The sequence below is a fragment of the Leifsonia sp. TF02-11 genome, assembly GCF_017565305.1.
Taxonomy (GTDB): Bacteria; Actinomycetota; Actinomycetes; order Actinomycetales; family Microbacteriaceae; genus Leifsonia.
This window is the reverse complement of sequence record NZ_JAGEKP010000008.1, coordinates 273,746-321,475: the sequence shown is the minus strand read 5'-3', so window position 1 is coordinate 321,475 and position 47,730 is coordinate 273,746. Positions and strand designations below refer to the sequence as shown.

Here is a 47,730-nt window from a genome sequence, read left to right as displayed (position 1 = left end):
CACAACGTGCCGGGGAACTACACCTAGTGTGCTGGCGCCCATTGCCACCACCATGGTGACCGGCAGGGCGACCAGGCCGATCGGGACGACGAGAACGATCACCGCGACGACGATGAGGAGATTCCGCGTCGCCTTCGGATGTGCGACTGCGTGCGCTGCAGCGATGGTAGCGGGTCCGATCATGCGGCCATCTCCTGGCGCATGACGGTGCGCGCGATGTAGATCAGCCTCTTGGCGAGCGCGATCCGCGCTCGCGCAGAACCGGGATGGATGCCCAACGCCTTGGCGATCGCCAGCGGACTTTTCTCGAGCATCCGCGCGACTTCACGCAGACCACCGTGGTCGGGCAGGCAACGCACCATAACCGCGCCGGTGATCGGCAGGTCTGCGTCCACTGCGGCTAGAGCTGCGCGCACGGTGTGAGCAGTGAGAAAGACCCGGTCACGGATGGTGCGGAGGCTACGGGGCGCGAGGTCGCGCTCGGCGCAGACCCGTGCGGCGTTCCCATCGGTAAGGGCGAGCTGACTGACAACGTCCCAGTCGAGCGGGCTGACGAACTCGGCAGTCAGCCCCATCCAGCGGTGTAGGTCGTAGCGTTCGACGATCAGAGTCAAGGGATCCGACTGCACCAGCGACTCGAACTCGTCGAAGAGTGCGAGCTTGACCTGGCTGCGCCTGCGCAGTTCATCGCGCAGGACGTTCCGGGTGACGCCGAACACGAACGCGTTAGGTGTTCCATCGGCCGGGTCGTAGGTGCGGGCGCGGCGCCAGACCGTCTCCCGGATCTTCTGCAGCACGTCGTCGGCATCGAGTGCGCGGCGACCGATGGTGTAGACGACGAAGCTGCGCATGGTATCGACTTCTCGGATCAAGTCCGCGAGACGAACGTTGGCGCGGTTTCCTTCAGCCACGAGATCACAACCTTCCTTGCATGGAGGTGGCTTATGCGAAGGATCGGGTTCGGGTCGAAGACCCGTCAGAGCTGCGACCTCAGCGCGAGTGAGCGCGCGGAAGTCCGCAAGAAGTGAGAAGGCGGTACCAGGGTCGCGCCGGGGTGAGTTCGCTGAGGGCAGCGCGCCCTGATCGAGAGGTGGATTGGCGACTGCGACTCGATAGTTCGGGAGTCTCAGCCACGATGCGTCACCGCCGCCCTGACTCGAATCGAGAGTCGGAAGCTTCGGCAGTCGGGGTAAGAATCAGCCGCTCCATTTGGTGCCGCACGCTACCCCCGAACGAGGGGCAGCGTGGTGCGGCGCGCCGGCGTGAACGACCACTTCTACTCGCAGCTCTCGCAGCGCAGGTCGTTCATGGGGTCGACGGGCACGAGATAGCCGTCCACGACGCATTCAATGATGCCCGGGCTCCCGAGAGACGGCGCGGCTACGCCGGTACTGCCGTGGAGGTCTGCACTGTCGTTTCCAGCCATGCGATCACCTCCGCACGCCTGTAGATGACGCTGTGCGGCGTCGGCTTGTAGTAGCGAGGCCCTTTGCCCCTGTAGCGAAGCTGGGCCAGTGCCGCGACCGTTAGCCCGGTCAATTCGGCCACATCGGCGGGCCGAATGAATTCGCCTGTCATCTCATTTTCCTCCGTTTCGACAACTAGCGCCTTGCGAGGTTGTGAATGTGACGATAGACCATGTCGGCTAGATTGACAAGCATTTGCACGCTAGTCTGTCGAAATGACTGATTATCGTTCGGAAGCAAGCGTCGGCGCGCGGATCAAGCTGGCACGGAGAGAGCGTGGTTTTCGCACTACGCGCGACCTGGCCGAGGCCGTTCCCGAGGGAAACATCACCGCAGCGATTCTTGAAAACATCGAGTCGGGGCGGAAGGCCGACATCAGCGTCAGTCAGCTGCTCAACATCGCCCGAGCACTCAACGTGCCGCCGTCGTACCTGCTCGCCCCGATGGGAACACCCAACTCGACTCTCGACCTGCCGAATCTCAGCGCCGACTTCAACGGGATGACCGCTGCCGAGTTCGACTGCTGGTTGTCTGCGACTCCCGGAAGCTCCTACAGACCCCGTCTTGCGGCCGAACGAACGGATATCAACATCCTTGGAACTCTTCGAGAGCTCGGGAGCCTCGGAAGGGAGCTCGAGCGACTCCAGATCGTTCTCGCCGTGCAGTCGGGGGATCCCGATCTCGCCGATGCAAACACTGAGGTTCAGCAGCGCATCGAGCGTACCCAGGCTGAGGCTCGCCGTTTAGCTGGCCTACTCACCTCAGGCGGACTGAGCGGAGTGGCCGCCGGTATCGCTGGCGCTGAAAGCTGACGGTCATGGGCAGCATCACCGCATACGAGTCCGCAACCGGAAAACGCTATCGAGTGCGGTATCGCAAGCCCGACCACTCCCAGACAGACAAGCGGGGCTTCCGGACCAAGCGCGAGGCCGAACTCTTCCTCGCCTCGGTAGAGATGAAGAAGGCGACAGGGGAATACATCGACCCGACAGCTGCGCGGGCGACGGTAGACCGGCTTGGCGAGACCTGGCTGGCGTCTCGCTCACACTTGAAGCCATCCTCGGCCTATGTCTACGAGTCTGCCTGGCGACTCCATGTGAGGCCGCGCTGGGGCGCGGCAATGATCGGCACCATTCGCCACAGCGAGGTTCAGTCATGGATCACCGAACTCACTGATGGAACTGGCGGGAAGAAGCCGAAGTCCCCCACGATCGTTCGACGAAGCCACGACATCCTGGCTGGCATTCTCGACACTGCCGTGCGGGACCACCTCATCCCATCCAACCCGGCGCGTGGCGTGAAGCTGCCCCGGCGGAAATCCCGCGAGCATGTGTACCTGACTAATGAACAGGTCGCCGGCCTTCTGGTTGCCTGCGGCGAGCACGCACCCATCGTTGCGACGCTCGCATACACGGGACTTCGCTGGGGCGAAGCATCCGCGCTGCGCGTGCGCGATGTGGACACCCGCCGCCGGCGGCTTTCAGTCGTTGAGAACGCGGTCTATGTAAACGGATCAATCGTCGTCGGCACGCCGAAGACGCACGAACGACGTAGCGTGCCATATCCAGAGTTCTTGTCCACCCCCCTCGCCGCAGCGTGCATCGGAAAGGCGGGGGACGATCTCGTCTTCGACGACGGCTACGGCGGTTACCAGAAGACCCCGACAATGACCGCCAACTCGTGGTGGGATCGCGCACTCGCCGCCGCGGAACTGCCTCCCATGACAATTCACGACCTGCGCCACACAGCGGCTTCCCTCGCCGTCAGTGCTGGCGCGAACGTCAAGGCAGTACAGCGAATGCTCGGCCACGCCTCTGCAGCCATGACGCTCGACACATACAGCGATCTGTTCGACGACGACCTTGATGCCGTCGCTCGGCGCCTCGATGAGGTCGTCGGAGCCCGCGTCAGTGCGGTCTGGAGCTCGAGCCAGAAGTAGCCCTGCTGCGCACTAGACCGGGGCCGCCGCGACAACGGGAACCACAGCGATGACCTGCGCACGATTTGAAGTGTGGGCAAAATGTGGGCAAATGGCCCTATCAACGAGAAAACGGCGGCTGATAATCAGCCGCCGTTCCCAGTGTTTTCAAGCTATGTAGCGAGGGCGGGACTCGAACCCGCGACACCACGATTATGAGCCGTGTGCTCTAACCACCTGAGCTACCCCGCCGGGGTCTCCCGTCGTCGCGACCGGGAGACGGAGCCCCCTGTGGGAATCGGACCCACTACCTCTTCCTTACCAAGGAAGTGCTCTACCAATGAGCTAAGGGGGCGAAGCCGGGGCATCCGGAGAGGTCCGGGCCGTTTTCGGCAACCGTACGAGGATACCATCCTCGCGAGGGTGCTTCGTACCACCCGGACCCCCGCAAACGCGGCGATGCCGGGGGCTCAGCACGTCGGCGCTCGACGCGGCCGCGCAGCGCGCCGGGCACCCCGGCTCAGCGCGCCCGGCACACCGGCTCGGACCGGCTGACCCGCTGCCGCGGCGCCGTCGCGGGCTGTCGGCATGCCGGCACGCGGCGGCCGACTCGCAGCCGCGGCGGCGCCGACCCACCGGCGCCGCCGACCGACCGGCTCCGCCACAGCCGCCGTCCGCTACGCGGCCTTCGCGGCCTCCGAGGCGCCGTCCAGCGCGGCGAGCTCATCCGCGGTGAGCTCGACGGTGACCGAGGCGAGCAGGTCGGGCAGCTGCTCGAGCGTGCGCGCGCTCGCGATGGGCGCGGTGACCGTCGGCTGGGCGGCGAGCCAGGCGAGGGCGATGGTCGCCACGGACACTCCGTGAGCCGCTGCGACGTCGTCGAGAGCGGCGAGCACGCCGCGGCCGGTCTCGTCGAGGTACTTCGCGGCTCCGGCGGCGCGGGGGCTCTCGACGGTCACACCGTCGCGGTACTTGCCGGTCAGGAAGCCCGCGGCGAGCGCGAAGTACGGCATGACGCCCAGGTTCTCGCGCTCGGCGAGCGCGCGGTACTTCTCCTCGTAGGAGCGCTCGACCAGGTTGTAGTGCGGCTGCAGGGCGACGGCGCGGTGGAGTCCCTCGCGCTCGGTGATCGCGAACCACTCCTCGATGCGCTCGGGCGAGTAGTTGGAGATGCCGATGGCACGCACCTTGCCCGCGTCGACCAGGCCGGACAGCGCGGCGACCGTCTCCTCCAGCGGAACCGTCGCGTCGTCGAAGTGCGCGTAGTAGAGGTCGATGCGGTCGCTCTTCAACCGCTCCAGCGAGGCGTCGGCTGCCCGGCGGATGTTGTCGGCCGCGAGTCCCTTGAAGTCGGGGTGCTGGCTGACCTTGGTCGCGAGCACCACGTCGTCGCGGTTGCCGCGCGCCTCGAACCACTCGCCGAGGATCCGCTCGGAGTCGCCGCCGGTGTTGCCCGGAACCCATGCCGAGTAACCATCGGCCGTGTCCACGAAGTTGCCCCCGGCTGCCGTGTAGGCGTCGAGCACGGCGAACGAGGTGTCGCGGTCGGCCGTCCAGCCGAACACATTCCCGCCTAGCGAGAGCGGGAAGACCTGGAGGTCGGAGGTTCCGATGGCGCGGCGCGGAGAAGTCATTCCGTGGTCCTTTCGTGGCTGTCTTCTCACGCTAACGCGGCCGCCCGGGAGCTATTCCGTTTGTGACCCAAGATGTGGAGAGGAGAAGGCTGGGCCCTACTGTGGAGGAATGCCCGGATCCCTCGCGACGACGCCACCGCCCGAGCGCGCGCTCTCCGCCGACTGCGCCGCCTGCACCGGGCTCTGCTGCGTCGCGCTCGCGTTCGCCCGCTCCGCCGACTTCGCGTTCGACAAGGCGGCGGGCGAGGAGTGCGTCAACCTCGACGACGACTTCCTCTGCCGCATCCACCCGCACCTGCGCGACCGCGGGTTCAAGGGCTGCACGGTCTTCGACTGCTTCGGAGCCGGTCAGCACGTCACGCAGCACACCTTCGACGGGGCCAGCTGGCGCGACGGCGATCCGGTCCGCGCGAGGATGTTCGCCGTCTTCCCGATCGTCCGCCAGCTGCACGAACTGCTCTGGTACCTGCGCGAGGCGCTCGCGATGCCGGCCGCCGCCGCCCTGCATCCGGCTCTGCGCAGCTCCTGGAACGAGGTCGCGGCTGCGGCCGACGCGGCGCCGGAGGCCATCCTCGCCCTCGACATCGACGTGCTCCGCGACCCCGCAGCCGAGCTCCTGCGGGAGGCCGCACGCCTGACCCGCGAATCCGGCCCCGGGGCCGACGCCCGCACCCGCCTCCGCGTGCCACGCTCGCGCCTGGCGCCCGGCGCCGACCTCCTCGGCGCGGACCTGCGCGGCGCCGACCTGCGCGGAGCGGAGTTGCGCGGCACACTCCTGATCGCCGCCGACCTCCGCGATGCCGACCTCACCCGGGCGGAGCTGATCGGCGCCGACCTCCGCGATGCCCGGCTCCACGGCGCACGCCTCGAGCACGCGATCTACCTCACCCAGCCGCAGGTGGATGCCGCGCAGGGCGACTCCCGCACCCGCCTCCCCTCCGCCCTCCGCCGCCCCTCCCACTGGGCCTGATTCGAGGGCACGTCGCCGCCCGAGAACCCCGTCGACACGCGCCGCTCAGACGATGGGGCTAGCATGGCTCGCATGCGCCGACGACGGCGCGCCGATCCCGGTGCCGCAGCGGCGGCGTGCGAGGGAGGCCGGCGCCGCCGTCACCTCACGCACTGCGTTCCGCTCCGGTGCTCCCGTCCGTCCCCAAGACAGGTGATCCGTATTCAGACCTCCGAATCCTCCAGCGCGCTCACGCCGAGCGCTCCCGGCCGCGAGTGGTGGCGTTCCGCCGTCATCTATCAGGTGTATCCGCGCTCGTTCGCGGACGCCGACGGCGACGGCATGGGCGATCTGCCGGGCATCACCCGCCGCCTCCCCGCTCTGCGCGAGCTCGGCGTCGACGCCGTGTGGCTGTCGCCCTTCTACACGTCGCCGCAGAACGACGCGGGCTACGACGTCGCGGACTACCGCGACGTCGACCCGAGCTTCGGCACGCTGGCCGACTTCGACGCTCTGCTCGCGACGGCGCACGGGCTCGGACTACGGGTCATCATCGACATCGTCCCGAACCACTCCTCGAGCGATCACGTCTGGTTCCAGGAGGCGCTGGCCGCCGCTCCGGGCAGCCCGGAGCGCGCGCGCTACCTGTTCCGTGACGGCAAGGGCCCGAACGGCGACGAGGCGCCCAACAACTGGGAGTCGATCTTCGGCGGCCCGGCCTGGACACGCATCACGGAGCCCGACGGCACTCCCGGCCAGTGGTACCTGCACCTGTTCGACAAGTCGCAGCCCGACTTCGACTGGGAGAACCCGTGGGTGTGGGAGCAGTTCCGCGACATCCTGCGCTTCTGGCTCGACCGGGGCGTCGACGGCTTCCGCGTCGACGTCGCGCACGGCATGGTCAAGGAGACCGGCCTCCCCGACTACACGCCGCCGGCCAACGTCGGCAGCATGGGCGGCGGTCCCGTCGCGACCACCACGGGCGGCATCGTTCTCGAGCCGGAGATCAGCGCACACGCCGAGCAGGACCCGGTGACCCCGCCGTACTTCGGCCAGGACGGCGTGCACGCGATCTACCGCGACTGGCACACGGTCCTCGACGAGTATGAGGGCGACCGCGTGCTGTGCGGCGAGGCGTGGGTCGAGCCGATGGAGAAGCTGGCGAACTGGGTGCGCGCCGACGAGATGCAGCAGACCTTCAACTTCGGCTACCTGGAGACGCCCTGGAACGCGACCGCACTCCGTGCGGTGATCGACCGTTCCATCGCCGTGTTCGGCAGTGTCGGCGCCCCGAGCACGTGGGTGCTGTCGAACCACGACGTGGTGAGGCATGCGACCCGACTGGCGCTGGAGGGCGAGAACCTGCAGGGCCACGGCATCGGCCCGAAGTCGACCGGCATCCCGGACACCGCTTTCGCCCTGCGCCGCGCGCGTGCGGCCACCGCGCTGATGCTCGCGCTGCCCGGGTCGGCGTACCTGTACCAGGGCGAAGAGCTCGGCCTCCCCGAGGTCATCGACCTGCCCGACGACGCCCGTCAGGATCCGACGTGGTTCCGTACGAACGGCGAGCGCTACGGCCGCGACGGCTGCCGGGTTCCGATTCCGTGGGAGGGAACCGACCCGTCCTACGGTTTCGGCCCCGGCCCGAAGAGCTGGCTCCCGCAGCCGGCGTCGTGGGCGACCTACACCCGCTCGTCGCAGCAGGGCGTGCCCGGTTCGACGCTGACGATGTACCAGGAGGCGCTGGCCGCGCGGCGTGAGCACGACCTCGCGTTCGGCGAGCTCGAGTGGTCGAACGCCGGAGAGGGCGCGCTGGTGTTCCGCACCGCCGGAGTCACGGTCGCTGTGAACTTCGCCGAGGCTCCCCTGCCGCTCCCGGAGGGCACCGTCGTCCTCGCGAGCGGTCCGCTCGAGGGTGGGATGCTCCCCCGCGACACCACGGTGTGGCTGGTCTGACCCGACCGCGCTCGAACGCAGTCGGGCCTCGACCGAGGCAGAGGGGATCCATCGCGGATGGGTCCCCTCCGTTATCGTTTCGGCGTCTTCGTGTCTGACCAGGTGTCCTCCACGACGCTGAAGGCGACACGGCGCGCGCAGTCACCGGAGGATCTTCTGGCCCGATCGCGATCTCGGGCCGGTCGGCGGAGGAGATCCTGAGCCCGTGGCGGGGGATCTCCTCCGCCGGCCGCAACCGCTCAGCTCGCGTTGGCCTTCAGCCACGCGATCGGGTCGACCGGCTCCGTGCCGTTCAGCCTGATCTCGAAGTGCAGGTGCGCCCCCGTCGAGATACCGGTGTTGCCCACGCGCCCGACGATGTCGGCGACGGCGACCCGCTGGCCGGCGGACACGCGCACGGATCCCGCCTGCATGTGGCAGTACTTGCTGCTGACGAGCTGGCCGCCGATCATGTGGTCGATGGTGACGTTCACGCCGCAGCCGCCGTCATCCCTGGCCACGACCTGCCGGACCACCCCGTCGGCGATGATCTGGATGGGGACCCCGGCACCCGGCGTGAAGTCGACGCCGAGGTGGTCGGTGGAGGCCCCCGCCGTCGGTGCGACCCGCGACCCGAAGCCGTCGCTGATCGGCACGCCGACCGGGAAGGGCCACTGGATGGCACCTGCGGGGTTGTTGCGGAAGGTGTCGGCGATCCGCATGGAGCGCAACGCGGCGAGCTGCTCCCCCGACGTTGCGGCACCGCTGTCGCGGAGGATCGCCTCGTTCTCGACGGAGGTGACGCTGTCGAGCGCCTGGAGTTCGCCTTCGGTGACCGACGCGCTGTTGAAGTGCGCCGCGGCGCTCCTGGCACGCACGTCGTCGTGACTCAGCAGCGCCATGGCGGGCACGGTCGTCGCGACCGCGATCCCGAGCACGGAGAGCATGGCGACGAGCGATACTCCGCGGCTGAACCGCGGGGAGCGCGACCGGGCATCCCGTTCACGCTGTTCCCGCGCCCGCTGTTCGATCTCCTCACGCCGGCGGGCCTCCCGGCGCGTCAGCGGGGCGTCGGGACCGTCACTGGCGGGGTGGGGTGCGTGGATACCATTCCGAGGTCTGGTTTCGCGGCGCACCGACCCAATATAACGAAATGGTAACCGTCTCACCAAACGAGACGACCGCCCTCACTCCCAGCGCGCGTAGTATCCCTGAACCAGCGGATCGAGCTGCGCGAACAGGTCCGGAGCCGCCGCGACCAGCAGCTCGGCACCTGCCGGCGCGGCACCGAGCCCGCCGAGCCGTGCGCCGGCCTCCTGGGCGATGAGCGCTCCCGCCGCGTGATCCCACGGATTCAGCCCGCGCTCGAAGTAGGCGTCGAGCCGCCCGCAGGCGACAGAGCAGAGGTCGAGGGAGGCCGCGCCGATGCGTCTGATGTCGCGCACCCGCGGTATCAGCTCGGTGACGAACGCCGCCTGCTTCCTGCGCTTCTCGGGGTCGTAGCCGAACCCGGTCCCGACGAGTGCGAGCGGGAGGTCCACCCCATTGTTCACCTGGATGGGCGCTCCGTTCAGCCGCGCTCCGGCCCCGGCCGCCGCGGTGAACACCTCTCCCGTGGTCGGGTTCACGACGGCGCCGGCGAGGGTGCGCCAGGTCGCGGGATCGGGATCGCCCTCCACCACGGCGACGCTGACGGCCCACGCCGGGATGTCGTAGAAATAGTTGACCGTGCCGTCGATCGGGTCGACCACCCAGGTCAGTCCGCTCGTTCCGTGCTCGGCACCGGACTCCTCGCCCAGGAAGCCGTCGCGCGGCCGGGCCGCGGCGAGCGCGTTCCGGATCAGATCCTCCGACTCGCGATCGGCCCGCGTCACGATGTCGGTGATCGTCGACTTGGAGGCCGCGACCTCGACGCCATCGCGGCGCCTCTGCAGAGCAAGCGCCCCTGCACGGCGGGCGACGGTGGCGGCGATCTCGAGCAGCTCGGTCGTGGAGGGCATGCGACCAGCCTGGCACACCGAGCGGCGCGCCCCGGCGCCGGGGCCGAGGCACGCCGCAGGACCGCTACGAGATTATCCGGCGGGCGACAGTGATGCGGCCGCCAGAGGCCAGGCCCGGCTTTCCCGGTGCGAGGTAGACCTCGATCACGCTACCTTTCCGCGCCCCGACATCGGCGGACTCGATCCGGACGGTGGATCCGTCGATCCCGTGCCCGACACCCGTTTGGAAGGCTGACCCACCGTAGGTCTCCATAACGTAGACACCGTCATGTCGGACCTGGATACGATTCGCGCTATCGAACGCGGACTTCTCGATCACCACGACGATCCTCCCGTCCTCGGATTCGATGGACTTGACCCACCCGGAGGCGTCCGCTGGCGGAACCGCGATCGTCATCGTGTAGATCTTGACCGCACCGGCGTCGTCTGCGCCGGGTGTGCGGGGAGCGAGAAAGACCTCGATCTTCTCGCCGCCGGTGACCGTCGGCCCTGTCTTCGACAGCACAGCGTTCGGTCCTCTCCGCTCGACCGTCGCGCCATGCACCGCCGCTCCCTGATAGGTCTCGTCCCAGCGCACGCCGTCGACGTAGATGATCATGCGGTTGGGGCCATCGAAGGCGCCGATATCGATGACCATCGCGAGAGCGCCATCACGCACATACGAGTCCTTGACCCATGTGGCGGACGCTCGAGAGACCGCGAAGACCTCCAGCGTGTGTCGCACTTCCGGTGCGGCCGTCGCGCGCGCGGTGAGCGTGTGGAGGCCGTCTGCCGCCGGCTTGAAAGTGCCGGCCGCAAAATCGATCTCACCCTTCGCCCCCGTGACGAGGTCACGGGCACCCTGCGCGCCGGATGTCCACGAGACCTGCGCACTCGGCTCGATGCTCACCGGAATGCCGGCGGTGGCCGTGCCGTCGCGAGTGGCAGAGACGGCCGTCGCAGCAGCGAGCGCCTCGCCCGTGAATCCGTTCAGCAGAGTGGGCGACGCCCAGGTGACTGTGTAGGTCGACCGAGCGATCACGCGGATGGAACCGGCCACCAGCACCGTGGGGTCGGATTCGAGCTGCGCGATGATCGGGTACTCAGAAGCTTCGGTGCTCGCGATCGCCGCGGGCGTTCCGATACCGCCGAGCATGAGCCGACCGTTCAGCGACGCCAGCGTCTGCGCACCACCCACCCCGGAACCGGGCTCACCCCACTCCAGCCCGTCGTGCAGCGTGACGATCACTCGATGGGACCCGGTGCTGATCGGGACGCCGTTCTCGTAGATCGTGAGCACGAACGACGGAACCCTCGAGAACTCTTCGACGGTGGGGAGAGTATCGAACGCCAGCGTGATTCGGCTCTGGGAGGAAGCCGCCGCTGCAGGCGAAGCCGCGGTGGCGACGATCCCGGGCGCGGACCATGCAGCGACCGCCATGATGGTGCGCCTGCTCGGGCCACGTGAGCCGTCGGTGGGTCCGAGGGAGTTGGCGGTGTAGTCGGTGCTGTTCATCATGTCTCCTTCTGATTCGAGGCAAAAAGCATTTCACCATAAGCATACGTCTTGATATGTATATTTAATCTTTGAAATTCTAATTCAAGCACTCAAGGCTGCCCTCCAGTCCGGCCGGCATCCAGTCCGGCATCCAAAGAGGTCGGTCTCTGAACGCGGTCCTCGCCGCGATGAGGAAGCGCGCGAGCCGTTCGATCGCTGCGGCGATGCTCGTCCTGGCCACGCGTCTACACCGCCCGCCCGCACCGCGCTCGAAACGGCCTCACTGCCGCGATGGCATACGCCGCTACGACCACGTCGGCGACGACGGAACGTTCAGCTTCCGTAGAGCCGCCCACATGCACAACGATGCATCGTCATCGCCGACGAACACACCATCACCGTCACCCGCCGCGACACTAGCGAAACAACGAGGGGGAGCCCGGCCGATGGCCGGGCTCCCTCTCATCACACTGTGGCGAGTGAGGGTTTACATCCCACAAGGCGTTAAATCCCTGGTCACAGAAGGTTTCGTGACTCTCCCGTGCCACTACCGTAATAAGTACCGTAATAAGCAGCGTTCTCTTTTTGCTGATGTACCGATAAGTAAAGCAATAGGTATAAAGCGAAAGGACAACCTATGAATACTTTTGAAGCAAAAACTTACAAGTCGCCAACGGGCTGGTATTACGTACACTCCGAACACAACTTCGTAACCGTGTACGACCCTGACGAGCAGATGAGAGACGCCTTCTTCATCACGCAATACGACTATGAGGAAGAGTATCAAACAAACGGTCGCCCGTACCCAGAAGAATACGTCAAGGAATGTATTGACAACTACCGCAAGAAGCACGGTAGATAAACGCTGTGCCATTTCTGAGCTAATTTAACACTTTCTGTTAAACTTGACGATATATATAACATAACCTTTTAACAGAAAGCAGAAATCCTAATGACTATTTACGGCGACCCAGCACCATACACTGAGGAAGACACCTATGTTCAGGCATCGGAAACCGAAGACCCCGATGTACTTGATGAGCTAGCAAAGGTTCCCAATTTCAAGACCCGAAAAGCCGTGGCATTGAATGGGTTCACCGAACGTCATACCCTTAAGAAACTAGCGTCTGAGAATGCTAACCCTATTCGCTACTACGCTCTTCAGAACATTGCTCGTCGTTTCTATCCAGGCTATGACGTTGAACAAGTTGAAGTCTTTGAAGGCATTTGATGGTTTGGGCTTATCAAGAGGCACAAACTCGGTTGTCTGATGAAACATTCTTAGAGTGGTGTGCTGACAACGACCTAGACCCTCGTGCGGAAAGCGGGGTGGACAAGTTCTCTCGTGCCGAGAGATGTTCTCAGCCTGTCGTGCTTGAAACGGCCAGTCTAGAAACGGGTGAAATCGGAGTAACTCCCCCTCTTGTGCTTCCCTGCGGCTCGCCAAATGCTGATGTGTGTCCGTCGTGTGCGGAGTTCCTACAGAGACTTCGCAACCGCCAGATTTTAGATACGCTAGAGCAGCCGGCCACTCGGACAGCCTTACTCACTCTCACTGCCCCTTCGTGGGGGAAGGTTCACCGAGCCTTCTGGACGGATAAAGACAGCTTTCGTTATCGCTCATTGTCCGAGGTGGAGATTTACCGTAAGAAGCTTCTGAGGATGAAGCAGCAGGGGCATTGTCCTTGCGGTGATTTTCACGAGTACACGGATGGTTTAGTTGGCACGCCCATAGACCGCTCAACGTACGACTACGCAGGTGAAGTGATTTGGAGTAAGAACCTGCCCAACCTAATGGCGGCAGCGGTTCGGCAAATCAAGCGTCTTGCCCTGTGGAGTGGCGTAGAGCCTTCTGAGCTAAGACTGTTCAGCGTTTATGAGCGTCAGAAGCGTGGCTCTCTCCACTCGCACGTTCTGATAGCAGTTACAGGCAATGAACAAGGGTTCATCCGCCTCGCCTCTACCATAGCTAAAGGTTGGAGTTCCCCAACGGCGGAAATCCCCGCAGGTTTAGTAGCAAACTACGAAAGCACCATTGTAAAGAGCCGCCTGATAACCAGCGGACTTAATGCTAACCTGCGTGTTCCCACTGCGAAATGGAAAAACCGTATTGAGCATCCCGCTACCAAGTTTGGGAAACAGTACGATTTTCGGATATTGAAGGCTGACAGTGAGACAGCTACGGAAATCCGAAGTTACAAGCAAGCCTCTTCGTATGTTTCTAAGTACCTCACGAAGAACCAGAGTGCGTTTGCTCCTGTTGCTTTGAAAAGGTTGTCCGCTCAGCAGAAGCATCACTTCTATGATTTGCGTAAGACTGCTATGGCTCTCTTGGCGGACTACTCGCTTTACGTTGCTCGGGTTCGCACGCTGGAACGTCAGCGTAGGGCGATGTTTGAAGTTGCCTCTGAACAGTTGGCGTTCATTCAAGCTGAGCTGAAACGGTTGCGTTCACGAGGTGTTGAGCGTTCAGGGATAGTAGACACCCTCTTTGACGAGTGGGTTACGTCTACCGTTACCCGAGAAGGTTTGAAGCAGACGTTTGATGACCTCGCCTCCTTGATTGGTGAGCAGATGAACGATGAACAGGTGACGCTGTTGTCTCTTATCTCTGAAGCTCAGGAGGTAGAGGCAACTGTCTCTTTACGCTCCATAAAGATTAGTTTGAACCGTCTTGCTAACAATGCGGGTTTCACGGGCTCTCTTACCATTGTTTCAAATTGGCGTAAGAGTATTTCCGACCTTAAACAGGAAATGAGCCTTTTTAAAGCCGAACAAATGGTTGACGTTCAAGAGCCTGCTGTAATAGCAGTAGAACTCAATATTGAGAAAATGTCTGAGTTACGGCGTGAGCGTGCTAAATACTCTGAACGAAACAAGTCGGTCATTGAACGAACGATACTTTGGGCGTCAAACCTGAAGCAGAAGCCTTCACCCATTATCATTTAGGCAATTTTTGCCGTTAGCGGGTGGCTGTGGCAAACGACGAGCCGAAGGCGACCCCTCGCAGCGAAGGAAGGCGAAAGCTCTCGCTTGCGACGCCCTCGGAGAGGGCGGGGTCGGAGACCCGTAGCTTTCGCCTGCCTGGAAAGCGAAGAGGGGCGAAGCCCGAAGGGGTTCGGGAGTGTGAACTGCCCCCGTAGGCAAAAAAGTGCCCCAAAAGGATAAGGGCGTAAGCCCCTTTTGGGGCACGGTTGCCCGCCCGAACGGGCGAGGCGGGCTTTGCCCGCCCTTGATTAGTAAAGAAAATTAGGCTACCGCAAGAAATCGCAGATTTTTTGGAACTTTTTTCTAAATCTGCGATTTTTTTGTTTCTATCTGCCGATAAAGAAAGTATAAGAAACAGTTTCTTATGATTAACAGAAAGGAAAGCTCATCGTGGCTTCATTCAAACTAGACCCAAATGGCGTTGAAATCTACATTGGTTCTGACGCAACCGTAACACCAGTAACTGACTTTACTACTAAAGAGCAGCAGATTGACAAGTCTACTGGTTTGCCGCTTTACAAGGTAAACGCCGAACTCATCGTTGACGGTGCTGTGGAAACCGTAGCCTTAAAGATTGCGTCCAAGGACGCTTTCACTTTACAGGCTCGTACCGAATACAAAGTGAACGGTTCTCTCTACGCAACTCCTTGGTTGAAAGACGGAGCTAGAAATGTCTCCGTTTCCTTCAAGCTTGTTGGTTCTCTCATCCCAGCAAAAGCACCACGGGGTGAGTAACGGGTGAAGGGGGAGGATTTCTGTCTTCTCGTCTCCTCCCCCTTCCTCACCAAAATATACAACTAAACAAAACTACTTGTTAGATATTAGGTAAGAAGCAATAACGCTTCACAGAAAGGTTACCCAATGATTACAAAACTCATCGCATTCGTCTTAATCAGCTGTCTTGCTATTGCTGCGTACTGCGTCATTCAAGAAGCAACTAAATCAGTTGAAGCTTATGCTCACGAAACAATTTCAAGCCCAATGCGTCAAATCTCCAATTTAACGTCTCACTAATCACAGAAAGGAAAATGAGATGACTACCAATTCCCTTACGAGAGAGGAAACCAAACAACTTCTCGTCGCTATTCAAGAGTTTGAGTCCCTAGGATACTTTCACTCCTTCGCTGCGGAGGTTACCAATGCGTAAGCTCACCGCAGACCAAATCGCAGGCTTCGTGCTTGGTGCGTGCGTATCCCTCGTTATTGCCTCTACCGCTTTCGCCCTCAGTGCCCTCGTGACACCTTCCCGTGTGGAGACAGCCCGTGTTTCCGTCCCTATCGTTCAGGTTCAGGGTGCTGGCGGGGTTCTCGCCGCTGCGTGGGCTTGTCCCGTTGCTAGCGGTAACGCTGCCTACTGGCTCAATGACACGGACGCAGTGCTCTACTTTTCTCCTGACGCTTTGAATGCTGCCCAGGCAGTGAAGTACGACTGTTCCCTCGCTCCTTCTCCTGACGTGAAGTTAGGTAACAAGTCCGACTTCACCAGGCTCTATGAAGCTAAATACTTTCCGTCTGTCGCTGACCAGCAACGTAAGGCGGTGGAACGATGATTACCAAAGCCAGCAAACATAAAGGCGTAATTATAAGTTGCCTAGCTTTTATCGCCGTTGTTATTCTTGTCGCTCTTGCTTCTTGCGTAACGATGAAGCCTTCTATTAAGGCTAAGCACTCTGTGAAGCCTATCGCTTCTTCGGAAGTTTCCGCCACTCCTTCACCGTCCATTGCTGAAGCGGAGTTCTGGGATTGTCCCGTTTCTCAAAATGATGCGGTTTACGATACACACCCCGATGCTCACTATTACTTTGTTGGTCAAGCGATGACCCAACAAGAAGCAGCAAAATACGGGTGTGAATTAGTTACAAAACCATTGCCAACAGATAAGAACGGTAACCCCGTCTCTCTGATGGACAGGTTCCAATTTATGAACAGCTACGTTCCCTACTCTGAGTGGGATGACGCCACAAAACAGCACTTTGCTTCCGCATCCGCTGTAGAGCCTAACCCCTTGGTTGGTAGCTCGGATGCTGTAGACGCCGCTCCTGCTGCCCCATCTACGGTAGCAACGCATAACAACGGTAGCCCTGCTCCGCAAGCTGAGGTGAAGGGTTCCCCATCCTCACCTTCCGTTCAAAAGCAACAAGCAGTGAGCACACCTGCTCCGCAGCTTCAGAGTCAACCTTCACCCGCTCCAACGCCTTCGGTAGCCCCCCAGGAAAGCTCACCTGCTCCTGTAGCAACCCCGCCGGCTTATCCTGCCCCTGCCCCCTTGGCGAAAGATGACCCCGAGCAGCACACGGCGTTAGGTACGCCTGGTGACGCCTCGTGGGCTTGGTACTACTACAACAAGGGCGTGGTTCGTTGTGGAATGAATAACCAGTGGACAGAAATCCCTTACTCTGGCTCGTTCATTGAGTACCCGAAAGCCTGCTGGAACTGGTGGGGCTGGGACGGTGGAGACTCTACAGGCTGGACTCCTGCTTCATCACCTAACTATGTGGGTGGTGGCAACTAATGAGCAAAACAGAAAAAGCTACATTTGGTTTTGTTGCCACAATAGTCTTCATTCTTAAATGGCTGCTTTGGTCAGGGCCGATTTTTCTGGTCGGCAAGACCTTAAGCTATCCAAAAAGAATGTTCTGGATATACGTAGTCATTGCTATGACAGTCACCCTTCTTATTGCTTGGGGTAGTGGAAACTTTGTACCACTGATAATCACCATTCTTTTAAGCATAGGATTATACTTTGCGTTCAAAAAATATGGTGCGAGTATCTACCATCGTTATCAACTGCGTTTGGTGCTAGAACAGGCAATCGGTGATTTCTTCCCCGAAGGTCAAGCAAAGAAACACATGACCATCCATTGGGCAGACCATAACGGTAACTTCCGAGTGGATTTCCGAGTTCCCTATGGCAAGAGCGACGCAGAGTTTATGAAGGTGCTCCCCGCTGCTGCTTCAGCACTCGGGTTGGTGAAGTTCATGCCAATAGACTTGGACGACCGAGCAGGCTATGTAACCATCCTGTTCTGCTTCAACGACCCACTAGAAGGACACCTTCGCTCTGAAGATGCTCCCGTACTTCACCTGAGCCAGTTTGAACGTGAAGACCCGTACTTGTGGCTTCCAATTGGCGTCAACGCTTTGGGCGAGAAGTATGAAGTCCCATTGTTCTTGAAGGACGCTGGTGCGATGCGTCGCCTGGATAGCGGTAAGAGTGGTGCGGGTAAAAGCTCGGCTGTATTACAACATCTGCTCTTCGCAGCGATGAACCCTTACATTGACCTTGCTATTGCGGATATGAAAGGAGGTTCGGAGTTCCCATTATTCAAGCCGTACGCCTCCGCATATGCGACTGACAAGAACTCATTCTTTGACTTGTTGCGTTATCTAGAGAAGGAAGTGGCTCGCCGCAGTCAGCACCTAGCCCAGCACGCTCTTGACCCTGGACGCTTCTCTAAAGCGTGGAACTCCATAGATGATGGCAACTTCATCTTGTGGGTCTGGGATGAGCTAATCAACACGTACAAGGGGTTGGCGCTTCAAGAGATGATAGAAATCCAGGGGCGTGTTGCGGGTATCGCTTCCGTAGCCCGTTCACTCGGTATAGCAATTATCTTCTCGTCCCAGACGTTCCGTTCAGACGTGCTTGAGACGAAGGTGAGAGACAATATGTTTGACCTCACAATAGCTTTTCAAGCTGGAAGTCTCCAGGACGCCGAGTATGTAGGTTTCTCTAGTAGTGATGAAATCCGCCCTGATTTGATTAAGGGTAAAATGCTTCCTTCGGGAAACATGTCTACGGCTGGACAGTTCGCCACTCGTGGTCTGAAATCTGACTACGGTAAAACCTATTACTTGCCAAACGACATTATCGCTAAGGCTCTTGATACAACGCCGATTGAAGAAATCACGACCAGTCTCAAGAAAAATGGAGAATATCCAGAACTTCTGCCGATAGATAAAGTGTAGGTCAGTTACCTTTCTGGCTGACTACAAGAAATAACCCCCGCCTTCATTGACGGGGGTTATTTTCTATTTGCTGGTCGCATTCTTTTTTAGTTCCTGAAGCAGCTTCATTTCTGCCTCAAGTTCCTTCAGACGCTCGTCAGCGGTGAGAGCCACTTCGTTGTCGTGCTCTTCCAAAGCCTTCTGAGCCGTCCGAAGGTTCGCCTTAGCCTCGTCAAGGTGCTTCTCGTGGTATTCAATCCGCTTCTGTTCTGTAGCGATTGCCTCCACGAGCCTTTCCCGAAGAGGACGGTTCTTTCCTCGGGGCTTACGGGTCTTTTCTGCGGTGTCAGTCTTGGTAGCCATAACTATATTCTAAGATAAAAGCAAACCTTTTGTCAATAGTTATCTTTCTCGTTCCTTAAAGATTTCATCAGTCAATCCACGCATGGGTTCAACCTTGCTCTTGACGTCAATGTGGGTATAGACAGTGCGAGTAATTGCTTCGGTTTCGTGACCCGCAATTGCTCTAACAATCTCAATCGGGAAGCCCTGAATGATCATTGTGCTAATCGCAATGTGTCTCATAGCGTGCTGCCGAATGTAGGGAATGCGGTTATCTTCTAGGAGCTTGTGCCACTGTTTGTTATCAGTTGTGTGGCGGATGGGTTTACCGTTTGGCATTGTGAAGACAAGGTTTTCTAGTCCCTTGTCTGGTGACCAGTTTGGAGACTTTTTCCACTCACGCTGTATTTTGCGGTAAGCCTTAATAACCTGAAGCAATCGGGCATCCAAAGGAATGAGCCGTTCCCCTGCCTCGGTTTTAGTCTCACCCTTGATATATAGCTTCCCGCTCTCAGGATCACGCATCAACTGTTGTCTGATTTCCACGGTTGCCGTAGCTCCGTTTTTATCAAGGTTTGAGAAACAATCCCACGTTAGTCCGAGCCGTTCACTTTGACGGATACCCAGCAGGAACGTGAACATCCAACGGCACTCATCGGGGTTGCCTTCAAGGTTCTTCGCCAGACGTTGAGCTATCCAACGCTTCTTCTCTAGCTGTTCCTTCTTAGCCTTGCTCTTGGGCTTACTCGGGAGCGGGATGTTAGCGGTTGGGTTTTCGCTAATGTACTTGGCTTCTACGGCGTAACGGCAAGCCATATTGAGGACGCCTTGGATAGCTCTCTTGTGGCTCTCCCCCACCAGCGGTTCTTTGGTCTCTACCCGTTCGCCATTTGGATAAGTCTTGACCTTCTTCTTCGCAGGCAGAGTGACGAAAAGAAAGTTCCGAATGTCCTCACTTTGAAGCAACCGAATTGGGATGCGTCCCAAAGCCGGCTCTATGTGTAGGCGGATTAGGTTTGCGTATTGGGCGGCAACCTGGGTAGTTACTCGGTTCTTTGGATCGGTGGCAGCCTTCTTGTATGCGTGCCACTCCCACAGGAGTTCACCCGTAGTTTTCTTCAGCTCAATGGGTCGTGTGTTCAAGGCTGAGATGGGAAGTTCACCCATCTTGACCAAACGCTTTTTGTAGTTCTCTTCTCTACGTTTGATCGCTTCTTCTTCAGTAGAGCCTGTACCGCTGACCTGAACGGCTCGCCCTTGCTCGTCCATAAAGAGTGTCCTGGTGGCTCTCCAACGAGTTCCGTGGGGCGTCTCTATGGTGAATGTAGAGCCTTCGCCTCTTCTGCGTGGCGGGCGTCTAGCAGCCCATAGCTCTTCGCTAGTCCGTCTGCCCCTGCGAGTGCCCCCAGCATCCATAGCGTGAGGCTAGCCCAAAATAATAAGTAGCGTAATAAGGAAAACGCCCCCAGCTTTGGTGACGTGCTAGGGGCGTTCCTTGATTTGGCGGGGTTTCACTAGGTGTTGCCTACCATATTTTTAGTTCTGTGGCGAGTGAGGGATTCGAACCCCCGAAGGCTACGCCGGCTGATTTACAGTCAGATCCCTTTGGCCGCTTGGGTAACTCGCCATTCGCGCTTCCGACCAGTCAACCGCTGTCCGAAGGCGCCATGTAAGGATACTCGGCGCGCGCCGTCTCACGAAATCGGCGGCGCCCGCCCCCGGGCTCCCTTCTGCCCGCGGCGAATTCGCACACGGCAGAACCGCGCGACAAGCGGACCGGCGCGGAAGCAGGATGGCGCCATGACCACTCCTGAGACCATCTCCCCCGTGCAACGACTGCTCGAGGAGCGCATCGTGTTCCTCGGCACCGAAGTGAACGACGAGTCGGCCGGCGAGGTCTGCGCGCAGCTCCTGCTGCTCGACTCGATCGCCTCCGACCGCGACATCTACCTCTACATCAACTCACCCGGCGGCTCGATCACCTCGGGGTTCGCCGTCTACGACACGATGAACTTCGTCCGTTCCGATGTGGCGACCGTCGCGCTGGGCTTCGCGGCCTCGATGGGCCAGTTCCTGCTGTCGTCCGGAGCTCCGGGCAAACGCTACGCCCTCCCGAACTCGTCGATCGTGATGCACCAGCCCCACGGCGGCTTCGGCGGCACGAGCGCCGACATCCAGACCCAGGCCAAGCAGATCCTGCATTTCAAGCGCAGGATGGCGGAGCTGACCAGCGAGCAGACCGGCAAGACGATCGAGCAGATCATCGAGGACGGTGACCGCGACCGGTGGTTCACGGCCGACGAGGCCAGGGAGTACGGCTTCGTCGACGAGGTCATCGGCTCGACGCGGGCGCTCGCCGGCTGACGGCTCAGCGGTCGGCGGCCAGCAGGCTCAGGCGGCCAGCAGGCTCAGGCCGCGAGCAGCACGGCATGCGGCACACCGTGCGGCACGCCCGACGCCGGCTGCTCCCCCGCGAACTCCGCTGAGGCGGGCACGCGCTCCGGGACCAGGCTGAGCACCTCGACGCGGGCGAATTCCGCCACCACCTGGGAAAGCAGCTCGCGCTCCGTCACGTCGAGCACACGGCAGAGGGCCGCCAGGATCTCGGACGACGCCTCCTTGCGGCCACGCTCGATCTCCGAGAGATAGGGCACGCTGATCCGCGAGCTCTCCGAGAGCTCTCGGAGGGTCGCACCCCGCTCGGTCCGCAGCCGGCGGAGCACCGAGCCGATCGCGTGCCGCATCAACATGCCTGAAGCCTAAGCCGACCCCCGCCGTGCGCGCCCTGCCGGTTTCGCGATTCCGCCCACAGCAGAATGCGACGCCGCTACTCGCGTTCCGCGCGCGCGAGCACCTCCGGCGGCAGGACCTTCCTCGCCCCCAGCACCTCGAAGGCGACGAGGCGGCCTCCCTCGTCGTACTCCGCATCGACGTACGAGCCGGCAGGGACCCCGGCGACCGCCGCGTGGCGCGCTCCGGCGGCGGCGCCCTCGTCGACCACGAGAAGCGCGACGTCCAGTTCCGGATCGTAGACCAGCCGCATGCCCTCGACGCTACGGGAGGGAATCGGCCCTGCCATCGGACCGCCGTACCACTTCGACGACACACCCCTCCTCCTTCCATGGATGTCGGTGGGTGAGCGCACAATCGTCGGCATGAGGACATTGGAGATTTGCGAACGGTGCGATGGCACAGGGGCCGACCCCGTCCAGCGCGGCGAAGAGATCGACCTCTGCGCGGAGTGCTTCGGCGACGGCTGCCACGTGACCTACTTCGCCGAACTGGAGAAGACCGCCTGAACCGGTCGCGACCGTCCTGAGAGCTTTCCTGAGAGAACTCTCACGAACGGTCACATGGCCCCCTGCAGCCTCCCTGAACCGCTCCGTTCCCCTCGCCCCGACTGGCCGCGGACGAGGTCGCACCAGCCGGTGATGTTGACCCCCATTCGTGGGTGGCCCAGCGGGTTGCGGCGCTCCACGACGACGTGCGGGTCGCTCTCCGCTGTGGAGAATCCCAGGCTGCTCTGATGAGACTCGGGTGTCGATCCGGAACGAGTGAATGGAGCGCCCGTGACCGAACCGAGTGCCGAACCGCGCCACGGCAGGCCGAGGCCGCGCCGCCGCCGGATCGCCGCGATCATCGCAGGTGGCGTCGCCGTCGTCCTCGTCGCAGCGGCCGGGGTCGCCGTGTGGAAATACGTGGATCTCTCCACCGGGATCCGCCGATCGGCTGTCACGATGCCCACGGGCTCCGCGACCCCTGGTGTGCCGCAGAACACGGGCGAGACGAACATCCTGATCATGGGGCTGGACAGCCGGGTCGATCAGAACGGCAAGCCGCTCCCGCAGGAGATCTACGACGCGATCCGCGCCGGCGACCAGTCCGACGGCGGGTACAACGCCAACGTCCTCATGTTCATCCACATCCCCGCGAACGGCGGCAAGGCCTCCGGCATCTCGATCCCGCGCGACGACTACGCGTCCCTCGCCGGCTCTCCTGACGGAGTCTCCCGGTCGAAGATCAAGGAGGCGTACGGGCTGGCCATGGACGAGAAGCTCCGCGAGCTCCGCAAACAGGGCGTCGCCGAGGCCGACGCCTACCAGCAGGCACGCACGGCCGCGCGGCAGACCCAGATCCAGACCGTCTCCGACTTCCTGGGCGGCGTCCGCATCGACCACTTCGTCGAGATCACGATGGGCGCGTTCTACGAGATCGCGAAGGCCGTCCAGCCCATCACCGTGTGCCTGAACCACGCGACGCAGGACAGGTTCTCCGGCGCGGACTTCCGCGCAGGGGTGCAACAGATCGACGCCTCCCAGGCGATGAGCTTCGTGCGCCAGCGCCGCGACACCGGCCCGACCGATCTCGAACTGACCGACCTCGACCGGACAAGGCGCCAGCAGGCGTTCATCGTCTCGTTGGCCGTTCAGCTCCGGCAGGCGAAGACGTTCACCGACTTCGGCACCCTCCAGTCCCTCATCGACACGGCCAAGACGTACATCGCCGTCGACGACGGCCTCGATCTGCTCAGCTTCGCCTCTCAGGCCCAGCGGCTCTCCGGCGGCAACATCGACTTCCAGACCCTTCCGGTGGAGCGCTACGAAACCATCGACGGCAAGTCGGTGAACATCGTCGACCTGGCGAAGATCCGGGCGATCGTGGATGCCGTGCTGCATCCGCCCACGACGACGCCGGAGGCCCCCACGACCACGGGCCCGACGGGAGAGACGTCGCCGACCGAGCAGCCCACCCCGGAACTTCCGGCGAACACCTACACCGACAGCGCGACACCGCTGCAGTCGGGCGCCATCCCGTGCGTGAACTGAGCGCCGGCGCGATCCGCCTGCAGCTCGCCCCCGCCCTGCGGTCGCCGCACGCCACGAGCGTGCTGCTGCTCGCCACGACGCTCTTCCTGACCGCCTTCGGCGTGCTCATGGTGCTCTCGTCGTCGTCGATCGAATCCCACCTCGACTCGGACAGCTTCTTCGCCCGCTTCGGCTCCCAGCTGACCTTCGCGGTCATCGGCGTCGCCGTCATGCTCCTGGTCGCGCGGCTACCACTGCATCTCTGGCGACGGGCGTCGTTCGTGCTGCTCGCCGTCTGCTGCCTGCTGCAGCTCGTCGCCGTGCTGACGCCGCTCGGGGTGAAGATCGGCGACAACACGAACTGGCTGCGGATCGGCCCGTTCACGGGCCAGCCGTCCGAGGGGATCAAGATCGGCCTCGTCCTCTGGCTCGGGTTCGCCCTCGGGTCGCGGGAGCGCCTGCTGCAGGACTGGCAGAACCTCGTGAAGCTGGTGCTCCCGGTGGCCGGCGGCGCCATCCTGGTCGTGCTCCTGGGCGGCGACCTCGGCACCACGGTGATCATGTCCGCTTTCACCCTCGGAGCGCTGTTCTTCGCCGGCGCGCGGCTGCGCCATCTCGCGGTGATCGTCGTGGCCGGCGCGATCGCCGCTGTCGCGGCGGCACTGTCGAGCGCGACGAGACGCGGCCGGATCTCGGCCTTCTTCGGCGGGACCAGCGCGGTCAACCCCGACGTCAACTGGCAGCTCGACAACGCGCACTACGCCCTGGCGACCGGCGGGCTCTGGGGTGTCGGACTCGGCAACTCGCGCTCCAAGTGGTCGTGGTTGCCCTCCGCAGACACCGACTTCATCTTCGCGGTCATCGGCGAGGAGCTCGGCCTCGTCGGCGGGCTCCTCGTCCTGGGCCTCTTCGGCCTCCTCACCTGGCTGCTGCTGCGCGTCCTCGTGACCGCCACCGACCCGACGGCCCGCATCGTGACGGGCACCATCCTGGTCTGGCTCATCGGTCAGGCGTTCGTGAACATCGGCGTCGTGCTCGGCCTCATCCCGGTGCTCGGCGTCCCGCTGCCGTTCATCTCGGCGGGAGGCACGGCGCTGATCGCCTCCCTCATCGCCGTCGGCCTCGTCCTGGCGGCGGCGAGGGACTCCGCGCCGCGGGTGAACGCCTCGCCCTAGAATCGAGGGATCAGAGGATTTCACCGAGAGTAAGGCGGATATCGTGGCAGACTCCTCGTTCGACGTCGTCAGCAAGGTCGACAAGATGGAGGCGGACAACGCCGTCAACCAGGCCCGCAAGGAGGTCGAGCAGCGCTACGACTTCAAGAACGTGGGCGCCTCCGTCGAATGGAGCGGCGAGAAGGTGCTGCTCAAGGCCAACACCGAGGAGCGGGTCAAGGCCGTCCTCGAGGTCGTGGAGTCCAAGTTCATCAAGCGGGGCATCACCCTCAAGTCGCTCGACACCGGCAAGCCCTACCCGTCGGGCAAGGAGTTCCGGATCGAGGTCGGCCTCAAGAACGGCATCGAGCAGGACGCCGCCAAGAAGATCAACAAGCTGATCCGCGACGAAGCGCCCAAGAGCGTCAAGTCGCAGATCCAGGGTGACGAGCTGCGCGTCAGTTCGAAGAGCCGGGACGACCTCCAGGCGACGATGGCCCTCCTGAAGGGCGCCGACCTGGAGGTGGCCCTCCAGTTCGTGAACTTCCGCTGAGCGGACCCCGCGCGGCGAGCGGGCCCCGTGGGCCGGGAGGGCCTCCCGGCAGCGGACGGCTCGCGCTGAGCGCCCCGCGCAACCAGCGCGCGACCTCGCGATAGGCGGCCTCGCGCACCGCGGATCGCGAGAGGAAGACGTCGTGCAGTGCGCCGTCCAGGCGTGCGACGGTGACCGTCGGAGCGAGGTTCAGCGCGCGCACGGCGATGTCTTGCACCTGGAGCACGATGTCCGAGTCGAGCATGTCGTCCGTCCAGTACGGCAGCAGTGTCGAGCGCGCCGACAGCAGGGTGAGAACGGGCGCGTCGATCGCGAGGCCGGTGGCCACCCGCGCGTGGCCGGCGAGCACGGCGGTCAGCCATGCCGCGTGCACGGGGAAGCCGCGGACCGGTCGCCAGGTCAGGTCGTAGTCCCACTCGCCGTCGAGCGTGCGTGACACCGAGCGGGTGTAGAAGCCGAGGTCGACGTTCGGCATCGCCGCCTTCGGGTCCAGCCTCGCGTGGAGGTCGATGAGCGGGCTGATCACCGCCCGACCGGCCGCGTGTGCCTGGAACTCCAACCACGGACTGTTGAGGACGACGGCCGCGGCCCGACCCGGGTGCCGGTCGGCCCACAGACTCAGCGTGAGGCCGCCGGTGGAGTGGCCCATCAGGATCAGCCGGCGGTGCGGCGGGCGACGCGGACGCTCATCCTCTCCGTGGCCCATCGCCTCCAGCGCGGCTTCGATGTCCTCGTCGTAGGTGTCCAGCGAGTCCACGAACCCCGGAGTCTGGCCGGGGCGCAGACTCCGACCGTACTTGCGCAGGTCGAGCGCGAAGAACCGGGCGCCCTGATCGTGCCAGAAGCGCGCTAGTTCGGTCTGGAAGAAGTAGTCGGACCAGCCGTGCACGTACAGCACGTCGGTGTCCTCCGCGGGATGGCCGGGGCGCAGGTCGGCCAGGCGCGGCCACGGCTCGAAGCGCACGAGCGTGGCGACGACCTCGCCCTCCGCGTCGGGCGCGAGCGCGAGCGTCGCCTGCTGGAACCCGGCGCCCAGAACGTCCGGGCGCCATTCCACCGGAGTGCTCATGGCTCCAGCGTGCCAGAAAGGAACGGGTCGATGGGAGGCCTACTCGGCCGCGCCGACCTCCACCGCGCCGATCTCCGCCGCGCCGGCGTCCGCCGCTGCGCCGTTCGACACGCGGACCATCTCGTCGCGGGGGACGACCTTGATGCGCGCGCGGCCGCGCTCCGCACCGAGGGCCTGCTCGTGCTCGTCGAGGTTGTGCCAGCCGTCGAGATTCGTGTACTCCACACCCCGGTCGCGGAGGAGCTTCTCCACAGATTCCTCGGAAGGGTCAGCGGGAGACCACCAGTTGCCCTGATCGTTGATCACATGTTTGATCGTCTCCATCGCATCCGACTTGGTGTGACCGATGAGCCCGACCGGCCCGCGCTTGATCCACCCCGTCGCATACACGCCGTACATCCGCTCGTTGTCCCCCGTGCGCAGGACCTGCCCCTCGTGGTTCGGGATGATGCCGTGCTTCGTGTCGAACGGGATGCCGGGCAGCGGCGAGCCGAAGTAGCCGACGGCCCGGTAGACCGCCTGGACCTCGAGCTCGCGGATCTCCCCGGTGCCGCGCACCCCGCCCTCGCCGTCGGACTCGGTGCGCTCGTACCGGATGGCGCGGACGTTACCGTTCTCGTCCGGCAGCACCTCCAGCGGCTTGGCGTAGAAGTGCAGGTGCAGCCGGCGGGAGGCCGAGCCGACCTCGCGCTGGCGCCACTGCTGCAGCACGCGGTCGATCACCATGACCTGCTTATTGCTGGCGATCGCCGCCTTCGCGTGCTCGTCGTAGTCGAAGTCCTCGTCGTAGAGGATCATGTCGACATCCCGCAGTTCGCCGAGCTCCCGGAGCTCGAGCGGAGTGAACTTCACCTGCGCCGGGCCGCGGCGACCGAACACGTGCACGTCGGTCACGGGCGAGCTCTTGAGGATCTCGTAGACGTTGTCGGGGATCTCCGTCGGCAGCAGATCGTCGGCGTGCTTGGCCAGGATGCGCGAGACGTCGAGGGCCACATTGCCGTTGCCGATCACCGCCACCGACTTCGCCTCCAGCGGCCAGGTGCGGGGCACGTCGGGGTGGCCGTCGAACCAGCTGACGAAGTCGGCGGCGCCGTAGGAACCGCCGAGGTCGATGCCGGGGATCTCCAGCCCCGCGTCGTGCACGGCTCCCGTGGCGAAGATGACCGCGTTGTAGTGCCGCTTGAGATCGTCGAGCGTGATGTCGACACCGTAGGTCACGTTGCCGAAGATCCGGATGTCACCGCGGTCCAGCACCTCGCGCAGGGCGGTGATGATGCCCTTGATGCGCGGGTGGTCGGGGGCCACCCCGTAGCGGACGAGCCCGTAGGGCGCCGGCAGCGACTCGAACAGGTCGATCGAGACATCGAAGCCGCGCTCGGCCTTGAGCAGGATGTCGGCAGCGTAGATTCCGGCCGGGCCGGCGCCGACGATCGCGAGTCGCAGTTTGGTCATGCGTTGATTCCTTCTGGGTCAGCTCGAACGTTCGACGATGGTGTCGGCGAATCGCACGAGCGCCTTCTTGACCGCGCCGTCGGGCAGCGGTGCGAGCGCCTCGACGGCCTCCCTGGCCCAGCGGTGCGCCTCCTCCAGGGTCTGCGCGGTCACCTCGTGCTCGCGCAGGGCCGCGATCGCCGCGGTGGCCTCCGGGCTGACCTCGCCCTCCTCGGCGGTGCCGATCACGTCGCGCTCCAGCCGTTCGAGCAGTGCGCGTGCTTCGGGGTCCGCATCCGCGCGCTCGCGCAGTCGCAGCACGGGCAGGGTGGCGACACCGGCCCGGAGGTCGTTTCCGGGGGTCTTGCCGGTCTCGGCGACGCCCGTCGACGACAGGTCGATGACGTCGTCGATCAGCTGGAACGCGACGCCGATCTTCTCGCCGAACGTGACGACGGGCTTCTCGTAGGCGGGGTCGGCGTTCGAGAAGACCACGCCCATCTGGCCCGCCACGGCGATCAGCGACCCGGTCTTGTCCTGGAGCACGCGGATGTAGTGGGCCACAGGGTCTTCGCCGTCTTGTGGGCCGATGGTCTCGTGGAGCTGGCCGAGGCACAGCCGCTCGAAGGTGTCGGCCTGCAGCTGGATGGCGCGCTCGCCGAGCGCGGAGACCAGCTTGCTGGCCCGCGCGAACAGCAGGTCCCCCGTCAGGACGGCGACCGAGTTGCCCCAGACGAACTGGGCGGTCGGAACGCCACGACGCATCTGCGAGTCGTCCATGACGTCGTCGTGGTAGAGCGACGCGAGGTGGGTGATCTCGACGGCCTGGGCGGCCTGCAGCACCCCGGGGGTGTTCCCGTCGCCGAGCTGCGCGGTCAGCAGTGTCAGCATGGGGCGGACGCGCTTGCCTCCCGCTTCGAGCAGGTAGCGGGTGGTGACGTCTGCGAGGTTGTCGGCGAACCGCATCTCGCGGTGGAGCGCCTCCTCGACCAGTGCGAGACCGTCGTCCACCGCCGTGGCGACCTGGCGGTCCTCACCGCGGACGAAGATCCGTTCGGTGAGACCGAGCTGGCTGGTCAGCGACGCGGGACGCCGCACAGCCGGAACGCTTCGTGGCACTACTCCCCCTCGGATGGGATGGCGGACGATGAGTCTTCGGAGCCGGGCCTGCGAGTGGATCGTGTCGCGCCGGCGGGCTTCCCGCCCGTCGACTTCGTCGCGGCGGGCTTTGCGGGCGCGGGCTTGCCTGCGGCGGGTTTGGCTGCGGCGGGTTTCTTGGCTGCCGCGGGTTTGCCGGCCGCGGGCTTGGCGGAGGCCGGCTTGCGGTCGGCGGGCTTCGACACCGGCTTTCCGCCGGTCGACTTCGTGGCGGCGGGCTTCTCGCCGGCCGGCTTCGACACCGGCTTTCCGCCGACCGACTTCGTGGCGGCAGGCCTCTCGCCGGCCGGCTTCGACGAGCGAGCGGACGCCCCGGCGGCGTTCGACACGGTGCGCTTCGGCGGCGCCGGCTCGGTCGGCGTTGCCGGAGTCTGCACGGTGGCCGATGCCGCCTCGGTAGTGGCCGCCTCGGACGCGGCCGGGGTGGCCGCATGAGCGCTCAGCGGCTTCCAGCCGCGGTGCAGCGCGACGATACCCGCGGTCAGGTTTCGCCAGGCCACCTGCTCGAAGCCGGCGTCCCGCATCCACGCGGCGAGCGCCGGCTGGCTCGGCCAGGCCTCGATGGACTCCATGAGGTACTCGTATGCCGCGGGGTTGGAGCTCGCCACCCGGGCGAGCACCGGCATGCCGTAGCGCAGGTAGGCCGCGTATCCGGCACGCACGGGCGCCAGCGGCGGCCGGGAGAACTCGCAGACGACCACGCGGCCGCCCGGCTTGGTGACCCGGTAGAACTCGGCGAGCGCGGCGCGCGGGTCGACGATGTTGCGAAGGCCGAACGAGATCGTCACCGCGTCGAACGTGTCGTCGTCGAACGGCAGCGCGGTCGCATCGGCCTGCACGAAGCTGATGAACGGGTTCGCCGCCTGACGCTGCCTGCCGACCTCGATCATCCCCTGCGAGAAGTCGGCGGCCACCACACTGGCTCCGTTGCGCGCGAGCGATGCGCTCGACGTGCCGGTGCCCGCCGCGACGTCGAGGATCGTCTCGCCGGCGCGCGGCGCGACGGCTCGCGTCGTCGCCACTCGCCAGAGCGTCGCATTGCCCATCGAGAGGACGGTGTTGGTCCGGTCGTAATGGGTCGACACCTCATCGAACATGGCGGCGACCTGGGCGGGCTGCTTGCTGAGGTCGGCCTTACTCACCCCACCAGCTTAGGCTGCGGCGTGATGCGCTGCATTCCACGCCCGCGCGCGCTACACCGTTCGCGAAGTGGATGTCCAGCCCACGCGCATCCGGCGCCCAGCGCGCCGGGCGTAGGCTGGTGCGGTGACTGCACCCTCGACCACCCGCCGGGTGACGGGCGTGACGGCGCTCTCGGTCGAGACGACCCCCCTCGACGACGTCCGGCATCTCGTCCCCTTCCTCGACTCCCGCCGACCGCTCGTGTGGATCCGCAAGGGCGAGGGGATCGCCGGCATCGGGGAGGCGTTGCGGCTCGAGTTCCGCGGGCCGGACCGCATCCGGCAGGCCTCTGCGGCGTGGCGCAGCACGGTCCAGGCGGCGACGGTCAGCGACGGCGTGCGCACGCCGGGAACCGGCCTCGTCGCGTTCGGCACCTTCGCGTTCGACGACGAGAGCTCGGCCACCAGCGTGCTGATCGTTCCCGAAGTCGTCCTCGGACGCCGCGGCGGTCGCAGCTGGATCACGCGGATCCGGCGACGGGACGGCATCGACGACGCGGCCGTGGACGGCGGTCGCGCCGTATCGGACGCCGCGGGGCCGCAGGCGGGACACCCGCTCCTCCCGAGCGACGACCTGCCCCGGCCCATCGCGTTCGGCGACGAGTACCGGCTGAGCCTGCTCCCGGCCGGGTTGGACGAGGACGGCTACCGGACGGCGGTCGCGACCGCCGTCTCGAAGATCCGCGAGCACGACCTGTCGAAGGTCGTCCTGGCGCGCGAGCTCTCCGCCCACCTCCCGCTCGAGTCCGACGTGCGCCGTGCGCTGGTGGAGCTCGCACTCGGGTATCCGGACTGCTGGACGTTCGCCGTCGACGGGCTCGTCGGCTCGTCGCCGGAGACGCTCGTGCGCGTGCACCACGGCACGGTGACCGCGCGCGTCCTGGCTGGCACGAGATCACGCGGGCGCGACGCCGCGAGCGACCACGAGTCCGCCGCCGCCCTCGCCGCATCGGTCAAAGACCAGGACGAGCACCGGTTCGCCGTGGCGAGCGTGCTCGACGCGCTCCGACCGCACAGCGCCGACCTCGCGGCGAGCGACCTCCCGTTCACGTTGAAGCTGCCGAACCTCTGGCACCTCGCGACGGACATCGCCGGCACCCTGAGCGACGGGGCGAGCTCGCTCGATCTGGCGGACGCCCTGCACCCGACGGCTGCCGTCGCCGGCACCCCGACCAGGGAGGCGGTGGCGCTGATCCGGGAGCTGGAGCCCTTCGACCGCGGGCGCTACGCCGGCCCGGTGGGCTGGGTCGGCGGCGACGGCGACGGCGAGTGGGCGATCGCCTTGCGCTGTGCGCAACTCGACGAGACCGGCGACCTCACCGCGTACGCGGGAGCGGGCATCGTGGCCGACTCCGACCCCGCGGCGGAGTACGCGGAGACCACCATGAAGTTCCGCCCGATCGTCGAAGCGTTCGGCTGAAACGCGCCCGCCGCACCGCGCTCAGGAGGCCGCGAGCCTCCCCCGCTCCGCCTCCAGGTCGTAGTTCGGCGCCGGCCACTCCAGACCCAGCTCCTCCAGCGCATGGATGAGCAGGTGCTGCACGGCGAGCCGCGCGTACCACTTGCGGTCGGCCGGAACGACATACCACGGCGCGTACGACGTCGAGGTGCGGTCGAACACGATCTGGTACGCGTCCTGGTAGTCGTCCCACCGCAGCCGTTCGTCGACGTCGCTCGGGTTGTACTTCCAGTGCTTGTCCGGCCGGTCGAGGCGTGAGGCGAGGCGCTCCTTCTGCTGGTCCTTGCTCAGGTGCAGCATCACCTTCACGATGGTCGTGCCCGACTCGGCGAGTTCGCGCTCGAACGCGTTGATCGCGTCGTACCGCCGCTCGATCTCCTCGTCGGGCGCGAGCTTCCGCACCCGGCCGATCAGCACGTCCTCGTAGTGCGAGCGGTCGAAGACGCCGACCTCTCCCGCACCGGGAACCTGCTTCCAGATCCGCCAGAGGAAGTCGTGGGCGAGCTCCTCGTGCGTCGGGTTCTTGAATCCCGCATAGCGCACGCCGCCGAGGTTCATCTGCCCGACGACGTGCGTGACGATCCCGCCCTTGCCTGCCGTGTCCATCGCCTGCAGCACCAGCAGCACGCTGCGCCTCTCGCCCAGCATGCCCGCAGCGAACAGGCGCTCCTGCAGGTCGGCGAGGATCGCGGCCCCGTCGTCGAGAGCCTGCTCACCGTCCGTCTTGTCGCCGGAGAAGCCCGGTGTCGACCCGGTGTCCTGATCGGCGAGGCGGAAACCCTCGCCCACACGCATCAGCGGATCCGGATCCTCTGCCCAGTACTTCTCGCGTCCCACGTCGCCTCCTCGCTCGGGTCGCACCATCGTACGGCTTCCCATTCAGACACCGGCGACGTCGAGCACCGGCTCGAACGCGTCAGGCCGGTGCAGCACCACCCGCGTCTTCACACCGTCCGGGAACAGCTGTGCCACGTCGGCCGCGCTCGCCCTGTCGTCGACGGTCACGTCGATCGTCTCGCGCCAGCGGCCGTCGGGCATCCGCTGCAGCGTCGCTTCCCAGACCAGCCCCGGCGTCGCGCGCGCCTGGAGGCGCAGGTGGATGCCGACGGCCCGGCGTCTCCCGAGCAGCGACAGCAGGCCACGGTAGATCGCCACCCGGCGGGTCGCGGCGAGCCAGGTGTCGAGCGTGCGAACCAGTGCGTCCGCGCTCCACAGGATCGTCGTGGCGAGACCGCCGCGCGACTGGTACACGTCGACGGCGTACACGCCGGCCAGCCGGCGCAGCGTCTGGCGGAGGGCCTCCTTCGTGATCCCCTCCTCCACCGTGCTGTGAAGGTAGAACGGCACCGCCGAACGGGCGGGGAGGCCGCCGGCGCGCAACGCCGAGCGATCGTGCACCGTCTGCCCGTCGCCGAAGAACGGTCGGAGCTCCGCGAGCAGCACTGCCACCGCGTCGGCGGGCGGCTCGTTCTCGATCGCGGCCGCCGTGTCCGCGTAGGCGATCGCCTGGTGCAACGCGCCCAGCCGGAAGCCAGGGGAGAGTGCGGGCCCCGCCTTGACGGTGACGAGCACTTCGGAGCCGTCGAGGTCGAGCCGGACAGGGTTCTCCCTGCCGTCGATGCGCGGAACGAGGTCGAGCACGTGCTCGATCGCGAGCGTGCGGACGCCGGCCGGGATCGGCAGGCGCCCCAGCGGCGAGCCCGCGACGACGAGATGCGTCACAGTGAATCCTGCGGCGCGCGCGCGTGCGGCCACCTGGGCGGCGACCATCCCACCGAGGCTGAAGCCCGCGAGCACGACGGGCTCCCCTGGCGCGATGCCGGCCTCCCGCATGGCCGCGAGCGCGGCGCGGGTGATGGTCGCCTCGTGCTCCGCGCCGATCACGAGGTCGGCCGTCAGGTCGTTCGGCGCGGCGCCGGGCCGCGGGTGCCACGACTTCGTGCTCGGGAACTGCACGATCCAGTGCCGGACGCCCTCGTGCTCCCGTTCGACGAGGCGAATCACGGCGGTGTCGATCCGATCGTCGAGGTCGGGGTCGCAGAGGTCGTCGATCTCTCGCTGGCTGAGCAGGAGGTCGCGGAGCGTGTGCACCGAGCGACGGCGCATCGCACCGGCGGCGAGGCCCGGGATGCCGAGCGGGTCGGGGCGCGGCCCGAGCTCCAGCCCGAGCAGGCCGGCCGGCACGTCGACGAGTCCAGGCGACGGCGTGTAGTCCTCGCCGGCGTCCCGGTCGTTCCACCAGCGCAGGAAGTCGTGCAGGAGCGGGAACCGCTGCTGGAGGAGGTCGTCGTAGTGGAGCAGCACCGCGTCGTGCCCGTCGCGCAGCAGTCCGCGCGTGCGGCCCAGCGCCACCGTCTTGCGCAGCAGAGCCGGAAGCGTGAACACCGCGAGATACGGCCGCGCCCGCCACCGCGGCAGCACGATGCCCACCACGCCGATCAGGAGCGCGAGCGGCGCCAGAAGCCAGCCGGCGATCCGGGCGAACCCGCCCGTGAGCCGCGGGGCCGCCGACAGGTACAGGCCGCTCAGCGTCGTGCGGCGCGCCCGCCTCCGGCGCGGCGCGGGCGCGGGGAAGGGATACGGCTGCTCCCGCGTGCGCTGGAGCGCGTACCACACCCACTCGGCGGCGAACACGAGGAGGCTCGCGAGCGCGACGACGATCGCCGCCGCGACACCCGCCGCCAGCAGCACGAGGCCGCCCGCGAGCGCGACGGGGACGCCGACGAGGAGACCGACGACCAGCGCCGCCCAGCCGCCGGCGGACCTCCCCCGCCAGAGGCGGGGCGGCAGCTGGCTGAGCATGCGGTCAGCCTAACGGCGACCTCCGTCCCGATCGCTTCGCACTGCCATCTAGCCACGCTCGGCTCCGGCCCGCTACGTTGTGCGCATTCGAGAGGAGCTCGTCGTGAACGGATTCTGGAACTTCTTCTGGCTGATCTTCTGGGCTTTCGCCTTCGTCGCCTACCTGATGGTCCTTTTCACGATTCTGGTCGACCTGTTCCGCGACGAGAAGCTCAACGGATGGTGGAAAGCCGTCTGGGTGATCTTCCTGATCTTCGTGCCCTGGCTCACGGCGCTCGTCTACCTGATCGCCCGCGGTCGCGGCATGGCCGAGCGCAACTCGAGGGAGCGGGAGACCGTTCCGGAGGACACCGACTACTACACGCACCCGACCCCGTCCGCGACTCCGGCCGCCGACATCCAGCAGGCGCAGGACTTGCTCGACAAGGGCGTGATCAGCAAGAACGAGTTCGACGCCCTGAAGGCGAAGGCCCTGGGAAATCGCTTCTGATCCGCCAGCGGAGTGCGGTGTGCGACACGCCACAACAAACTCGTGACACGATGGTCTTGCATCCGACGGGGGCGGATGTAATATTCATGTATGCCTGTACCCATTGCAGAAGCCGTCAGTCCCCGGCGGCTCATCCGTGACGAAGTCTTCATTCGTCTGCTCGACGCCATCGTCGACGGTGACCTCACCCCCGGCGAACAACTCTACGACGCGGAGATCGAGAAGTGGGTCGGGGTCTCCCGCACCCCGGTCCGCGAAGCGCTCAACCAGCTGGCCGCCATGGGCCTCGTCGAGATCATGCCCCAGAAGCGCACCAGGGTCACCCCGATCGACCCGGAGCGACTGCGTGCCCTGATCGACACCGTCGGCAGCCTCATGACCGGCGTCGTGCGCGATGCCACCCCCCTTCTGACCGACGAGGACAAGGATGCGCTCCGCGCGTTCAAGGACCGGATCGGCGACGGGTCCGAGATGGCCGACCTGGTGCGCGAACGCGTCCTCAGCGACGGCTTCATCAACGTCTTCCTCCGCCGCCTCGACAACCGGACGGTCGCCAAGCTCTTCACCCGCCACCTCCCCGAGGTGCGCAGGGCGCTGATCGCAGCCCCGACCTCCAACGCCTTCATCGCGGGCGCACCCCACGCGAAGGCGGCGGTCGACGCCGCCATCGCGGGCAACGGGGCCAAGGCTTCGAAGGCCGTCGCCGAATTCTGGACGAAGGGCCTCGTCACCGTCGTCGACGAGTTCGCCACGAAAGCCGCACCCACTGTGAAGGAGGGGCGCTGAGATGCCGCTTCCCGTGAAAGACTCCGCCCCGGTCGAGCGTCAGCTTCTGCGCGACGTCGTCTACAACCGCCTCTACGAAGGCATCCTCGACGGCACCCTCGAGCCGGGTGAGACCCTCCTCGACGAGAAGCTCACGGCCTGGCTGGGCGTCTCCCGCACGCCCATCCGCGAGGCCCTCATGAAGCTCGCCGACATCGGCCTGGTGGAGATGGCGCCCAACCGCTACACCCGGGTCGCTCCGATCGACCTGCGCGCCATCGACGAGGCCATCTACACGACCGGACTCCTGCACGAGTACGCGGCGCGGACCTCCGTGCCCACGCTCGACAGTGCAGCGCTCGGTCGCCAGGACAAGGCCCTCAAGGAGGTCCGCAAGGCTGCGAAGTCGAACAGCCTCCCGGCCCTCGGCCGCGCGGTGAACGACTTCTTCCTCGAGTTCGAGCGCAACAGCGACAACGCGGTGCTCCTCTCGCTCAGCGAGGGCCTGAGCCCGCAGGTCCTGCGCTACATCGCGGTGTGGAAGCAGCCGTTCGCCACCGACGACCTGCCCGGCCGGATCGCCGAGATCCTCGAGGCCGCGAAGGCCCACGACGGCACGAAGGCCGGCGACCTCGTGCGCGACCTGTACGCGTCCTCGCTCACGCAGTTCCTCGCGGACTACCGCCGCACGGACGACGAGATCGACGAGAGCCCGGTCGTCTGACCGCCAGCCCTCTCGAACCGTGCCCGGTGCCGTCAGGCGCCGGGCACGCTCGCGTTCAGACCTCGGCGTCGACCGCTGCGCGGCCCGAGACGACGGAGCGGATGTACGACGCCACCTTCTCGTGCTCGGGGTGCACGACGTAGCGCTGCAGCGCCGCCTCGTCGGCGAAGTCGCTGACCAGCACGACGTCGAACTCGTTGACCGGGAGCGAGTTGACGCCCACCTCGAAGCGGAGGATCTCCGGGATGACGGCGGGGAGAGCTTCCAAGCCGGCCGCGATCCGAGCCGCCTGTTCGGCGCGCTCGGCTTCGTCCGTCGTCGCGAGCTTCCACATGACCACGTGACGCAGGGTCAACGTTCCTCCTCCAGCAGTGCGGTGCGCAGGCGTGACGGATCGACGCGCCAGTAGGTGTGCTGCCGACCGTCGATCAGCACGACGGGGATGTCCTCCACATACCGCTCGTGGAGCTCCGGATCGTCGAGGATGCTGCGCTCTTCGACCTCCACCACGGGACCATCGTCCGGCAGGCCGGCGATCACCGAGCGGATCGCCTCACGTGCGTCGTCGCAGAGGTGACAGCCGGGCTTGCCGATGAGCGTGACGGTGACGGATGACACGTCGACAAGCTTAACGGCAAAAAGCGCCGACCCTCGCGGACCGGCGCTCGAGCAGCAGACGCTGAGGTCTACTTCTTGTTGCGACGCTGGTGGCGCGTCTTGCGAAGAAGCTTGCGGTGCTTCTTCTTCGCCATACGCTTGCGACGCTTCTTGATAACGGAACCCACGTAGACCTCACAAAGTTGGTGGTTTGCCGCGGGAAACGCGGCGACACAAGCAGCCAGTCTACCCGACTTCAGGCCGAGTCTGCGACGCCGCCGTCCAGCTGGGGTGCGACGGTCTTCAGCGCCTGCGCGACGGCCGACTCCGGAACGCGGAACGACCGGCCGAAACGGATGGCCGGGAGCTCACCCGCATGGACGAGCCGGTAGACGGTCATGCGGGAGACGCGCATCATGTCGGCCACTTCGGCGACCGTCAGGAAGCGCACATCCCGTAGGGCGTTCGAGCCCCCTTCGTGAACCATGCGGTGTCCCTCTCCTGCCCGTCATCGTACTCGGGTGGCGACGACGGCGAACTAGGGAACTCTAGTCGCTTCGACCGTTCAGTCTCTACGCCAGATCTTCGGCGTGACCCGCTCGACCCGGCGGCGGGTGTCGGCGAGCACCTTGCCGACCGTGCTCGCGAACTCGCGGGTCTCGTCGGCGAGCTCGACCGAGTAGGCCGTCAAGTCGACGTCGGAGGCGGTGAACGGGATCACCCAGTCCTCCACGGCCTCCAGAGGGGCCGGGTCGAGACGGTAGTAGCGGTGCTGGCCCTCCTCACGCACCGAGACCAGGGAGGCTTCGCGCAGCACCTTCAGGTGCTTGGAGACCGTCGGCTGGCTGAGCTCGAGCGTCGCCACGATCTCCGAGACCGAGATCTCACCGGCGGGACGCGAGTCATCCGAGTTGCGGTCGAGCAGCACTCTGAGGATGTCGCGCCGAGTCGGGTCGGCGATCACGTCGAAGATGTCGGCCATTGCACCAGGCTAGTCGCACGGGTGGCGGAGTACCATGTCCGAAGCTGTCGGTGGGAGGAACGGACGATGCGCACGACGCAGGCGGCCCGGCGGGGGTCCCCGGCCGCGGGAGGACGCGCACGCGCGGCGGTCAACGCGTTCGCGCAGCGGAGCCCTTCGCGGTTCGCGATCCTCGTCTTCGCGCTGCTGATCCTGGTCTTCACGCTGCTCTTCTCGCTGCCGATCGCCTCCGCCTCCGGCACCTGGACCGGCCTGGCCGACTCGCTCTTCACCGCGGTGTCCGTCATCTGCGTGACCGGCCTCTCGACCGTCGACATGGCGACCCACTGGTCGGTGTTCGGGCACCTGCTCGTCTACATCGGCGTGCAGGTCGGCGCCGTCGGAGTGCTCACCATGGCGAGCATCCTCGGCCTCGTGATCTCACGCCGCCTCGGGCTGCGCGCCAAGCTCATCGCCGCCAGCGACAGCAACCCGCAGCGCATCCACGCCGGCCCCGTCGCGGAGGGCCAGGCCGTTCTGCTCGGCGACGTCGGCAAGCTCCTGCGCACGGTCGCGATCAGCATGGTCGTCATCGAGGGTGGAATCGCGCTGCTGCTGTTCCCGCGCATGCTGATCGCCGGGATGGACGTCGGCAGCTCGCTGTGGGAGAGCCTCTACTACTCGGCGATGGCCTTCACCAACACCGGGTTCGCGCCGAACACCGAGGGTCTCACGCCGTTCGTGAACGACTACTGGTTCCTCGGCGCGCTCATGATCGGGGTGTTCCTCGGCGCGATCGGGTTCCCGGTCATCCTGGCCATCGCCTCCAATCTGCGCAAGCGACGCAGGCGCTGGTCCATCCACATCAAGCTCACCCTGCTGACCTCGGTCATCCTGCTGGTGGCGGGGGCGGTGCTCTACATCGTGCTCGAATACGACAACCCCAAGACGTTCGGACAGCTGGATGCCGGGCACACGGTCTTCCAGTCGTTCTTCCTCTCGACGATGTCGCGCTCCGGAGGCTTCGCGACGATCCCCATCCAGGACCTGCACGGGTCGAGCCTGCTCGTCACCGACATGCTGATGTTCATCGGCGGAGGGTCGGCTTCCACCGCCGGCGGCATCAAGGTGACGACGCTCGCCGTGCTGTTCCTCGCGGCGTTCGCCGAGGCGCGCGGCGTGGAGTCGATGGACGCCTTCAAGCGCCGCATCCCGATCGACGTGCTGCGGCTGTCCGTCGCGGTTGCGCTCTGGGGCGCGACGATCGTGGCGGTCGCGAGCATCCTCATCCTGCAGATCACCAAGGCGCCGCTGGACCACGTGCTGTTCGACGTGATCTCGGCGTTCGCCACCTGCGGCCTCTCCACCGGCCTCACCGAGAAGCTGCCGGACGCCGGGGTCTACGTGATGGCCGCCACGATGTTCTGCGGCCGCGTTGGTACAGTGACTCTCGCTGCGGCGCTCGCGCAGAGCCAGCGCAAGCAGTTCTACCAGAACCCCGAGGAGAGGCCGCTCGTTGGTTGACCGGATCAGGCACAACGCCCCCGTGCTCGTGATCGGCCTCGGCCGCTTCGGTGCCGCGACCGCCGGACAGCTCGATCGGCTGGGCCGGGAGGTCCTCGCGATCGACACGGACGCCGGGCTCGTGCAGAAGTGGGCCGACCGGGTGACGCACACCGTGCAGGCGGACGCGCGCTCGATCGAGACGCTGCGGCAGATCGGAGCGGAGGACTTCTCGATCGCGGTGGTCGCGGTCGGGTCGTCGATCGAGGCCAGCGTGCTCATCACGGCGAACCTGGTCGACCTCCACGTGCCGCAGATCTGGGCGAAGGCGATCTCGCAGTCGCACGGCAAGATCCTGGAGCGCATCGGGGCGAACCATGTCATCTATCCGGAGGCCGAGGCCGGCGAGCGTGTTGCACACCTGGTGTCGGGGAGGATGCTCGACTTCATCGAGTTCGACGACGACTTCGCGCTGGTGAAGATGTACCCGCCCAAGCCGATCCGCGGCGTCAACCTGTCGGAGTCGGGCGTGCGCAGCCGCTACAACATCACCGTCGTCGGCGTGAAGAGCCCCGGCAAGCCGTTCACCTACGCGACCCCGGACACCGTCGTCTCCAACCACGACCTCATCATCGTCTCCGGCACCTCCGCCGACATCGAGCGCTTCGCCGCCCTCGAGGCCTAGCCGCCAGCACGCAGCCATCGCTCCCTCACTTTCTCTCGCCCGACCGCGGCGTGTTGCGAGAGAAAGTGAGGAACGGATGGCTGCTCTGTGGATAACGGCGAAGGGGAGGTGCGCGGCGTTCAGGATTGTCGGGTGAGTGGACTGGTTGAACGACGCGGATTCACGGTGGCCGAGGGGCGTGACGCGGGCTTGTCCCGTCGGCAGCTGTACGGGCCAGGCGTACAACGGAGCTTTCGCGGGGTCCGCACCATCGATGTCGACATCGAGGATCACCGGGTGCGCTGCCGTGCGTACGCGGCGCTGCGTCGCCCCGGCCACATCTTCAGTCATCACTCGGCGGCCGCCCTCCACGGGTTCCCGCTGCGGTGGGCGGTGCAATCGCGCGACGTGCACGTCGCCGTGTTCTCGCCCCTCAAGCCACCGCGAATGGAAGGAGTCACCGGGCACGAGTTGCGTGGTGCCGGCCACCGCATCGTGACGCTCGACGGCATGCAGGTTGTCGCGGCCGAGGACGCTTGGGCTCAGTTGTCGGGGACCCTTCCGATCGACGACCTCGTCGCCATCGGGGATTGGCTGATCACCGGAGACGAACCGCACTCCGGCACTGCACCGTCTCACACGCGCGACCAATTGGAGTCAGCGATTCGACACCACGGGCGTCGGCCCGGCGTGCGTCGCCTCAGGGAGGCTTTCGAGCTCGTGAGGTACGGCCCGCTCTCACCGCAGGAGTCGCGACTGCGGCTGGAACTGGTGCGCGCAGGCCTGCCGGAGCCATCTCTGAATCACCACGTTCACGATCGGGGGCGACGCATCGCCATGGTCGATCTGGCCTACCCCGATCGCCGGCTCGCGATCGAATACCTGGGCGATCACCACCGGACGAACGCGGACACCTACCGCGAGGACATCTATCGCCGCGAACGCCTAGCTGCCGCGGGCTGGGATGTCGTCTTCCTCACGGTCGACGACCTCGCCGGCCCCACGCCGCGTGCCCCACTCATCGTCCGCCGCGCCTACGCCCGCGCGTCCCCCGGCCAGTAGCTATCCATTCCTCACTTTCTCTCGCTCGAACCCGGCGTTTTGCGGGAGAAAGTGAGGAAGCGATTGCTGAGGTCAGGGGGTGGGGGTGGGGGCCGCTAGTTCGCGGGCGCGGGCGAGGGCGGCGTCGGTCGCGCGGGTGAAGAGGGCGGGGAGGTCGGCGGCGGCGAGCACCTCGATCGCGCGCTCGGTGGTGCCCTTCGGGCTGGTGACGCGGCGGCGGAGCTCGGCCGGGTCCTCCCCGGAGGCGACCAGCAGTTCGGAGGCGCCGAGGAACGTGCCGTTCACCAGCGTGCGCGCCTGCTCGGGGGTGAAGCCCTTCTCGACAGCGGCGGCGGTCAGCGCCTCCACCAGCAAGAACACGTACGCCGGGCCCGAGCCGGAGATCGTGCTGAGCGCGTCGAGCTGCGACTCCGGAACCTCCACGACCTCCCCCACGGTCTCGAACAGCGACCGGACCAGCTGGAGGTCTTCCGGCTCGGATCGGCCACCGGGGCTGATCCCGGTGACGGCCTTGCCGACCACCGCAGGGGTGTTCGGCATCGACCGCACGACGACGATGTTCTCCGGCAGCAGCGACTCGAACGTCGCGACGGTGACGCCGGCGGCCACGCTGACCACGATGGTCCCCGGGTTCAGCGACGACGCGATCTCGCGCAGCAGGTCGGGCACCATCGCCGGCTTGACCGCGACGATGACGATGGCGGCGCCGTCGACGGCGAGGCGGTTCGCTGCACCGTCCTTCTCGATGGCGAAGGCGGTGACTCCGGGGATGCCGGACAACTCCGCGGCTCGCTCCGCCGAACGGTTGGTCACCCTGATCCCACCGGTCACCTCCACGCCGGGAGCGGTCAGCCCGGAGAGGATGGCACGGCCCATCGAGCCGGCGCCGAGCATCGCGATGGTGGGCAGAGTGACGTTCTGCGTGTCGGTCATGGGGCCATCCTAGGATGAGGTCATGAGCGCAGAAGGCGGTACCAGGGCGATCGTCGCGGCCTTCGCCGCCAACCTGGGCATCGCCCTCACGAAGTTCATCGCCTGGGCGTTCTCCGGCTCCTCCTCGATGCTCGCGGAGGGCGTGCACTCGGTCGCCGACTCCGGCAACCAGCTGCTCCTCCTGCTCGGCGGCCGCCAGGCGAAGAAGAAGGCCGACAAGGAGCACCCGTTTGGCTACGGCCGTGAGCGCTACGTCTACGCGTTCGTCGTCTCGATCATCCTGTTCTCGGTCGGCGGCGTCTTCTCGCTGTACGAGGGCGTGGAGAAACTCACCCATCCCCATCCCCTGGAGAACTGGTGGCTGCCGCTGCTGGTGCTGCTCATCGCGATCGGCCTGGAGTCGTTCTCGCTCCGCACCGCCGTGCACGAGTCCAACCCGCTCCGCAAGGGGATGTCGTGGCCGCAGTTCATCCGCCGCGCCAAGGCTCCGGAGCTGCCGGTGGTCCTGCTGGAGGACGTCGCCGCGCTCACCGGCCTCGTCTTCGCGCTCATCGGCGTCGGGCTCACGATCATCACGGGCAACGGCGTCTGGGACGGCGTAGGCACGGTCCTGATCGGCCTGCTGCTGGTCGCCGTCGCGATCGTCCTCGGCATCGAGACCAAGAGCCTCCTGGTCGGCGAGGGAGCGTCCGACGCCGACGTCGCGGCCATCGAGCGCGCGATCCTCGCGGGCGACGAGGCCGAGCGCATCATCCACATGCGCACGCTCTGCCTCGGGCCAGACGAACTGCTCGTCGGCGCCAAGCTCGCGATCGCCGGCAGCCTCCCGCTCGCGGAGGTCGCAGCGGCGATCGACACCATCGAGAGCCGCATCCGGGAGGCCGTCCCCGTCGCGCGCGTCATCTACATCGAGCCGGATGTCTGGGTCGACCCGAACGAGCAGCATCCCGCCACCGACACCATCGTCATCAAAGGACTCGAGTGACCCGCACCGCCCTGATCCTGCAGCACGACCCCGCCATCCACCTGGGCAACATCGGCCCTGTGCTCACCGAGCACGGCTACGACCTCCGCATCGTGGACGTCACCACCGAAGACGTGACAGCGATCGACCCGGCGGAGGCCGACCTCGTCGTCGTGCTCGGCGGCGAGATGGGCGCGTATCAGACCGAGCAGTTCCCGTTTCTCGCCGCGGAGCGGACGCTGCTGCGCTCGCGGCTCGACGCCGAGCTGCCGACGCTCGGCGTCTGCCTGGGCGCTCAGCTGATGGCGGGCGCCCTCGGCGAGCGCGTCTACAAGGGCGACACCACCCAGATCGGTTACCGGCGCGTGGAGCCGACGGAGGCCGGTGCATCCTCGCCCATCCGGCACTTCGCCGGAGTGCCCGTGGTCGAGTGGCACGGCGACACGTTCGAACTGCCGGCGCGGGCCACCCGGCTGGCGACGTCGAGCGACTATTCCAACGAGGCGTTCGCGATCGGCGACTTCGCGCTGGCGGTGCAGTTCCATCCCGAGGTCACCGATGAGATGCACGAGCAGTGGGTCACGGACGGATACAACGAGCTGGACGAACACGCGATCGACCCGGAGGCGCTGCGCGAAGACCGCGAGCTCTACTCCGCCCGGATGCAGGAGGCCTCCCGCGCCGCCTTCTCGGAGTGGCTGGAGGCCCTCCCGGCCTGACCGCGCCCCACGCGGGCGCTCAGCGCTTGGCGCGGAAGAAGTCCAGCAGGAGGTCGGCGCAGTCTTCGGCGAGCACGCCGGGGTATACCGCGACCTGATGATTGAGTCGGCGGTCGCGCAGCACGTCGTAGACCGAGCCGCCTGCGCCCGCCTTCTCGTCCCACGCGCCGAACACGACGGTCGGCACGCGCGCGGCCAGCACTGCTCCCGCGCACATCACGCACGGCTCCAGCGTCACGACCAGGGTGCAGCCCTCGAGGTGCCAGTCGTCGCGGGAGGCCGCAGCGGCGCGCAGCGCGAGGATCTCGGCGTGCGCGGTCGGATCGCGGTGCAGCTCGCGCTCGTTGCGTCCCGTGCCGATGACCTGCCCGTGCTCGTCGATCACGAGCGCCGCCACCGGCACGTCCCCGGTGTCGAAGGCGAGGCGCGCATCGGCGACGGCGCGGCGCATCCACCCCTCGTAGTCGGCGGGAACGGGCAGGGTCACGGGTCCTCCTCTGGCGGGTCCGCGCGCTGGCGGGTTCGGCTAGCCTTGAGCCTATGCGAGTGCACGTAGCTGACCACCCCCTCATCACCCACAAGCTCTCCGTGCTCCGCAACAAGGACACCCCGTCCCCGGTGTTCCGCGCGCTGACCGAGGAGCTCGTCACCCTGCTCGCCTACGAGGCGACGCGCGCGGTGCGGGTGGAGCCGGTGCAGATCGAGACGCCCGTCACCACGACGACCGGTGTCACTCTGAGCCAGCCGCGCCCGCTGGTGGTGCCGATCCTGCGCGCGGGGCTCGGGATGCTCGAGGGCATGGTCCGGCTGATGCCGACCGCCGAGGTGGGCTTCCTCGGGATGGCGCGCAACGAGGAGACCCTCGAGCCGACCACCTACGCCGAGCGGCTCCCGATGGACCTGTCCGACCGGCAGTGCTTCGTGCTCGACCCGATGCTGGCGACCGGAGGCTCGCTCGGCGCCGCGATCGACTTCCTGTTCAAGCGCAACGCCGTGGACGTGACGGCCATCTGCATCCTTGCCGCGCCCGAGGGCCTGGAGGCGCTCGAGAAGGCGACCGAGGGCCGGGACGTCACCATCGTGCTGGGCGCCCTCGACGAGCGCCTCAACGAGAACGGGTACATTGTGCCCGGTCTCGGCGACGCCGGGGACCGTTTGTACGGCACTGTGTAGAGTCCCGGGCGCTCGCAACAATCCGTAACGATTTGACACGGCGAGTCATGAGACGGTTTACTACTCGACATGACTGACAACTCGCGTCCCCTGACCTCCTTCGAGGCCCCTGGGAATGCCGGCATGATGATGCCCGGCCGCGACTCGGTCATGTGTTGCCGAATGTGTCGCTAATCTGACGATCCTTTCGCCGAGCGGTCGCCCTCCGACGCAGACGAGCGTCGACGCCGGGCACAGCTCCCCGGGCGCGCCACACGAACGCACCCGTGCATCGATCCCGTTCTGAATCGGGACATCTCGTCACACCGGAAACCCTGACATCCGGCGTACCTCGACAGAGGTGCAGCCGCCCCGGGGTCCGGACGCATCATCATCACTGAAGGACTTTCCTCCCATGTCTCTCGCCACTGTCGACTCCATCCGTCCCTCCGCCGCTCTCGCCGAGCAGGTCTCGGCTCCCGCTCCCCGCCTCCGCGCCGTCCCCGAGGGGACAGAGGCACGCGGGTTCGTCCTCTACGTCGGCATCGACGAGCTGAAGGCCGCCGCCTCCGGCACCGACCTCGGCCGCATCGTGGAGGCGCTCAAGCAGCTGACCGCCGAGCTCGCCCCCGCCGCCGAGACCTACGCCGCCGTCGCTCTCGCCCCGGCCGGCGCCGGCGGCCGCGACGTCGATGTCGTGCGTCTCGCCCTGCAGGACCCGGCCGCGATCGCCAAGCACCGCCACACCGTCGTTCCCGACGAGGACGAAGACCGCGCCTCCTCCGGGGTCGTGGTGGACATCTCGCGCAAGCGCCTCATCCTCGACAACCAGACCGTCTCGCTCACCTATAAGGAGTTCGAGCTGCTGCAGTACCTCGTGCTGCGGGAGGGTCGCACCATCGAGCGCGCCGAGCTGATCTCGTCGCTCTGGTCGAGCGCCGACGAGGACGAGATCCCGAACGAGCGCACGATCGACGTGCACGTGCGACGCCTGCGCGCCAAGCTCGGTCGCTACGAGGACATCGTGCGCACCGTGCGCGGCGTCGGGTACCGGTTCGACCGGCACGCGGACGTGTCGATCCGCCACGCGAGCGCGCCCTCCCCCGACCTCTTCTGAGGTCGGACCGCCGCATCAGCCGACAGGAAGATGTGTTTCGCGGTAGGCCGCGAGCTCCTCGGGCGTCCCGAAGCAGTAGAAGGTGCCCGTGGCCAGCGCGATCGTAGCGCCGCGCTCCAGCAGTCGGTTGTAGACGAGCGAGAGGTACGACTCCGGCGTCTCGGATGCCCGAGCGGAGGCCACCACCTCTTCGGCGGCGCGCACGAAGTCACCGGCCCGACGGAAGAAGTAGACGCCCATCAGCGCGTTCTCCGAGATGGCGACCTTCTCGGCGGTGCGGACGACGCGGCCCTCCCGATCGGTCTCCGCGAAGCTGTAGCGCGGGTCCGTCGAGGGGAACGAGAGCAGGACGCCGTCGGCGGCGCCGCCCGCCGCGTGCGCGATGGCAGCCGCGTAGCCGTCGCTCTCGAAGGCGATGTCGCAGTCCATCACGAGCAATGGGCGGTCCGGGTCGAGTGGCGCGGCGAGAACGGTCTCCGCAGCACCGCCGGTCGGAGCCGGCAGCTCCACCACCGTCAGCCCGGGCAAAGCCTCTACGAGCGCTGTCCCGAGGCCGTGCTCGCGCTGGAGTTCCGCGCGGATCACCGCGGTGACCTCGCCCGTGACGCCTGCGCGAGCCAGCGACGAGAGGGCCTTGCGAAACATCGGCTCGCCGTCGACGTCGATCAGCGGCTTCGGGAGGAGCTCCCCCACCGCTCGGAAGCGCTGGCCGAGCCCGGCCATCGGAAGGACGATCTGTAGCCCGTCGGTCATGCGAGTCGATCCCATTCGTAGTCGGTGGCGGGGGCGGCCGGTCCCCACGGGTCGCGCCGGAAGCGCCAGCGCGCCAGGATCGACAACCCGTCTGAGAAGACGCGGACGTTGCGCGCGTTGGAGACCTGGTCTTCCTCGCGCCAGGTGATCGGGTGATAGCGGAAGTCCACTCCGCGCCCGATCAGATCGAGGATGAGCTCGTAGTTGAAGCTCAGCTTGTCCCCGAAGCGCAGATATGTGCGCGAGTCGAGATCGGAGAGGGCGAAGAGGTTGAGACCGGAGCCGAGATCGGTCAGGGCGCGCAAGGTGCCGACCGAGTAGATCCCGTTGAGCACCCGGTTGCCGAGGATCCGCTTGGCGTCGTAGCCGTTCAGGCGGGCGCCGCGCGCGAACCGTGATCCGAGGATCGTCTGCGGGCCGCCCGCAGAGGCCAGAGCGATGAGCTCGTACGCCTCCTGTGCTTTCGCCTGGTCGTCGCCGTGCAGGATGACGACGTGGGTCGCGCCGGCCTCCTGCGCCTTGAGGAAGACCGTCTTGTGCGTCCCGCCCAGGTTCACGTTGCGACGATTGCGGAACACCCGCAGATTGCTCCAGCCGGCGGCCTGCTGAACGGCGACCTCGGCCGTGCCGTCGGTGCTGCCGTTGTCGACCACCCAGACTTCGTGCACGCCGCGTGCACGCTCGGGATCGAGTCCGGCGAGCACACGCGGGAGCTGCGGGGCGCAGTTGTAGGCAGGAATGGCGATGACGGTCTTCACGGCTTCTCCGCTGGTCGGGAGTCGGCAGCCAGTCCCGCCGCGTCGTACTGCGCGCGGAACTGGTCGAGGAACTGGACGGAGCGCGCGAAGTACACGAGCGCCGTGTCGGGGTCGATGACGACGCGGTGGCTGAGCATCCGGCCGTAGAGCAGACCGACGTGGAAGGGGAGGCTGCGCAGCTCGCTCGGCGTCAGCCGTTCCGCGGCGAGCGCTTCGGTCCATTCGGACAGCTCCTGATAGCCCGCGGAGCGGTATGACTCGAAGTCGATCTCGGCGCGGCCCGCGGTTCGGTCGATGCG

The 47,730-nt window shown here is 65.6% G+C and carries 52 protein-coding genes and 3 tRNA genes (1 of these 55 running past the window's edge); 25 read left to right on the top strand and 30 right to left on the bottom strand.

Going from position 1 to position 47,730, the window contains the following annotated elements:
• From JNB50_RS13910 to JNB50_RS13900, 3 genes are all read right to left on the bottom strand, one after another.
• A partial coding sequence (locus JNB50_RS13910; RefSeq protein ID WP_208040719.1) for a hypothetical protein occupies positions 1-183 on the bottom strand: 183 nt, incomplete at its 3' end.
• Complete coding sequence (locus JNB50_RS13905; protein ID WP_208040718.1) at positions 180-911, bottom strand: RNA polymerase sigma factor; 732 nt, start codon at positions 909-911, stop codon at positions 180-182. The genes JNB50_RS13910 and JNB50_RS13905, both read right to left, overlap by 4 nt.
• 469 nt (positions 912-1,380) lie before the next feature.
• Positions 1,381-1,578, bottom strand: coding sequence for an AlpA family transcriptional regulator (locus tag JNB50_RS13900; RefSeq protein WP_208040717.1), 198 nt, complete (start codon positions 1,576-1,578; stop codon positions 1,381-1,383).
• Positions 1,579-1,681: 103 nt separating this feature from the next.
• Here JNB50_RS13900 and JNB50_RS13895 point away from each other — a divergent pair, with 103 nt between their 5' ends.
• Positions 1,682-2,278 (top strand): helix-turn-helix domain-containing protein, encoded by a 597-nt coding sequence (locus JNB50_RS13895; RefSeq protein ID WP_208040716.1) that lies wholly within the window; start codon positions 1,682-1,684, stop codon positions 2,276-2,278.
• A gap of 5 nt (positions 2,279-2,283) precedes the next feature.
• Complete coding sequence (locus JNB50_RS13890) at positions 2,284-3,405, top strand: tyrosine-type recombinase/integrase (protein ID WP_208040715.1); 1,122 nt, start codon at positions 2,284-2,286, stop codon at positions 3,403-3,405.
• A gap of 157 nt (positions 3,406-3,562) precedes the next feature.
• On the opposite strand, the gene JNB50_RS13885 is transcribed toward JNB50_RS13890, so the two are convergent.
• From JNB50_RS13885 to JNB50_RS13875, 3 genes are all read right to left on the bottom strand, one after another.
• Positions 3,563-3,636, bottom strand: a tRNA-Met gene (locus tag JNB50_RS13885).
• A 31-nt stretch (positions 3,637-3,667) separates the two neighbouring features.
• Positions 3,668-3,739 (bottom strand) — tRNA-Thr (locus JNB50_RS13880).
• Between the two features lie 322 nt (positions 3,740-4,061).
• Positions 4,062-5,018, bottom strand: a complete 957-nt coding sequence (locus JNB50_RS13875; protein ID WP_208040714.1) for an aldo/keto reductase — start codon at positions 5,016-5,018, stop codon at positions 4,062-4,064.
• Between the two features lie 109 nt (positions 5,019-5,127).
• Here JNB50_RS13875 and JNB50_RS13870 point away from each other — a divergent pair, with 109 nt between their 5' ends.
• A complete protein-coding gene (locus tag JNB50_RS13870) occupies positions 5,128-5,988 on the top strand; it encodes a pentapeptide repeat-containing protein (protein ID WP_208040713.1) in 861 nt (286 codons plus the stop codon).
• Between the two features lie 192 nt (positions 5,989-6,180).
• Positions 6,181-7,923: a glycoside hydrolase family 13 protein gene (locus JNB50_RS13865; protein WP_307794722.1), complete on the top strand. Its 1,743-nt coding sequence runs from the start codon at positions 6,181-6,183 to the stop codon at positions 7,921-7,923.
• Positions 7,924-8,162: 239 nt separating this feature from the next.
• On the opposite strand, the gene JNB50_RS13860 is transcribed toward JNB50_RS13865, so the two are convergent.
• From JNB50_RS13860 to JNB50_RS13850, 3 genes are all read right to left on the bottom strand, one after another.
• Complete coding sequence (locus tag JNB50_RS13860) at positions 8,163-8,849, bottom strand: M23 family metallopeptidase (protein WP_208040711.1); 687 nt, start codon at positions 8,847-8,849, stop codon at positions 8,163-8,165.
• Positions 8,850-9,089: 240 nt separating this feature from the next.
• On the bottom strand, positions 9,090-9,902 hold the full coding sequence (locus tag JNB50_RS13855; RefSeq protein WP_208040710.1) for an inositol monophosphatase family protein: 813 nt from the start codon (positions 9,900-9,902) through the stop codon (positions 9,090-9,092).
• 64 nt (positions 9,903-9,966) lie between these two features.
• Complete coding sequence (locus tag JNB50_RS13850; RefSeq protein ID WP_208040709.1) at positions 9,967-11,400, bottom strand: hypothetical protein; 1,434 nt, start codon at positions 11,398-11,400, stop codon at positions 9,967-9,969.
• Between the two features lie 931 nt (positions 11,401-12,331).
• On the opposite strand from JNB50_RS13850, the gene JNB50_RS13845 reads away from it, so the two are divergent.
• The 5 genes from JNB50_RS13845 to JNB50_RS13825 all read left to right on the top strand — a co-directional run bounded on the left by JNB50_RS13845 (position 12,332) and on the right by JNB50_RS13825 (position 18,336).
• A complete protein-coding gene (locus JNB50_RS13845) occupies positions 12,332-12,610 on the top strand; it encodes a hypothetical protein (RefSeq protein WP_208040708.1) in 279 nt (92 codons plus the stop codon).
• Positions 12,610-14,328, top strand: a complete 1,719-nt coding sequence (locus JNB50_RS13840) for a replication initiator (RefSeq protein WP_307794721.1) — start codon at positions 12,610-12,612, stop codon at positions 14,326-14,328. Before JNB50_RS13845 ends, JNB50_RS13840 begins: the two co-directional genes overlap by 1 nt.
• 429 nt (positions 14,329-14,757) lie before the next feature.
• Positions 14,758-15,102 carry a hypothetical protein gene (locus tag JNB50_RS13835; protein WP_208040706.1) on the top strand — a complete coding sequence of 115 codons (345 nt, stop codon included), beginning with the start codon at positions 14,758-14,760 and terminating at the stop codon, positions 15,100-15,102.
• An 811-nt stretch (positions 15,103-15,913) separates the two neighbouring features.
• A complete protein-coding gene (locus tag JNB50_RS13830; RefSeq protein WP_208040705.1) occupies positions 15,914-16,879 on the top strand; it encodes a hypothetical protein in 966 nt (321 codons plus the stop codon).
• Complete coding sequence (locus tag JNB50_RS13825) at positions 16,879-18,336, top strand: hypothetical protein (RefSeq protein ID WP_208040704.1); 1,458 nt, start codon at positions 16,879-16,881, stop codon at positions 18,334-18,336. The genes JNB50_RS13830 and JNB50_RS13825 overlap by 1 nt, the downstream gene beginning before the upstream one ends.
• 63 nt (positions 18,337-18,399) lie before the next feature.
• Here JNB50_RS13825 and JNB50_RS13820 read toward each other — a convergent pair whose 3' ends face one another.
• The 3 genes from JNB50_RS13820 to JNB50_RS13810 form a co-directional block, all read right to left on the bottom strand.
• Positions 18,400-18,678: a hypothetical protein gene (locus JNB50_RS13820; protein ID WP_208040703.1), complete on the bottom strand. Its 279-nt coding sequence runs from the start codon at positions 18,676-18,678 to the stop codon at positions 18,400-18,402.
• 39 nt (positions 18,679-18,717) lie between these two features.
• Positions 18,718-19,926 (bottom strand): site-specific integrase, encoded by a 1,209-nt coding sequence (locus JNB50_RS13815; RefSeq protein ID WP_208040702.1) that lies wholly within the window; start codon positions 19,924-19,926, stop codon positions 18,718-18,720.
• Positions 19,927-20,202: 276 nt separating this feature from the next.
• Positions 20,203-20,284, bottom strand: a tRNA-Tyr gene (locus JNB50_RS13810).
• Between the two features lie 173 nt (positions 20,285-20,457).
• Between JNB50_RS13810 and JNB50_RS13805 the strand changes: the two genes are divergently transcribed.
• Positions 20,458-21,021, top strand: coding sequence for an ATP-dependent Clp protease proteolytic subunit (locus JNB50_RS13805; protein ID WP_208040701.1), 564 nt, complete (start codon positions 20,458-20,460; stop codon positions 21,019-21,021).
• 44 nt (positions 21,022-21,065) lie between these two features.
• Here the strand turns inward: JNB50_RS13805 and JNB50_RS25550 are convergent, their stop codons facing one another.
• Entirely contained in the window at positions 21,066-21,407 is a 342-nt protein-coding gene (locus JNB50_RS25550; protein ID WP_208040700.1) for a helix-turn-helix transcriptional regulator, read from the bottom strand.
• Positions 21,408-21,484: 77 nt separating this feature from the next.
• Complete coding sequence (locus JNB50_RS13795) at positions 21,485-21,763, bottom strand: hypothetical protein (RefSeq protein WP_208040757.1); 279 nt, start codon at positions 21,761-21,763, stop codon at positions 21,485-21,487.
• 49 nt (positions 21,764-21,812) lie between these two features.
• Here JNB50_RS13795 and JNB50_RS13790 point away from each other — a divergent pair, with 49 nt between their 5' ends.
• The 4 genes from JNB50_RS13790 to JNB50_RS13775 all read left to right on the top strand — a co-directional run bounded on the left by JNB50_RS13790 (position 21,813) and on the right by JNB50_RS13775 (position 25,169).
• Positions 21,813-21,956, top strand: a complete 144-nt coding sequence (locus JNB50_RS13790) for a hypothetical protein (RefSeq protein ID WP_208040756.1) — start codon at positions 21,813-21,815, stop codon at positions 21,954-21,956.
• A 270-nt stretch (positions 21,957-22,226) separates the two neighbouring features.
• On the top strand, positions 22,227-23,483 hold the full coding sequence (locus JNB50_RS13785; RefSeq protein WP_208040699.1) for an LCP family protein: 1,257 nt from the start codon (positions 22,227-22,229) through the stop codon (positions 23,481-23,483).
• Positions 23,471-24,637: a putative peptidoglycan glycosyltransferase FtsW gene (locus JNB50_RS13780; protein WP_208040698.1), complete on the top strand. Its 1,167-nt coding sequence runs from the start codon at positions 23,471-23,473 to the stop codon at positions 24,635-24,637. Before JNB50_RS13785 ends, JNB50_RS13780 begins: the two co-directional genes overlap by 13 nt.
• Positions 24,638-24,722: 85 nt before the next feature.
• Positions 24,723-25,169, top strand: coding sequence for a YajQ family cyclic di-GMP-binding protein (locus tag JNB50_RS13775; protein WP_241704682.1), 447 nt, complete (start codon positions 24,723-24,725; stop codon positions 25,167-25,169).
• Here JNB50_RS13775 and JNB50_RS13770 read toward each other — a convergent pair.
• From JNB50_RS13770 to JNB50_RS13755, 4 genes are read right to left on the bottom strand one after another with little or no spacing between them, the layout of a single operon-like run.
• Positions 25,075-26,238, bottom strand: a complete 1,164-nt coding sequence (locus JNB50_RS13770; RefSeq protein WP_208040697.1) for an alpha/beta hydrolase — start codon at positions 26,236-26,238, stop codon at positions 25,075-25,077. The two genes, JNB50_RS13775 and JNB50_RS13770, sit on opposite strands and share 95 nt — an antisense overlap.
• Before the next feature lie 39 nt (positions 26,239-26,277).
• Complete coding sequence (locus JNB50_RS13765) at positions 26,278-27,690, bottom strand: FAD-dependent oxidoreductase (protein WP_208040696.1); 1,413 nt, start codon at positions 27,688-27,690, stop codon at positions 26,278-26,280.
• Positions 27,691-27,708: 18 nt separating this feature from the next.
• A complete protein-coding gene (locus tag JNB50_RS13760; protein WP_208040753.1) occupies positions 27,709-28,767 on the bottom strand; it encodes a polyprenyl synthetase family protein in 1,059 nt (352 codons plus the stop codon).
• 20 nt (positions 28,768-28,787) lie between these two features.
• The gene (locus JNB50_RS13755; RefSeq protein WP_208040695.1) at positions 28,788-29,969 is read right to left on the bottom strand and encodes a demethylmenaquinone methyltransferase; all 1,182 of its coding nucleotides are present in this window, start codon (positions 29,967-29,969) and stop codon (positions 28,788-28,790) included.
• A gap of 124 nt (positions 29,970-30,093) precedes the next feature.
• Between JNB50_RS13755 and JNB50_RS13750 the strand changes: the two genes are divergently transcribed.
• Positions 30,094-31,428 carry a chorismate-binding protein gene (locus tag JNB50_RS13750; RefSeq protein ID WP_307794720.1) on the top strand — a complete coding sequence of 445 codons (1,335 nt, stop codon included), beginning with the start codon at positions 30,094-30,096 and terminating at the stop codon, positions 31,426-31,428.
• 21 nt (positions 31,429-31,449) lie between these two features.
• Here the strand turns inward: JNB50_RS13750 and JNB50_RS13745 are convergent, their stop codons facing one another.
• Together JNB50_RS13745 and JNB50_RS13740 are read right to left on the bottom strand one after the other, a co-directional pair.
• Positions 31,450-32,262 carry a polyphosphate kinase 2 family protein gene (locus JNB50_RS13745; protein WP_208040751.1) on the bottom strand — a complete coding sequence of 271 codons (813 nt, stop codon included), beginning with the start codon at positions 32,260-32,262 and terminating at the stop codon, positions 31,450-31,452.
• A gap of 84 nt (positions 32,263-32,346) precedes the next feature.
• Positions 32,347-34,269, bottom strand: coding sequence for a thioesterase domain-containing protein (locus JNB50_RS13740; RefSeq protein WP_208040694.1), 1,923 nt, complete (start codon positions 34,267-34,269; stop codon positions 32,347-32,349).
• 103 nt (positions 34,270-34,372) lie between these two features.
• Here JNB50_RS13740 and JNB50_RS13735 point away from each other — a divergent pair, with 103 nt between their 5' ends.
• The 3 genes from JNB50_RS13735 (at position 34,373) to JNB50_RS13725 (ending at position 36,248) form a co-directional block, all read left to right on the top strand.
• Positions 34,373-34,759: an SHOCT domain-containing protein gene (locus tag JNB50_RS13735; RefSeq protein ID WP_208040693.1), complete on the top strand. Its 387-nt coding sequence runs from the start codon at positions 34,373-34,375 to the stop codon at positions 34,757-34,759.
• Between the two features lie 90 nt (positions 34,760-34,849).
• Positions 34,850-35,545 (top strand): GntR family transcriptional regulator, encoded by a 696-nt coding sequence (locus JNB50_RS13730; protein ID WP_208040692.1) that lies wholly within the window; start codon positions 34,850-34,852, stop codon positions 35,543-35,545.
• A 1-nt stretch (position 35,546) separates the two neighbouring features.
• The gene (locus tag JNB50_RS13725) at positions 35,547-36,248 is read left to right on the top strand and encodes a GntR family transcriptional regulator (protein ID WP_208040691.1); all 702 of its coding nucleotides are present in this window, start codon (positions 35,547-35,549) and stop codon (positions 36,246-36,248) included.
• A 55-nt stretch (positions 36,249-36,303) separates the two neighbouring features.
• On the opposite strand, the gene JNB50_RS13720 is transcribed toward JNB50_RS13725, so the two are convergent.
• From JNB50_RS13720 to JNB50_RS13700, 5 genes are all read right to left on the bottom strand, one after another.
• Positions 36,304-36,603, bottom strand: a complete 300-nt coding sequence (locus tag JNB50_RS13720; protein WP_208040690.1) for a Dabb family protein — start codon at positions 36,601-36,603, stop codon at positions 36,304-36,306.
• Positions 36,600-36,866: a glutaredoxin family protein gene (locus tag JNB50_RS13715; protein WP_208040689.1), complete on the bottom strand. Its 267-nt coding sequence runs from the start codon at positions 36,864-36,866 to the stop codon at positions 36,600-36,602. Before JNB50_RS13715 ends, JNB50_RS13720 begins: the two co-directional genes overlap by 4 nt.
• A gap of 68 nt (positions 36,867-36,934) precedes the next feature.
• A complete protein-coding gene (locus JNB50_RS13710; protein WP_003792170.1) occupies positions 36,935-37,033 on the bottom strand; it encodes a 30S ribosomal protein bS22 in 99 nt (32 codons plus the stop codon).
• A 68-nt stretch (positions 37,034-37,101) separates the two neighbouring features.
• Positions 37,102-37,332, bottom strand: a complete 231-nt coding sequence (locus tag JNB50_RS13705) for a helix-turn-helix domain-containing protein (RefSeq protein WP_208040688.1) — start codon at positions 37,330-37,332, stop codon at positions 37,102-37,104.
• 78 nt (positions 37,333-37,410) lie between these two features.
• Positions 37,411-37,827 (bottom strand): helix-turn-helix transcriptional regulator, encoded by a 417-nt coding sequence (locus tag JNB50_RS13700; protein WP_208040687.1) that lies wholly within the window; start codon positions 37,825-37,827, stop codon positions 37,411-37,413.
• Between the two features lie 66 nt (positions 37,828-37,893).
• On the opposite strand from JNB50_RS13700, the gene JNB50_RS13695 reads away from it, so the two are divergent.
• From JNB50_RS13695 to JNB50_RS13685, 3 genes are all read left to right on the top strand, one after another.
• Entirely contained in the window at positions 37,894-39,330 is a 1,437-nt protein-coding gene (locus JNB50_RS13695) for a TrkH family potassium uptake protein (RefSeq protein ID WP_208040686.1), read from the top strand.
• The gene (locus JNB50_RS13690) at positions 39,323-39,994 is read left to right on the top strand and encodes a TrkA family potassium uptake protein (protein ID WP_208040685.1); all 672 of its coding nucleotides are present in this window, start codon (positions 39,323-39,325) and stop codon (positions 39,992-39,994) included. The genes JNB50_RS13695 and JNB50_RS13690 overlap by 8 nt, the downstream gene beginning before the upstream one ends.
• A gap of 132 nt (positions 39,995-40,126) precedes the next feature.
• Positions 40,127-41,035 (top strand): hypothetical protein, encoded by a 909-nt coding sequence (locus JNB50_RS13685; protein ID WP_208040684.1) that lies wholly within the window; start codon positions 40,127-40,129, stop codon positions 41,033-41,035.
• A gap of 72 nt (positions 41,036-41,107) precedes the next feature.
• On the opposite strand, the gene proC is transcribed toward JNB50_RS13685, so the two are convergent.
• Positions 41,108-41,968, bottom strand: coding sequence for a pyrroline-5-carboxylate reductase (gene proC / locus JNB50_RS13680; protein WP_208040683.1), 861 nt, complete (start codon positions 41,966-41,968; stop codon positions 41,108-41,110).
• Positions 41,969-41,990: 22 nt separating this feature from the next.
• Between proC and JNB50_RS13675 the strand changes: the two genes are divergently transcribed.
• Entirely contained in the window at positions 41,991-42,953 is a 963-nt protein-coding gene (locus tag JNB50_RS13675) for a cation diffusion facilitator family transporter (protein WP_208040682.1), read from the top strand.
• A complete protein-coding gene (locus tag JNB50_RS13670; protein WP_208040681.1) occupies positions 42,950-43,651 on the top strand; it encodes a glutamine amidotransferase in 702 nt (233 codons plus the stop codon). Before JNB50_RS13675 ends, JNB50_RS13670 begins: the two co-directional genes overlap by 4 nt.
• A 19-nt stretch (positions 43,652-43,670) precedes the next feature.
• Here the strand turns inward: JNB50_RS13670 and tadA are convergent, their stop codons facing one another.
• Positions 43,671-44,138: a tRNA adenosine(34) deaminase TadA gene (gene tadA / locus JNB50_RS13665; RefSeq protein WP_307794718.1), complete on the bottom strand. Its 468-nt coding sequence runs from the start codon at positions 44,136-44,138 to the stop codon at positions 43,671-43,673.
• A 53-nt stretch (positions 44,139-44,191) separates the two neighbouring features.
• Here tadA and upp point away from each other — a divergent pair, with 53 nt between their 5' ends.
• Complete coding sequence (upp, locus tag JNB50_RS13660) at positions 44,192-44,824, top strand: uracil phosphoribosyltransferase (protein ID WP_208040680.1); 633 nt, start codon at positions 44,192-44,194, stop codon at positions 44,822-44,824.
• Between the two features lie 394 nt (positions 44,825-45,218).
• Positions 45,219-45,920, top strand: a complete 702-nt coding sequence (locus tag JNB50_RS13655) for a winged helix-turn-helix domain-containing protein (RefSeq protein WP_208040679.1) — start codon at positions 45,219-45,221, stop codon at positions 45,918-45,920.
• 15 nt (positions 45,921-45,935) lie between these two features.
• Here the strand turns inward: JNB50_RS13655 and JNB50_RS13650 are convergent, their stop codons facing one another.
• The 3 genes in view from JNB50_RS13650 to JNB50_RS13640 are tightly spaced (each overlapping or abutting the next) and all read right to left on the bottom strand, a layout consistent with a single transcriptional unit that may run on beyond the window.
• Positions 45,936-46,673: a glycosyltransferase family 2 protein gene (locus JNB50_RS13650; protein WP_208040678.1), complete on the bottom strand. Its 738-nt coding sequence runs from the start codon at positions 46,671-46,673 to the stop codon at positions 45,936-45,938.
• A complete protein-coding gene (locus tag JNB50_RS13645) occupies positions 46,670-47,431 on the bottom strand; it encodes a glycosyltransferase family 2 protein (RefSeq protein WP_208040677.1) in 762 nt (253 codons plus the stop codon). Before JNB50_RS13645 ends, JNB50_RS13650 begins: the two co-directional genes overlap by 4 nt.
• On the bottom strand, positions 47,428-47,730 hold the 3' end of the coding sequence (locus JNB50_RS13640) for a lysylphosphatidylglycerol synthase transmembrane domain-containing protein (protein ID WP_208040676.1). It continues 1,863 nt past the right edge of the window; only the last 303 of its 2,166 coding nucleotides appear in the window; its start codon lies off the right edge, out of view; its stop codon occupies positions 47,428-47,430. The genes JNB50_RS13645 and JNB50_RS13640 overlap by 4 nt, the downstream gene beginning before the upstream one ends.

Coding starts and splice junctions, on each gene's coding strand:
- JNB50_RS13815 (WP_208040702.1), bottom strand. CDS start 19,926: ATGGACGAGCAAGGGCGAGCCGTTCAGGTCAGCGGTACAGGCTCTACT.
- JNB50_RS13745 (WP_208040751.1), bottom strand. CDS start 32,262: ATGCGTGTGGGCGAGGGTTTCCGCCTCGCCGATCAGGACACCGGGTCG.
- JNB50_RS13845 (WP_208040708.1), top strand. CDS start 12,332: ATGACTATTTACGGCGACCCAGCACCATACACTGAGGAAGACACCTAT.
- JNB50_RS13830 (WP_208040705.1), top strand. CDS start 15,914: ATGATTACCAAAGCCAGCAAACATAAAGGCGTAATTATAAGTTGCCTA.
- JNB50_RS13695 (WP_208040686.1), top strand. CDS start 37,894: ATGCGCACGACGCAGGCGGCCCGGCGGGGGTCCCCGGCCGCGGGAGGA.
- proC (WP_208040683.1), bottom strand. CDS start 41,968: ATGACCGACACGCAGAACGTCACTCTGCCCACCATCGCGATGCTCGGC.
- JNB50_RS13840 (WP_307794721.1), top strand. CDS start 12,610: ATGGTTTGGGCTTATCAAGAGGCACAAACTCGGTTGTCTGATGAAACA.
- JNB50_RS13870 (WP_208040713.1), top strand. CDS start 5,128: ATGCCCGGATCCCTCGCGACGACGCCACCGCCCGAGCGCGCGCTCTCC.
- JNB50_RS13705 (WP_208040688.1), bottom strand. CDS start 37,332: ATGGTTCACGAAGGGGGCTCGAACGCCCTACGGGATGTGCGCTTCCTG.
- JNB50_RS13895 (WP_208040716.1), top strand. CDS start 1,682: ATGACTGATTATCGTTCGGAAGCAAGCGTCGGCGCGCGGATCAAGCTG.
- JNB50_RS13770 (WP_208040697.1), bottom strand. CDS start 26,238: ATGAGCACTCCGGTGGAATGGCGCCCGGACGTTCTGGGCGCCGGGTTC.
- JNB50_RS13875 (WP_208040714.1), bottom strand. CDS start 5,018: ATGACTTCTCCGCGCCGCGCCATCGGAACCTCCGACCTCCAGGTCTTC.
- JNB50_RS13850 (WP_208040709.1), bottom strand. CDS start 11,400: ATGATGAACAGCACCGACTACACCGCCAACTCCCTCGGACCCACCGAC.
- JNB50_RS13820 (WP_208040703.1), bottom strand. CDS start 18,678: ATGGCTACCAAGACTGACACCGCAGAAAAGACCCGTAAGCCCCGAGGA.
- JNB50_RS13725 (WP_208040691.1), top strand. CDS start 35,547: ATGCCGCTTCCCGTGAAAGACTCCGCCCCGGTCGAGCGTCAGCTTCTG.
- JNB50_RS13790 (WP_208040756.1), top strand. CDS start 21,813: ATGAGGACATTGGAGATTTGCGAACGGTGCGATGGCACAGGGGCCGAC.
- JNB50_RS13890 (WP_208040715.1), top strand. CDS start 2,284: ATGGGCAGCATCACCGCATACGAGTCCGCAACCGGAAAACGCTATCGA.
- JNB50_RS13805 (WP_208040701.1), top strand. CDS start 20,458: ATGACCACTCCTGAGACCATCTCCCCCGTGCAACGACTGCTCGAGGAG.
- upp (WP_208040680.1), top strand. CDS start 44,192: ATGCGAGTGCACGTAGCTGACCACCCCCTCATCACCCACAAGCTCTCC.
- JNB50_RS13650 (WP_208040678.1), bottom strand. CDS start 46,673: ATGACCGACGGGCTACAGATCGTCCTTCCGATGGCCGGGCTCGGCCAG.
- JNB50_RS13825 (WP_208040704.1), top strand. CDS start 16,879: ATGAGCAAAACAGAAAAAGCTACATTTGGTTTTGTTGCCACAATAGTC.
- JNB50_RS13855 (WP_208040710.1), bottom strand. CDS start 9,902: ATGCCCTCCACGACCGAGCTGCTCGAGATCGCCGCCACCGTCGCCCGC.
- JNB50_RS13775 (WP_241704682.1), top strand. CDS start 24,723: ATGGAGGCGGACAACGCCGTCAACCAGGCCCGCAAGGAGGTCGAGCAG.
- JNB50_RS13860 (WP_208040711.1), bottom strand. CDS start 8,849: ATGCTCTCCGTGCTCGGGATCGCGGTCGCGACGACCGTGCCCGCCATG.
- JNB50_RS13900 (WP_208040717.1), bottom strand. CDS start 1,578: ATGACAGGCGAATTCATTCGGCCCGCCGATGTGGCCGAATTGACCGGG.
- JNB50_RS25550 (WP_208040700.1), bottom strand. CDS start 21,407: ATGTTGATGCGGCACGCGATCGGCTCGGTGCTCCGCCGGCTGCGGACC.
- JNB50_RS13655 (WP_208040679.1), top strand. CDS start 45,219: ATGTCTCTCGCCACTGTCGACTCCATCCGTCCCTCCGCCGCTCTCGCC.
- JNB50_RS13740 (WP_208040694.1), bottom strand. CDS start 34,269: ATGCTCAGCCAGCTGCCGCCCCGCCTCTGGCGGGGGAGGTCCGCCGGC.
- JNB50_RS13675 (WP_208040682.1), top strand. CDS start 41,991: ATGAGCGCAGAAGGCGGTACCAGGGCGATCGTCGCGGCCTTCGCCGCC.
- JNB50_RS13700 (WP_208040687.1), bottom strand. CDS start 37,827: ATGGCCGACATCTTCGACGTGATCGCCGACCCGACTCGGCGCGACATC.
- JNB50_RS13730 (WP_208040692.1), top strand. CDS start 34,850: ATGCCTGTACCCATTGCAGAAGCCGTCAGTCCCCGGCGGCTCATCCGT.
- JNB50_RS13765 (WP_208040696.1), bottom strand. CDS start 27,690: ATGACCAAACTGCGACTCGCGATCGTCGGCGCCGGCCCGGCCGGAATC.